Consider the following 56,328-nt stretch of genomic DNA (forward strand, 5'->3'; position numbering starts at 1 on the left):
CTAATTGAAATATTTGGCGGATTACCAGTTGAAAATTTGTCCGAGCATTCACCTTCTTAGGCGAGTTACTTAGCTTCTTTTTGGCAAGATGGGGTCAAGCGGATTGACAGAGGCTAGGGGCTTTTTTGCATCTACTGGACAACAAAAACTTATAAAAAAAGGGTGGAAAAATGAAAACAGAAACTCAATATGTAGCTATCAGCCCTAAAGGTTACCTTTATGGTGCTGGAGAAACAGCGGCAGAGGCTCTTGAAATAGTATCTTGGCAACGTAAATGGGATGACGCTATTCCGACTTTTACCGCAAAAGAAATTTCAATAGGCGAAATAATCCCAATTGAGGATTATAGACAACAGTCTAGAAGTTATACATACCTATGCGCAAATACAGCAAATATAAAAACAAGTTTTTACCGGTGTAAAGATACGGCATTACAAAACGGATATGATAAATGTGTTCCAGTGGTTTTTGTGATCTCCAGTTATAAACCTGACACTAGTTATTCTGGTTCTTGCTATGGATTTTGGATATTTGAAAATGGGGAGCCAGTATCGCCATGTGAATTACCTATTAATGAAAAGATATTTAGGCCGATGCGAAATACCATTAGCGATAGAAGATCATGTTAAATTTATCAAATTGCCACGAAAAACCTCTTTATTTATAGATGGTGAGGATATCAATTAACAATGGATAGCATTTCAATGTTTAAAACATTGCTAGGGTATATTTGGGCTTGTATTGTGTTTATATTAGAAATGCCTTGGAAATTCAGGGCGGTCTATCACGTATGCAAGGCCTCCGTGGGTTTTAGTAAAAAACTTTTTAAAATTGTACTGGAAGCCATTTTTAGAGACCCAATCATGCTTATGATATTAACGGCTTTGGCTATCTATACTTATCTAAGTGAGTATCTGGAAAGCATTAAACCACCGGTATGACGGCTTTTTCGCATGACAAGCGTTTGCCGGTTAAGAAAAAGCTTGGCAAAAACGAGGCAGGCATTCGGTTTCCGCAAGGCTGTAAACTGGACACGCGTAACCGGGTTATCTCTCTACCCAAAATCGGTTCTGTAAAATACAGACACTGTCAGAATCCAGAGTGTGTGGTTGATGTATACCTATAAAGTAATCATTTGAATTAAGTTTTTAAGAAAAATCGATATTACTGTTTGAAAATTAGATTTTTAATTTTAAAAAGGCATTAAGATGGAAAAAAATTATAAGCAAAAAACAGCAACTATTGAAGAATGTGTTGATAATACAAACCAGCAGCCAATGCATGAACCGTTTGACAACCGGAAGGTCGTAACTACAAATGACGGAAACTTCTATCGTTTTATACTTAATCCTTTAGATGAGACGTACTTAGTTCGTCCTGGACCATATGTTCCACCAGGCATGCTCCCACCTGAAGAATATGAAATACGAACCACAATTAGCAAAATTAATGGATGCAGAAAAGCAATTAAAAGCATCCCTTTTTTTAATAGACTTTTAGGTTCTGATGACTTTAAAGCTATTAGAGGTTTGCTCAATAAACATCAAGCCGAGCTTAATGCTTTGGTTAAGAAAAGTCGTGAACATAAGGCAGCGTTAAGGCGTTTTATGTCTGGGTTCCCCAAGGATTCGCCTGCGTGGAATTACCTAAAATTATTTTCCTGAACAGTGGTATGAATCTGCTTACCATCCAGCACACCACCCTCCTATTAACTTTAAGGCCACCAGGGAGGGTATTCAGCAAGGCTAAGCAGATAAGACACTTCACGTAAATATCATCTAAAATTATTCTAGTTATTATCAGCGTTTCCAAATGTCAGATGTGTTAATTGTCGTAGATTCCAGCCTTGTTTTTACCAGTAAATAAACACTAGGTCAGCCTAAAAAGTATCGGTTAAAATAACTAACCAATTTAGGATAAAGTAAAAGGAATACGCACATGAAACGTAGGACAACGCTACTGACAACCGCTTTACTGTTTAGCTTAACCACCATAAATGCCCAAGCTACGCTAATCAACGAAACTGTAAACGGTGTCAATTTAGTCTACGACTCAGTCACTAACACAACTTGGACTCAGGATGCTAATCTGTTATCAACGATGTTAACCAATGCTATCAATCAATACGGAAGTGATAACAAACTAGTCTCAGATATAGTTAATGCTACCAGTGGTGGAGTGATTTATGATGTTCCGAATGCTTATGATAATGGCACTTATACACTAAATACTGGTATGTTCGATAGTGAAGGATTTACGACTTGGTGGGGTGCTAGAGCATTCGTGAATTATTTAGATTCAATAAATTACGGAGGCTCTAGTCAATGGGCTTTGCCTACCGAAGTAAATGGCATTGGCTACAGTATTACTGATACGCAGATGGGTGAACTCTTTTACAATGAACTAGGGGGCACTCAAGGTAATCCGGTGTCCTCAGGCCAATTCATCAATTTACAAACCTATCTCTATTGGTCTGGCACAGAGCTCCCGACCTCTTCTAATCCTTACAGCAGTGGTATGGCATTGGCTTTTAATTTCGGCACTGGCCAAGAGGGTATTAGCAAGGGAGCCCCATTTTTAGCATGGGCTGTTAGCCAAGGCAATGTTGCAACATCTACTGTAGCGTTACCTAATGCTATTTGGATGTTTGGAACTGGCTTGCTTGGCTTAAGGTTAGTACGAAGAAATACAAGTAAGAATGAGATCAAACAACACTATAAATCTGCTGACTGAATATTAATTACTCTAACAAGTATTCAGTCGGTTACATCAATATGATGAATATTTCAACAAATTGATTTTTCTGAGGAATGGAAAAATGATTGAATTATTAAAACTTGCAACAGATCCAGGGCAAGCGCTAATTAACATTAAGCAAAAACGCGGCCAACAGGCAAGTTATAAGTTTTTCGGCAAAGATTTATTCTTTATTTCTAATTGGAAAACTTCTCAAAAGATATTAGAACTTGAAGGCGCCGGTAAGGTGGGTAGAAATTTTTTGTATAACGCAAAAAAACCAACGTTTGGTGACGGACTTTTTAATAGCCATGGTGAAACATGGGCAAATCAGCGGCGAATGGTACAGCCTTTTTTTTCTAAAAATGGTATTGAGCAATGGGAGGGAGTTTTTGTCAGTGAGTCGATGAAAACGGTACAAAGTCTCACAGGGCTTGATCAAGGCTCAAATGTCGACATGAGTTTAGAATTAAAGTCCTTAATACAACGGATACTGATAGGCGTTATGTTTGGTAGCGATGACTATGAATATTCTGTTGATCAAGAGCTTATAAGTTCAATTGATATAATTGTTGAAGGGTTGTTTCCTTCGCTTTTAGCAGAAACACTTGGCAAAGGATATTTGAAACATTTTTTCTTTTTGCAAAACAAACGAACAGACAATGCAATTAGGTATTTCCATAGCTACGTAATGGAAAGAATAAGTACGGACAATGACGGAAGCCTTGCGACTTTATTGGCAAAAACAAAGGATAGATCAGGCTGCCCGATGTCTCAGAAACTTCTGCTCGATGAAGCGATTACCATTTTTTTAGCCGGCCAGGATAGTACTGTTAATACATTGATTTGGTTTTTTTATCTGATAGGTCAAGAAGAAACCATTTATGAAAAAATTGAATCAGAAATCAATGAAATTGATGGAACAATAGGATTTGATGCTATCAATAAGCTAAATTACACAAAAGCCGCTCTTTATGAAACAATGCGACTTTATCCCCAGGCTCTAGCCCTCGCGCGCGATACAGATCAAGGTATAGATATCGACGGAAGATATATAAACCCCGGTAGTTCGCTAATAATAAGTATTTATGCAATGCATAGAGACCCTGCAGTTTGGGCTAATCCGTTTAGTTTTGTACCAGAAAGATTTTTAGAGGAACAATCTGAAGCTCAGAAAGGTAGCTTTATGCCTTTTGGTGCCGGTATGCATAATTGTGTTGGTAAATACTTCGCGGAAGCCGAAATGCTGATTATAATAGCGTCAATAATCAAGCATGTTAGACTTGATATATCAAGAAAGCTGATTCTTCCAAAGATCAGCATTACATTAAAACCAGGAAATTTATTAACCGCCATAAAACGATGAATAACTCATGCTCTTACAAGATCGCCATACTATCTTCAAATATTAATTTTATTTCTCTTGTTAGAAGCGTTATAGATAAATTTCCATTTTACGAAGCGATAGTTGTTGAGTCGATTGACGAGTATGTAGAGTCAATAAAAAACAAGAGTTTCGCAATCGCTATCTCTGATTATATTTTTGATGGTTACGAAATCTTTAGAGTGGCAGCACTTGCTAAGACAAAGAAGCTCGAAAAAAACTGGGTACCGATTTACGTTATCACTGAAAAACAAGAACCTACTTTACCAGCTTGTTTGGCTCGCGAATATGGAATTAAAGAGATACCTTTATCGATATTTGAACAGATTATTTCCTCAAAAGAGAGTTTAGATAGTGATATAAAGGGAATGAGTCTTCATTCCGTGCTTATTATTGAAGATGATTACGATGCGTCAGAAATTGCTAAATTATCGCTCAAAATTGATTTTGATATTGATATCGCATCTGATGGTGTTCAAGGACTAAATCTATGGAAAGAGAAACGTCACGACATAATATTGCTGGACTACATGTTGCCAGGAATGAATGGTGACGCTATTTTGTCTGAGGTAATGACTATTGACAGTGACCAGGCAGTCATAATATTAACGGCATTTGATAAGCCTGAATTCAACAAAGATTTTATTTTGAATGGTGCGAGTCAATATCTACCAAAGCCATATCAAATTAACGACCTAAGATCAGCATGTTATGGGTGCTTAGTAAAGTCAAAATTAAATAAAATTAACCGATATTCTGAGATACAAAATAGAGATATTTCTTTATCACTTGCGGATCTGGAGGCTGCCTTATTATCAGGAAACGTAGAGCATTGTTTTGTCATAATCAATAATATCAAGAATTTCGTGCCAAATTACATTTCGGATGATATTTTGTCTACCCTGTATGGTTAGGAATACGAACAGTGAAAACACTGCCAATAGGCTCATTAGCCTCGACTGATATATCTCCCCCTAGTATCGATAGCATTTGACGGGTAATAGACAGGCCTAATCCGTGCCCTCCATGACGACGACCTAAAGTCATATCTACCTGCCACCACGGGTCGAATATCTTTTCATAATTATCTTCATGTACACCAACTCCTGAATCTGAAACGTAAATCGTAAGGAAATCATCAGATATATTCCATGAAACCAATATTTTTCCATCAGAAGTAAATTTGCAGGCATTACTCAACAGATTTTTTACGATATGTCCAAAGTAGATCTGATCGGTACAAATTGTATATTTTGGCCCGTCAAAAGATATCACGTTATTAGACTTTCTTGCGAAATCCTTAAGCTGTTCACAATAGGACTCTATTTCGTCAAATACTAAAAATCTTGAATAGTTTATATTAAATTGGTTGGCGGCGATTTGAGCTTGAATTAAAATATTATCTATCAAATGGGTTAAGTCATTTACCCTATTCAGGGATTTTTGAAGCAAAAATATTGACTCAGTATTTGAGCAATCGATGTTGTCAGTTAAATTTTCGATACATAATTGAGTATATCCATCGATAGCGTGTAATGGCGTTTTCATCTCGTGTGACACAATAGACATAAGCTGGTCTTTGTAAACGTTTGCGCTATTGCTATTGTCGAGAGCCAGCTTTAGGGCATAAGTTCTTTCATCAACCAATTGCTCTAAATTATGTGTAGAATTTTGGACATCTGATAAAACTGAATTTAATATATCTCTGATTCCTATAATTTCTGGAGCGCCAGTAAAGTTAGCCCTTACATCATGATCACCCTTATTAAATAGGTTTAGTACATTTGCCATATCAATAAGCGTTTTTGTAAAAGGCTTCGAAAACTTACTAATTAATACACTATATAGTATAGATGAGACCAGACTTATAACAAAAAGCACAAAAATCAACTTATTTATAATTTCTTTGTATTCTTTTTTTGAAACAATCATCTCCACATAACCAATATATTTATCTTGTACTATTGGGGAATAGAAACACCAGTAATCATTGGTTTCTAATCTAATAATATCTATTATTGTCTTATCAATAATCATACCGCAGTTAACATCGCTTCCAGCCGTAGCTACAACATCGTTTTTTTGGTTGACTATTGAAGTTCTAACGACATTATTAGCGGACAAGAAGCTTTTAGCTACATCATTAGAATGAGATATAGACCCAACTATTAATGGAAATGATGCGCTATCTGAAAATACTTTCACATACTCTTTCCAAATTGAATTAGCGTATTCGTTTACATATTTATTGACAAAAACAACTGATAGCACTGTTAGTATTATTAGTGTTATGCATATAGACGAAATAAGAGCTGCATTAAATCTTTGCTCTAGATTCAATTTAAGAATAAAGTTCATCATTATGCGCGAGAAACCCATTTCTTTAGCCTGGGAGGGATAGCGTCCGCTGTTAAACGGCCAGTCTCGCTTCTCCGTGTTTTGCTATCATGTTTAAAGAATACTCAAAGACGTCTCAGCGTTGAATAAGTGAAAAAGTATTTGTAACCGATTCCATGAATAACACCAGAGTGTCTGGATGTTAAGAAGACCTGACGCTCTTATCGCCACACACATTTATAATTCCCCACTTTCTTAAACTATTACACCCTGCCACTTCAAGTGGCAGGGTAGATGACTAATCAGTTATTCCAATACTAATGTAGCGTCTACCTGGATATCTAAATGCTGAGAAACGCGTTTATTAAGTGCAATATCAAAGTTTTCTACAGATTCATACTTAATTTTATCTTGCTGAATGAATTTAGTTATCTGTTCTGAAAGAGAATTCACATTAGGATATATTGCTATCAGCACACCTGATTCGAGTTGGTTAATACTGGTAGAAATTAATACAATCCTATTTTTCCAAGCTGCTTTCGTAATTTCATAGAGCATGTTCGAAGGTAAATTCGCTGGAATAATGATAGCATCATTCTGATTGGCTGAATCAATGATATTATAAATAATTCGAATTGTTTCGACCATGTCGCTACCGGATTTCCATTCCACTCTATCGTTTAAATAATTTGATTTATTTATTACGTTGAAATCATTTTGTTCAACTACATATATTTTTTTAATACCACGAATACTTTTAAATAATTTTTCAATCAAAAATTTTCCTTCAAATTTGAGACTTACTCCATTGTACTTATCAGAGTTAAAGTAAAATCCAGTTGCAAACAATTGTGTTTTATTGTTTATTGATTTCAATTCATCAATTAAAGACCTACTCGAAACTAATATTTTTTCAGGATTAACACTAGATATTAAATTCAATATAGACTGATCTATAGATTTCGTCTCAATGACTAGTGCCCCTTGTACATTTGACTCAAAACTTGAAACGATATTAGAAAAACTAGAGTTTTTTATATGGTCTGGATTGTAAATTAAAACATATCTACCATCCTTTGCTTGCGAGCAAAAGGATGTAAGTAGTAAAAGGATGCTAATTTTTTTACAGATCTCTTTCAGCATTAATTTTCTTCATTTTTCTTACATCTAATACATACGAATGCAAGTCAACTCCATTCAAATCTCGAATTCTCCAGTACTTTGTAGAATCACTTCCCTCAAGCCAATTCGAAATTGCTTGAACAGTTTTCCTGCACAACTCTATGGTCTCTCTAGGCTGCAACGCTTTAGTGCTTAACTTATGTCTAACGGTTATCCTAGTTAAGGCCATAATCGGGTCAAACTGATTTTCAATGCTTACTCCCTCCCCATTATTTAATAAATTAAGAAACCGGATGGATTCGGGAAATAAAACAAGCATTATTATTGCTCCAGCCAAAACGCCTGACGAAAAAATCTCTGTTTTTGGGTTCAGTTGATCAATTATTAGCAGCTCGTCCTTAAAAACATTAATTGCTTTAAACATGTCAATCTCTTCACGTTCATGTGCTGTTCTTCTATTTTGTAAGCTTCGTTGTTTTCCTCTTAATACTATGTGAATAGCTTCAGTAATAAATCCGTTTCGAATGCGCTCAGAGTTAAATTCCAGTGATAATACTTTAAATGCCTCTCTAACTAACTCATGTGGAGGTAGGTTATTGAGCCATGTGTTTTTGCATGAAGTACAGAGACTATCAAATTCTTCTTCGCTAAGAGTGACTATATATGGAATAACTTTGCTTGGCGCATTACTTTTCAGCCATTCAGCTTTGCGTCGAAACCCGTTTAGCTTATACAGATTTCCGTTTACAGACAAAATATGGACAGTTCTTGCGATATCCAAAATAGCTGGGCATTGGACTCCCTGAATCGCGGCAGATGGCTCGCAACCTATATCAAGAAAATCAAGTTCGGTAACTGCGACCCATTCGTCAAAATCCATACCTGTTCCTTTTTCGACTACTCTAAAGTTCATCAAACCCTTCTATGCCACCTGTATTTTATAGATATAAATATAAATCGTGCTGGTGATACCAGCAAAATCACTCAGAAATTCTACGTAAAAAAATAGCTTATTGTTCATGACAGCATAATAAACTTTACATGATTGCATTAAGCAATTTTTAACCACATAAGCGAGTGACGGAGTGCTAACGTAAAAACATTAGGCAATCCATGATCAAAAATCGGCCGCGCCGGCACAGTTAATATCTTTGAATCATTGAATAACAACATCGCTTGAAGATGTGGTTTTTCGCTCTCGTGTGACTCAACATGCTATTTGGATACCCTTCAAGTTCAAGCAAACCCTCTCGGACATTTGCACATCCATCGACTATTTGGTCAATATTGTAAAGCTAAAAATATTGTCATTTATTGAAACAATGGTTAGTATTAATACAATCGCAACGAATTGATACTATGTAATTTTTTAAATAAAATTGCTTGCATCCTTTAATCTTGCTGCGTATCATATCATAAAATGTAAAAATATGTTCTCAAGGCGTTACACTCACTTTTTTCATGAGTTAATCGCAAATATGTGTTTTTTTATAAACTTAGTTTAGTAAGGATCAACAGTGATTATCAATATGCAAAAATTTTTGTCTTCGCAAAAAAGAAGCGAGGATCTAAGCAAGGAAATTTTGAAATGTTTTTTGATAAAATCTGAGAGCTGCATAATAGATTTCAAGGGTGTTGACTCTTTATCAACTGAATACATACGCGATTTTGTGTTACAGCTGGTAATTCAACTTGGGACAAATGCAATCAAGAAAAGTCTTTCTTTTGAAAACCTAACAAATGAACTTTCGTCTATTTACGAGAAAGCGGTATACGATAATCCTATTTACCTGGATAGACGAACTCAGTTTTCAATTGAGAAGAACTCTTTTGGAGACACCACTAGTTTAAATAGAGAACTCCTTTTTAAGTGTCGGGAGTTATCAAGAAGAGATCCAGTTTCCGCTAAGCAACTTTACGGGCTTGACGATACAATGATTGCTCTTTTCAAAGTCATTGAGCTGAAAAAAATTGATGAATTGGCTTGTACTGGACTTCTATGTTTTAAACCAAGATTCACTGAACAGAACCTGAAGCCGGACATTAAAAGCGTTGACACTAACAAATTAAGTCTATTATTAAACATAGCGGGATCGACAGATGCTTCAGAAGAAATCTTCAACAGAACCTTCGCATAACAATTGGTCAATAGCATTAGAATTGAGTGGCTTTAATGCTCGGACAGAACTGATATCTACCATCACTGGATTGCCTGCGAATAAACTTAAAATTATTTTATTTAATAAAAATACCGCGCGAGGTCCACTGCCGTATTCGCCTAAAACTCTATTTAAAAAAATTCCAAAAACATTAGAAGCAACGTTTTTTTTATTTTTCTTTCGAACTGAGAAGGCGTGGTCGAACGATGATTCAGTAAAGGTATGCATTAATGCATATCGAAAATACTCCAGTCATTCAGAAAAGCTTACGAATAACGTTTCACAGATCAGCTTTACTGAGGCATGGATGATCGCAAAATGGTCTGACAGTGGCAGCATTCGTCTAGAGCAATGCTCCCATTGTCACAGTGCGCGAATAATGCTGGAAAGTGAGGATTTTCCTTGCGCTGTTTGTCGCTCATACTAAATGCCATCAATTCTCGCATCATGAAATCGGTTTTGTATTCACAGACCAACATCATAATCACAACTAGCTTGTCCAAATAAGATAAAGCTTATACGCATTGGGACTTACATGTATTTTTCTATTTTCAGCATTTCTAATTGCATAAGCAAAAAACTGGTGTCTTTTTGTGTATTTGTTTTTTTATTATCAGTCTTTGGAACTGCATACGCAGAAGAAAAAGATCTGTCTACAGAAGAAGATTTATCAATGGCTTTTGGTAATGAAAATATGCAATCAATTGCATCTGGCAGACCTCTTCCGCAAAATTTAAGTCCCAGTGTTACTTCAGTAATTACTAGTAAAGAAATAGAAGAAATCGGAGCACGCCGAATTACTGATGTTCTTGAATATCTACCAGGCGTACATGTTAATTATGCAAGGAACGGTACTAACACGATAGGATTTCGCGGCATATCGAGCGAAAGCAATGCCCAAGTACTTACGCTAGTGAATGGGGTCCCAATGCGTGATTTCGAATTTGGTGGAAAGCCACTGGATTGGAACTTTCCTGTTAAAAATATTTCACATATTGAGGTTATACGCGGGCCAGGATCAATGATGTACGGTGGTGACGCCAGTAGCGGTGTTATTAACATTGTGACCAAAACAGGCAAAGAATTGAAAGGAGGACAAGTAGGCTCATTTATTGGAAATGAAAATACCTATGAAGGATGGGGGCAATATGGAAATACAAGCGGTGATTATGAATATGCGTTCTCAGCCCAGGGAGGCACTACAAGTGGGTATAAAGGACAAGTTAACCATGATGCTCAAAGTAACTACGATGCATTATTTGGAACGCATGCATCTGAAGCTCCAGGATTCACAAACTACGGAAGATCTGATCTTGATCTCAGAGTTGATCTTGCATATAAAAATAAATTGAGATTTCGTGCGGGTTACCAAGAGTTTAACAATGTTCAAACCGGATTAGGTGCTGCTTTAGCATTGGACAATACAGGTAATAGCTTTGATCATTTTTTCAATTCGGATCTGTCATATGATGACATGATAGGAAAGGATCTTAAAAATAAAACCACATTTTATTTTACTCGAATGCAATCCGGTGAAATGGAAAACATCTTGCCTCCTGGTGCTTTCGGTGGAGCATTGCCAAATGGAATGTCCGGCTTAATAAATGGTACGGAAAATACTGTAGGGGTAATGTCACAATTTAACTATAGTGGTTTTAGTAAACATGTACTGACTTACGGTGTAGGTGGGTATAGGAATTGGGTAAGCCAAGAATCAAACTTATCAAACTACATACTTAGACCTAATTTTGTAGTACAAACACCATTTACAAATATATCGTCATGGACAAATGATCCATTTCATTCAAATGTCAGTCGAGATAATTTATACACTTTACTTCAGGATGAATGGAATTTTCATCCAGATTGGTATTTGACTACGGGCTTGCGATACGACTACTATCTTAATAAAAACGCTGGCTATAGCCCTCGGGTTGCGCTGGTATGGAACACAACATTAAGTTTGACCACGAAATTAACGTATAGCCGCGCATTCCGCCCACCCTCGTATTATGAACAAAATTCTCCCTTAATCGCTGGACAGACAATAAAACCCGAAACTGTCGATACGGTAGAGTTTCAGATAGAAAACAAATGGACACCAAATTTTTCGACATCAACCAATGTTTATTGGTATAGCTATAATGATTTAATAACTATATCCCAAGTTATAAATGGATCTACGGTCTCTGGTTCTGTAAATAACCCAAATATAAGCGGTGAAGGATTTGAGGCGGAAGCCAAATATAAGTTTTCAACCTCACTCTCAGGAACGTTAAATTATAGTCATGTCATTGTTCCTAGAGAACCCTATACAGGATACATGCCTACAGATATGCTTAAAGGGCTTTTGAACTGGAATATAAATAATAACTGGAGCGCAGGAACACAGATTGATTGGATCGGAGAGAGAGCTAAGCTCTCGACAGATCCAAGAAGTCCTTTAGGCGGATATTTTGTTTGGGGCTTAACGATGACTTCACGAATTGCAAAACCAATTGATATCGTTTTTAGGGTAAATAATTTACTCAATGAAAACACAAAAGAACCCACGCTGAATTCAACAGCTATGCCAAGTGATGTTAGCATAATGGGTCGAACTTTCTTGGGACAAATAAAATATTCATTTTAAAAAATACTGATTTTGGCTATTTGCATTCAGGGTTGGAAATCACAACGATTAATGTTTTTTAATCGAGCAGTTTTGTTCAAAACTTGGTTGGGCGGCCATTAATTAAAGCGAGTGCCGGATTCAACCGTAAAGATTTTAGTCCGTCCTTGGCCTAAAATCGGTCTACACCGGCACGGCTTAATGTCTTCGACGCCCTGGCCGTCCACGTCGCTCGAAGGTAGGACTTCTTGCTCTCTTATGACTCTACGCGCTATCGGGAGGCCTTGCAGGTTTTCCATGAAAACCCGCCCGGCACCTGTGCGCTTCCAGGGACTATTTGGACGACACTCGCTATCGCGTAGTTTCCTGTCCAAACAGCGGTAGTACACATTAATTGTAACGGCTATCCAGCCAAACTGAACGATAAGTAGTAAAGCCTGTGCATCCATCGACCAGTGATATCGGCTTGAACGTTGGCCAAAGCACAGCGTAAGGTATTGCGTTTGACCAAGTTCTCTTCTCATTGGGGGAAAAAGAAAAAACGGATTAACGCAAACGGAATTCAAATGCGTTGAATGTGGCTACGAAAATCATACAGATATCGCCAGTGCTTTAGTCGAGCTATCCTTGCCAGAAAAACGAGCCGCAGGATATGCGGTGATCACCTACCCATAAACTGTACCGTCAGCTACAGGAAGAGCCTCAGTGCTACCTATGTTCACTGTATTTTGCTATCAGTGATTGTTTTAGAATTCGATTCATGTAGAAAATTACCGTAAATGACGCAATCTCTTTAGTCTTAGTTACATTTTCATTCGTACTCGGCTCCAGTAGTGCATTCTCTTCAATCTAAGTACGAAAAAACTATTGCTTCAATTCTGTTGGAATCTAAAACAGCCAAAGCTCTGGAAAGCGGTGCAAAATTCAGATCGTAAAAGTTTTAGTCAATCGGTCTACTTCACTAGAAGTCGGGGAGCCTATCACTCATTAAATTTTATTATAAAAAACAAAAAATATCGTTTGACTCATTCAAGTTTTAATGTTTTAATGTACCTAATTTCAAAGGATCAACCATCCCGAAAGAATTAATCAAAAATATATAAAGGTAAGAGATATGAGCGAAAATCAAAATTTAAGTTATGTCCCTGTGTCAGAAATCAAGATCAAGGATGGATTTAATCCTCGAAAGTATTTTGATGAAAATAAGTTGCAGGAATTGGTAGACTCAATAATGGAAAGAGGTGTTATTCAATCAATTGTTATTCGTCCTATAGACGATCAAGATACTGGTTATTGGGTGGTTGCGGGTGAACGCCGTTATCGCGCAGCCATAATGGCTGGTCTGGAAACAATTCCAGCGAAAATTATGGAGCTTGATGACCAAGCGGCTAACTTAGTAGCTCTTATCGAAAACTCTGCCCGTGACGATATTTCGCCAGCCGAAGAAGCGCAATCGGCACAAAAGGTATTAATGGCTTGCAATAACGATCGACAAGAGGCGCAAAAACTTTTGGGTTGGAGTTCGCATAAATTTGAATCACGCATGATGCTTTTACATGCAGATGAAAAAGTGTTAGATGCGTTGACAAGTCGCAAAATCAAATTAGGACATGCAGAACTTTTAAGTCAGTTAGATAAAGAATTTCAAGTCAATACACTACAACGTATTATCGAAAATGGTTTTACGGTACCAGTATTAAAATCTCGGCTTGAAATGTATTCTATGGACTTGTCAAAAGCCTGTTTTAATACCAACGGCTGTAACGGTTGTCGTCATAATTCAACAATGCAAGCCAGCATATTTGATGAAAACATTGGTAGTGGCAGATGTGCGAACCGCGATTGTTGGGAAAAAAAGTCAATCGCTGCTATGGAAGTGAAAAAGGACGAGTTAAGCGAAAAATATGCGGTTGTGTATCTGGATATCGAGCGCACAACCGATTCATTCAGTGTGGTTTGTCAATCAGGGGATAGTGGGGTTGGTAAAACACAATTTGAGCAGGGGTGTAAACAATGTGCTCATTTTGGCGCAATTTTATCAACCTCTCCTGATGCAAGAGGACGTATTACCGAAGATTGCTGCTTTAATCTGCCTTGTCACAAAGATAAGGTTACTGAATACCAAAAATCCCTAAAGGAAACAATTGGTCAACATAAAAATGGAAGCGGGGTGGTTTCGGACAAAAAGGAAACCAACACAAGTGTTGTTAACGCTGATACAAACTCAATTAAAGAAAAGTCTAAAACTTCACAAAAAGCAGTGGTAGCCGAAACCCCTCAAAAAGTTATTGAACATATAGAGTGTTTTTATCGTCAATTGGGTGCAAAAACTGTTGAACAAAATCGAATTGCAGTGCTATCCCTTAATACTTACGCCCTCTACAAATTATTGGGCAGTAATTACGCAAAAGATTTAATACCTGAATTGTCTGGTAACAAAAAAACATACGAGAGTTATTCACCAGACGCATTTATCAGCGAAGTATCCGCGTTAGGTATGGAATCGATCATGGAAATCAATAAAAGGCTACTAAGTAAAATAGTGGAAAGCAACGACTCAGGCTCTGGAAATCGCGTGTGGGCGCAGACAGGGGCATTAGTCTGTGGTTTAGCAGGAATTAATCTGCAACATCATTTTGTAGTAGATAAGGTGTTTTTGGGTGGGTTCACAAAATCCGGTATTGAAGCAATTTTGCGTGAAGCGATAAACGGTCAAAACGTTTCATTTATTCAGCACTACGAAAAGCCCGAAGAAAAGAAAACGGTTTCTTCTTTAATGAAGAAAAAAAATGCCGAAATTTTGGACGATGTATTTAGTTGCGGCTACGACTTTACAGGGTTTGTGCCTAATTGCGTTACCAATTACTCCAAAATACAGGTGAGATTTTCTGCTCAAGAAGATCAATGTGCATCCGATAATTTGCACCAAAAACCTAACTATGAAGCTTCACATACAAGCGAAGTGATTGCGGGAGCGGTTGGTGTTGTTGAATTAAACGAACATCTGTTCGAAGAAATAGGTCATCGAAACGAAGTTGGCGGTAACGAACCTCTTATTGAGGTGGGTGCTCAATATGACGTACCGTTATTGGGTGACTCAAAACCGATAAGTATTACGGATGAAGATGAAGAAATTCTAAATACTTTGGCTGGCAGGAGTTCCTTTATCGATCTAAACGATCAAGATTTTACTAAAAACCCTGACGATGAAGAAGAAGAGGATATTTCTTATGTTTAATATTTTTCAACAAATGCTCAACCATGATGAGCGTATTCAGTTCACAGTCACTCGCAAAGGCGACCAACTGCAAGTGTTGATACAGCCAGTTATGCAATGCAAATTACCTGACAACACACCAGATTCTATAAAGAATATACACGCAGCCTTATCAATGCCATTGGTTGTTACTACCAGTCCAGAAAATTTAAACGGCGACTTTTTGACAACACTTGCAGAATACGCGGGTGTTAGATCGCAAGGCCATAGTGATCTTAAAGAGGCATTAAGCCGAATTAAAGAAGCTGGTAAGCAAGCAAAAGCAGAAACAGAAGTTGGGAAGACGGTAGCCGGTAATGAATCAGCTAAACAAGCAGAGCAACCATCAAGCACTCAACATCCTGAGACAGAAGTAAATTTCGATAAATCTTTGTTCGGTTAAAGGTATCTGATATGACAAGTTCACAAGTAATTAAACCAATGCGTATATTCAAAATGGGTGCAGTACGTCTAAACGACCCTGCGCCTGAATTACCACCACAAGAAGCTATAAAATTATATTCAGCAAGCTATCCGCACCTTGCCCAAGCTGAACTGAGCGAACCAGTTTTGATGGGCGAAGAATTGCACTATTCTGTTGTGACACATGAAGTCAAAACTAAAGGCTAATGGCCTTGATATTCTTCGCCATTGGGGCATGGAAGCCCCTGTCCAAACTCCAGACGAAGCTGAAATTAACGAACAGGATAAAATAGGATGCTACTTGTTAAGGCAGATAACGATCAAAACAAAACCGATTGCGTTGATTCACGCCGATCCATTACTACTTCCCATGCTATGAGCTTGTTTAGTCAGCCTGTTATCGGTGTTTCACTGGATAAATTGCTGAACGAGATTTCTCTCAAGCATGACTGGTCTGAGTTCAGTCAAAACAGGAGTGGAATTGCATCGGTAATTTTGCTTGGTTATGAAATGGGTTGCGTTACTGAGAAAGAAATCAATCGGTCTTTGGGTCGATACGGGGAAAACTGGCGCAATATTTTGTTTTTGAGCCGTAAGGTAAAAAAACTAATTGGGCAAAAAGTCAACGACACCATTTCTCGGTACGCTGATGATTCTTGGTATATTTCAAACGAATTCAAAATTCAAAACACAGATAATCATCATGTTTCACTCACTGTTGAAAGTGGTAGCAGCTTTGGTGAGTCTGTTGAGGGTTTTTATATAATACTGCAATCAGCCCCCTATTACAGTGCCTTTTCAACTGCCAGTATCAACGATCAGGAACTTAGTCGAGTCGTGTACAGTTGTCTACAATTTATTTCATTAGGAGCATGGGCAATCACGACTAACGAATTAGGAGAGAATTGGTATTCCTCTATTGATGAGGAATCTGAAAGTTACTTTGACCTAAAATCTAAGTATCCTAATTTATCTTTAGAGTCATTGGCTGAAATTGAGTTGAATGATGAAAGTGGGTTTTTCACTATGTATTGTGGTTACGAGAATGCGGCTGACTTAGTTGATCGTTTTAATTTTTTGGAGAAGTACGAGGAAAAATACAACCAATTTGGGGAGTTACTTGAATTAAATGATGTGCGTCAACGTGTCATTCGTTGGCGTAGGGAGTCACGTTTTGACCAGTACGCTAATCGATGGGTTCGCTTTATCAGAAAAGCCATTGTCTTTTGGAAAAACGATGTTCGTTCCAAAAAAAACAATGAGATTAAGATGTTGTCGGAATCTCAAGAAGAAGAGGATAATATTGATGATGGTTATGGATTAACAAATGAGATAAATGAAGCGCAAATTGAGCCTTTTGACGATGTGCCTTGGTATATGTCACACGTTATTGGGTTTGGATTAGACTGGGAAGAATCGTTAGTAGAATCAACCTATCAATACATGAATGACTCAGGAGAAAGTCCTAAAGGTCGTATGTTGCTTAACAGCGAAACTGCTCCATTGATTGCTAAAACATTAAATAAAATTGCAGTGAGTAAAGGTTTGATTCGTCTTGCTGAATATATTGAAATTTATGGGGTATAGCTCTCTATATTTCGTTTGACTGTTTCAAGTTTTAATGTATAATATGCATTAACAGATAAGGAGAAATATTACATGAACGACTTGAATTACGCCGAGTTTCACGATGAAGAAAAGCCTAGAATTTCACCGAATAAAGCAATTCTAATTCATAGTGCGTCCGGCATCGAAACCAGTCCTGCATATAACCCTAGAAGTCATTTTTTAGCGTCCATTCACGACTTTGTTTTCAACGAGAAAAACCAGTCAGTTATCGGCACGGGGCAGTTATTAACTGAAAATGATTTAGAACAAATGTTAATCGATTTGCTTGACAAAAAACACATGGATAATGATTTTATCTCTCCGAACATTATCTCAATGTCATCACGACATATTGCTTGGACTATTGCTGGCAAAGTCAGACCGATGATATTTAGGCTTCGCGGGGAAAATAAAACATTCAAAATTAATGTACCGTGGCCAAACATGCTGGTTGTTGCACGTTCAAGTGGTCAAGTGGCAATCGCAGCTATCGGCAACAACAGAAGACCCAATGCAAATACAAAGGTTTATCGTGCTCCTTTGATGAATATCTATGATGACGGTCGTGTTTGTGTAGGCAGTGCGGCTATTCCTGACGGCGTGACGCAAAATCATATTTCTGAATGGGAGTCGATCATCTTTGATACGGCCTTTTCACACATCAATAACCAGAAAACTCTAAATCTTACACAGAAATCAAAGTCAGCAAAAAACAACGGTGTTTCTGATAAAGATCATGTTCATTTTTGGAGGAAATTGGAAAAAAGCAAAGCCATAAAATTTCCTATTGAGAATTTGAGTTTTGATAATTGGACTGCGGGTAATTTTGTAAGTAGACATATATGATGATGAAAAAATATCTCAAAGAGAGACAGAAATTAATAATTGCAAGCCTTCTGCTGATGTTGATAACTGAGGTTATCGCTCCTTTGTTGTTAACATCGAATTATCTTCCGATACCCAAAAAAGAGCTGTACGACTTAGCCAATGAAATGTCTCTGATCTTGTTTTGGTTTCTACTTGGCTGCTTATTGGTTTATTTAATTGGAAAAGGAAACAAAAAGTGAGTACAAATCATGGTTACCTTACCGATACCCGCGATCAAGTGGTAATGGGCGAGTGCCCAGCTTTAATGAATCCAATCTTTGGAAAATTATCACCACCTGAGCCGTATAAACATCGATTCTGTGTGGGAAAAGATGGGGTATATATCGAAGCGCAAAATTCCGTATTCGAAGTGAGGCTGCCAGTTGCTCATTCAAAAATCCCACTTCCTTATGGAGAAGTTAAATCTTCTGGAGTGTTTTTGAAGTACGGAAAAATTCCAAGATGGATTTTCAATACTGCATTCGATCTTGCGAACAAATCATCCCCAAAAGAATGGGCAGGTCTTGTTGTTTGGGACAAGGAAAAGCAAGAATATTTACTGTATGAACCGGAGGTAATATCAAGCAGTGAGGGTGGCATTTCATACAGAACTTATTTGCCAGAGAATTACTTAATGGTTATGGATTTACACTCACACGGCGTTCTAGATGCATTTTTTTCTAAAACCGACGACAGATCGGACATTTCTGGCTTTTATATTGCCGGTGTTTTTGGTCGCTGTCACCTATCGGAAGGTATGAAAAAAAATCAAACCGCCACTAGGATGGTCGTCAATGGAAACTTCATAGACTGCCAAGATTTTTCTTGTTTTTTTAAAGATGGAACGTAGTGTCAACTACCACGACCTAAAGAGCCGGAGCTTGGATTAACACTCTTAAGCTTTAGTTGACCTGGGAAAGCGGCAACCAAACCACTATTAGTCACCAATACTGCTCACTTATTCAACGCGAAGAAGGCAATAGGCATTCCTTAACATCGATTGGAAATAACAAAGGAAAGGTGAGATTGGCTGCCTATATTCAATAGCCATGTACTCAAATTAATTTGAATTAGGCTTTTTTTGGGCACCTTTTGCACTGATGGATTATTTGATTTTGATGTAATTTGTATAAATGTTAATGAAAAATGGGATTGATAATCTATGCATGATTTAGAAACCTTAAATGAAACAAAATCTAAACCGTCAGTTAGTCTTGATTCGTGGGATTCCATTCGTGCTTGCGCCATTTCTCAACTTGATCTTGATGAGACTTACGAACTTTTTTTGGGATCGAGTGAAGTCGATTATTTGGATGATGCTTTTGATTCTGCAAGAGAATTACTGGGTGATGATTATTTGTCGATCAATGAATTAATATCAATAACAGAAGATAAGGTGGCTCGGGTTAAACTGCCAAAAGGCTTTCTTTTAGTCGGTCTGAACTCTAAAAACGATAAGTCGATACAGAAATTTGGTGTCATTAAATTTTCGCCTTCCATTGATAAATTGCCATCGTCTTCTAATGAATATCCAACCTTAAAAGACTACAACGAAACTATCGATGCGCTTCTGCTTGCAAAGACACAATTATCCCCAAACGGTAACAACTGTGTGCTTTGTGGAGACTCTGACCATCAAGCTTTCGAATGTGGCCATAATCCATTGCTTCATTCAAGGCTATGGTCAAAAGCAGAGTCGGTATGGAGGTGTTGGCATTGTGGTTATACAGCTATAACTGCAGATGAGGCAGTAGCCCATTTTGGTGTTAACGAAAGCGAAGATGCAGCTTGTTTGCGTAATAAATCGAAACCTAAGAAATTATTTTTAATTAAGCAGTCTGCAAGTGTTAATTATGATGAATATTCTGGCGCAGTAGTAGTCGCTTATTCTGAAAAAGATGCTATGCAAATACACCCGGATGGTAGCGGCGTAATTCAAGACTGGAGTGATGCAGCAATATCTTGGGTTTCTAATCCTTGTCATATCGATATCACATATTTAGGGATTGCTGAAGATGGTTTGGAATGCGGAGTGGTATTGGCTGCTTTTAAAGGTGAGTAAGATTAATGATAGCCTCTAATAAAATACTAAAACCTTCGGATAGAAAATATACAAGGAATGCTAATGGAACGAACATTGATAAAGTTAAGATCGTTATTATTCCTGCGGTAGTAAACACTTTCAATCAAAATCAGACTGATAATGAAACATTAGGCATAGAAAAGCCTGGCGAAAAGAAGCTAATTTGTAAAGGCTGTAAAGCATTAACGAAGCACAATATTCCTGTATGTGCTCTAGGTTATGAAATAGAAAATGATTCAGGAGTAGTAACACACACAATCAAATGCCCAAAGCCTACTGGGTATGAAAAGCTGCGAGATCTGTTGTTATATTCAAATCAACGGAATGAAATTTTTTAGCGAAAATAAGTCAGTTTCTGCGTAGTCGCTGTTTGTTCAACAAGGTTTTGTCGGAAACGAATTTGTTTACTTATATCCAGACCACGTAATTCATAATCAATATGATAAAACCTTAAGTGATCGAACAAATTTTATGTAACCAAAATCGAGGTAAAAACATGAATAATCCACTGTCATTGAAATTCAATATCCAAAAACAGATTAACCTGTCAAAAAAAGACGTAATCAAATTTAAACAAAAAATAAAGAAAGTCTGTTTCATAATTGGGTTATTTATGCTTTTCGGGCTTTTCCTTGTTTACATAAACCATTCTTTGAATACTGTAGCTACTGGTGGAGTCATCTTTTTCTTGTCGGCAGCGGCTTTCGCATATACTTCAAATCAATTTTATGAATTAAGTCCAGTTACACCTGTAATGGCTAATAAATTGATAATTATGGCTGATGATCACCATCAAATACGCGAATATATTGCAAACGTTAATAAATTAAAACGCCACGTTTACCAGTGTGAGTTTAAATTTCTTTTGGCCTGGTCAAAAACAAGATCAAGGAGAGATGCGTTGATTAGACTATCAGCAATAACGCATACGTGAGCCTGGGAGATGGAATAGAAGAAAAGATTATCACTCTTCACGACACCAAACGTGAGATGGCTGACTCATTGCTCGACGGTACTAACATGAGTTCAAAAATGACAGCTGATGATTTGATTGTACTTATTAAAGGTTAAAACCCATGAATAAAGCAACTGATCAAGCGAGTCGCTATTTTTGCGAAAGAATGAAGTTTCACCCCCTTTTCCATTCCAAACAAAAGCAGGCATGGACTACTACAGACCAAAAATATCTTATTGAGAACTATCATATTGACGGTCCTGAACATGTTAGCTTGGTTCTTGAGCGCACAATACATACTGTTATGCAAAGGGCATTTGAGCTTAGAAAAAAAGGAATAATGAGCAAGCCCGAAAAAAGAAGTTACTCAAAGCGGATAAGGAGTATTTCTGAATCTGAAAATGTCATGAGCTGTTAGATATCTCTTGTATAATACCTGCAAACGATCAAAGAATTAATTTTATACCTAATTTATTACAGGTAAATATTGGATGATATTAAAAATTAACCATAAAAAGTTATATAAATTCTATTTAATTATTGTACTTTCAACAGTTACTATAGTTTTATTTGTTGACACAATTAGATTTATTTCTATTTGCAATAATACTTATTCTACACCGTGGCATTCAAACGACTTACTATTAAATCCAGTTGAAACTACTATTCTATTGACACAACCTAGTCGCGAATTTTGGTCTAAAAATTATATACAAACACAGTGGTGGTATATCAGAGAAACCGAATTTAATGGAAAAACGTTCTGGACTATTCTAAATAAATCGCCTATAAATAAAATTTAATTGGATTATTCATGGAAAAAAGCTTTGAAAAAACCGCAATAATATAGCGAAAATGGTTACTGAATGTTTTATTTTCAGTGAAAATAAAACATCAAACGAAAAGTCCAACTTATTGTCTTTCTAAATTTATCAATGGATACTTGATCAATTAAAAAATGGCAACGATACTGAACTATTTAATGTCTTCAATTTTATTGAAAATGACAGAATACGAATATTTTATCAGTATTTAATAATGTCTAATATAGACTATAAAAAGATACAAGGTGGAGATTCTTTTTGTTTTGCGGTCTCTTTTAGTTTAAATAAAAAAGTATCGATTGAAACCCTAAATAATGTATCTGAAAAACTTATAAGCGCATCCCTTATTGAATTTTCGAACACCGGTTTCTTTGATCACAGATGTATTGTTTCTGGCTTAGGTTTCTTTAGTTCTTTTCAGAATATTTTGCCATTAAAACCAAGTTCAATCTATTCACTGGCACAATAGAGTAACTCTGAGGATATTGAATCCAAATCAGAAATTAAAGACATTGTTAATGGTTATAAGGTTCTTGATGACGTGGACCGATTTTTTTACTTAGGTGTCGCATTTTGGTTCCACGAAAATTGTGGATTTGGTTTGAATACCAATAACAGCCAAGTCGCAGCCAAAGTATTTCTCGCGCAGGAAAAATTAGGACAAAAATGCAATAATTTGCTTGGCTTGGAAACAAAAGTAGGTGGTATTAAAAGTATAAGTAATGTGCTTGCGATTCCTTGATTTTTTGACAGCATCATCCTCTACCTGAAGAGAAGAGATTTTCGTGGCTACTTGATCAAATAAGAGATAAAGAAGCTGCAAAACCTGAGAAAACTCCTTTGCCTGAGCATGTTCTACCAATTGCTATAGATACAATCGATACGATTTTGAAAGGTGACAAGGAGCAGGGAAAAATAATTATTCAAAATCTTATTGATGATCGTGACAATAGAATTAAACAACTAGAAGCTGAGCTTATAAAGGCGCTAGAACATTAGTCAATTTGTGTTTTTCTGTTCCCAATTTTTTTGATAAATGACCAGCCGCCTGAATTCTGTAAAGAAAATAAGCATTGATTGGACTGCGATAATGCCATGTCCTTTTTGTAGCAACCCAGGAAAATTATTAGCTTCAAAGCCATTAAGGATACGGTAATAAATAACTTCCCGAAATTAACTTGTTTGTGGTGCAGCTCGATAGTTCCAGCGAGGAAGATAGTCATCAAAGATAATCTTCATATTGTTAAGGAAACTATCGGCGCACTTTTTCCCTGTAGCATAAACCTCTGTCAAAATATCCACGGTTACTTTTAAGCCCGTACAGGTTTTAGCCTTCTCCATGAATTGTTTGGCGATGGCGACCGAATGAAAGACCACACCCAAGCAGGCACGCGTAATATGCGAAAACAAACGATGTTCAATCGGGTTGTGCTTTGAGCAATACGGCGGATAGTGTGCCACACGAATTTCCAGTCCAAGTGAGTTTGCAAGTGCCTGCAAAGCTTCCTTGAAGACATGCCGATTGGCAGCGTTGCTGCCGCCGCCATCACAAAGCAGTAGCAAGCGGCGGGCATTGGGATAGTGTCGGCAACCATAGTGTCTCCACCAATGTGCAATACTATCACAACAAAATTCACTGGTGTCATGGCTGGTATTCAGGTTCATATGCCCTTGGTTTCGCGCCAAGTCATAGATGCCATGCGGAATCAATTTACCTTCACCAGCACTGGGAAAATCATGATCCAGTGTGTCCACGGGTGCTTGTGTATAGGTGCGGCCTTCTCGACTGAAATTGCCGATGAGTTCCTTCTTTTTGGTATCAATGCTGATCACAGGCTCACCTTTGTCCATATACTCCACCTTGAGTTTGGCGATGTTCTGAAACTGTGCATCCCGGTCAGGATGAGAACCTAACGGTTTCTTCTTACGCGTTTTACGTTGCCCTAAACCATGTTTCTTTAATAACTTGCGAACCGTATGTCGACTCGCCGATGTACCCATTTCAGCGAGACGGCGACTAATTTCACTGCGTGATAAATTGGTCCATAACACACCATCACGCATAGGATCGCCCGCCGTAAACTCCGACAGCAGTTTTAGGAAATTTTCCTCTAACATCGGCTTACGCTCAATTGAGACTTTACGGCCCGCACCTTTTTTTTCTGACCCGGCTTGGCGCGGGATCTTCAGGGGACTCCAGTTCTGTTAAGCCTCTTCGGACAGTCTTGGGGTCCATTTCGAATAACCCCGAAACATAATCAATGCCACCGTGCCCCAGCTTTGCCGCCTCAATCCCTGCATAACGTCGCCGGTCTTTTTCGGATAGCGTTGCAAACAGACGCTGCATTTTGATCTCAATGTTTTTTTCGTAACCTGTCATTCGCTTTCATTTATAAACACTATATTTTGCTTATTATCCAACATTTTGCTACAGCTTTCTCATCCAAATTATGGGAAGTTATTTTTTACCAGATCCTAAGTGAACCTGATTCAAAATGGGGCGCAAGTGCTTGCGTATTCGTAAAAAAACTGAATTAGTCTTTTTTATGGCACCTTTCACTCTTTGTCATCATTGAAGTAACGTGGATAATTTAAAACTTTCAAATCTACTGTAAATAACCATTGATAGCAAACTTAAAACAGGAAATGCGATACTGGACGCTATCCCTAGCCACTATAAATGGTGGTGATTGTCGCAAAATAATATGATAAAAATTACCATCATCGACGGAATCTCTTTAGCCTTGGCTACGTTTTTATTCGTAATCGGTTCGGCAATTCTTGCGCTGCCAGCTAGGTACGAACAGAAAACCATTGCTTCAATTCTATTGGATTCTAAAACGGCCAAAACTTTGAATGACTTTTTTCAATCAGGTTCAGTCGCATCTCATTATGAGTTTTATCTTTTAGGTGTTGCTGTTTCTGTTATTGGTGGAGCATGGTTACTAGTCATTGGTAGTCGTTTATGGGCTTTGATAAAAGAATAAGTCTTTTCTCCAATGCCAGTTATTACATTCTATCGTTAAATTAAATCTTAACTATTCAGAATTTGGTGCGGACATGCGAAGCCCTTGTGACTATGTAATTGCGTGGACACCAGATGGCGTCGAAAGATCAATCGAACGAATACGATTAACCGGCGGAACAGGACAGGCCATTGATCTCGCAGACAGATTCCGTATCCCGGTCTTTAACCTAAAGAAACCCAATGCAATGGTTCGAATTAAAGAGTGGATTACTTCAAATCCAAACTAGAAAATCTCCTAATTATTAAATCAGTGTGAAGAAGTTTTAGTTGGGATTTGAAAAATTGAGTGCCTGCAAAAATGATTCATAAGCGGGCACTACCTAATATGTATTTTTCGATGGATAACGGATTGATACTTATCCTGTTAGCGATGGAATGTTGAAGCTCTGTCTGTGTTTGCCACGTAAGCATCAACCTCTATTGCAGTCGCAACATTTTTTAATCCTTTAGTTAGGGAACTGATCATGTTTTTTTCGGCCGCTACATTTTCGACTGCCGGTTCAAAAATAGCCTTTGAACCATATTTCATAACAGCCTTTGCTCGTTTATAAAGTACGCCTGGGGTTTGTATAGCAAAATTATCGAAGTTTTCGGCAGCTGCCTCCATTGCACCTTCAGAATTTGTTCCTGTGTGAACTAAAGTATCTGGAATACTATGGTCTGGCTGAAATATGTAATTTGAAACATCTTGGTAATTAACAGCTCCAATTAGCAATGTTCCTATAATTGCGCCCTGTACTGGATGAATCATACAACCTCCTAAAGCAATACTTACTGAGAAAATTATTACTTTAATTATAACATTTATTGGACAACTTCAAAAATTTGGTATTTTTGCAAGCTATCTCGAACTAGGCTATTTTTCGGCACTACTTTTAATGTTATGGATTTTCGAAATTCGTGGATTAATAGTGTGATAGCGAAAAAACGTGATACCCCTAACAAGATAAAGGTCGCTATTGTGCGTATGTAAAAAATAGATCTTAGCGTTACCAATTAAATATACGTTTGACTGTTTCAAGTTTTTATGTTTTAATAAAATCAATGTTTGTATAAAACCGAAAAACAATGACTACTAAAGGTACTGCGTGGGGATTGCTCAATGATTTCACCCAATACGTTGACCATGACAAACCGACCCGTACAGACGATGCCCGGCTGGCGCTGAAAATCGTGGAAACGGAGCGCAAGCGAAGTGAAGATTTTTAGTCCCCGATAGGCGTAGCGCCGGGCGGGTTATCGCAGCGAAGCGAAGAAAACCTGCAAGCATCGCGAAACGCCGTCAAGCCATTTGGAGCCTAGCTCTTAAGCCGTTTAGGCGCAAGAGCAGGCGACGAGGGCGAATCGGGGCCGCCGGAGGCATTAAATGGTCGCGTAGTTTTTGCCGCTTGTTGGGGCTGGGATGCCCCTAAACAAGCTTTCGCAAAAATAGCGACTCGCTTGATGCTGCGTGGTTTGGCCAAGGTGCAAAGCTGAAAGATCAGGTGTTTGAAAGCCTGTTGGCTTTGCCTGGTAGCAACTACGTATAAGAACAGCCAAACCGAACAAGGTCAGTTCGCTGACCTTGTTCACCTAATTATCGATTTTATGAGGAAATAACATGGCTATAACAGAAGTAGAAGTCAACCAAATACGCAAGAGCATGCAGGAGGATGACTCTATTTTAGACCCTGAGTGTCTAGATGGAACACCGCACTACGTAAAAGCCTGCTGCTTGAGACATCAGCTCTTTAGCGCACTTTGCAGCCTAAAAGATGCCGAAAATATAATAGATGAATACCGTGAGCGAGACAAAAGAATGCTCGAATCCCAATCATGTAAAGAGGGCGAAGCCTGGACGGATGCAGTGGCAGCTTTCACAGAAGATCCAGCGGAGTTTCATAAAGCAGTTTTACTGGAGAATAGTGATGAATAAGTCCCATGTTGCCAGGGAAATTGACTTACATGCCAAGACCCCAACCGGCAGCCAAAGAAGCTTGGGAAACCCAAGGGCCAAATTCCTCTGCTAATTACTTCATGGTATCCAACGGTACCTTACAAATACCAACAACCATTGATGAGATTAAGGGAATCGGGCTTGAGTTAGAAAATTGCTGCCATTTCTATGAGCAATGCGATAACGATAATGATCGTCAAAAATTTGAAAAACGAATTGAAAATTTAGAGGCATTGCTTGATGCGTCACCTTTTACGATAGATGAAAATGACGATCTTATCGAAAAAAATCATGATCTTATAGTCTTGTAAAAAATAACATGGCTAAACCTATAAACATACAAAACTGGCTAGTAATGAAATGCATGTGTCAGACTTGTCCATTCAATAAGCATGAAAACATCAAAGACCAATCGCCTGAGATTGCAAACATGGTTAGAAGTCGTTGCTTAACTAAAGCTTCACAAATTTGCCACCATCCAAGGATGCATGGGAAAAAAGAAAGTCATTTGTGCCGTGGTGCCCGTGACTTTCAGCTAGAAATCTTTAGTCTATTAGGTGTGATCAGTGAACCCACTGATGCGGCTTGGAAAGAAGCTTACGAACAATTACAATCGAATACTAAAAAACAAGAAAAAGAAGTGTGTCATGTTCTGGCGACTGCATAAAGCAATCTTTAAAAATCGTATCGACGAAGCTAGACAGATACTTGTTGAATTCGGTGATCAGGTACAGATCGTATCCGATAGCGCTCTCTTTGAGTCCTCAATAACTGACATTAGTGGTCAGCCAGCGCTGGCTCTAACAACGATTCAAGATGCTCGCAGAATTTCTGGATGTTTTGCAGGGAATACGCCATGGCTGTATTTTAATGAAAAGGATTACGCGGTTTCGAGATGGATGCCAAGCCTAATACAAAACGTACCGATTCTTAATTGGGACGGAATATGGGTACCGTATGGAATGCTTAAAAATCTATCTAGATCTGTTGTAAGTTCAATTTCTTCTTCCGATGGCGAGGTATTTATTAAGCCTGATAAAGGTCATAAGTCATTTGCCGGTTTTACAGTTTCAAATAAGGATTTTTTTAATGAAATTGAGGAAACACTTGCTCCAATAAATCTCTATCCAGAAGTGATGTGTTTTTTGGCTCCCGGTAAGGTATTGAAAAAATTCGAATGCAGATTCTGGATTGTTAATAGGCGGGTCGTTTGTCATTCTTATTATTCTTGGAACGAAGCTGTTATTGAATGGATGCCGGCAACCGACAAAATGAAATCAATTGCTCAAGCTGTAGCAAATAATGTGTGGCAACCGGATATTGCTTATACGGCAGATGTTGTTGAAACAAAAAATGGGGATGTTTTTCTATGTGAGATTAATGCAGCTTCGACATCTGGCGTATACACAGCTCCATTAAAGAGCTTGCTTTATTCCCTAAGAAATGCAGCTCACTCTGAGTTTAACGGGGAATTGACGTTATAACACGAAAAACCTCCTATTTTTATGTCATCAAAACAGGTTTTACCCTAAATGATCAATATTATGCATCAAGATTTAAACAAAGGAGATACGCATGTCGATAGATAATGCAATTCAAGACTTTTTGGATTCTAGAAAAGGTCAAAAAGTAATTAAAGATCAAAAGAATGCACCAGAATCTGAGCATATAGAAATCCAAGAAACAGCCGATCAGATGTTCTTGTTGAACAACTGGCTTCCTGATGCTGTTCGAAGAGGTGCTGCTCTTGAGATATCTACGCACCCTGGAAAGTTTGTTCATCCATCAGCAAAAATTAGCGCTGTAATCGCACGAGCAGAATCGCAAGCTGATGGTTTTTTACGAAGCGGCAATGTGGAGTCAGATATTGATGTCTTCGGAAGCTCGGCCTCACTAGACGTTAGTAAGTTTTTGTCTTTATCTCTATTTGATGGTCGTTCAGTTCAGAATCATCTTGATCAAAATACTGATTACATCAGGGAACAATTAAGCATTGAAAACATGCCATTCGATGAGATACGGGAAGGATTGCTTGTTATACAAAAAGCACCTGAAGCGCTTAAAACGTCTGATAAAATCAAGCAGGTTTATTTTCCTGTTGAGTCCGGTTACCACCTGCTTTCATTATTGATTCCATCTGGTATCATTTTTAAGTTAAAGGAACGAATTAATGTTATTCGTTTTTCTGAAGAAGCAAAGCAAGCCCGCGAAGATCGTCGGAATAAAATTCACAACCCACTCGGGTTTGATGATCTTTATGATTTAACTGTAATCGGATATGGCGGAGCCAATCCGCAAAACATTAGCGAACTTAATGCGCAAAATAATGGTAAAGCATATTTACTACCAAGCTTACCTCCTCAGATTGAAAATCGATCTGTTCGAAGTCCAAAATACAATTTTTTTACCGAAAGTCTATTTCTAAAACGCTACGAATCAAGTTTTAGCCATTTTCATGAAGTGCTCGTTTCTACTCAAAACGATAAAAGTATTCGGCTAGCAAGAGATCGTATTCTGACACATATTATTGATTCAGTTTTTGTCCGCGTATGGCAAATAAGGACGCTAGAATCCGGCTGGACGGAAAATACCGATTTACCTTTACATCATCGAATACTTTTGGACGACTTTTATATGGAATCACGGAACAGTGATGAATTGTGGCTAAAAGAAATTGTGGACGAGCTAGCTAAATGGATAGTCTTATCATATGACTCAATTGTCAGTCAGTTTAACGAAAAACCTGTTCAACTACAGAATGAAGAAGTTGATTACATCAAAATGATTGTAGAAAAAAACAAAGAGGGTCTTCTATGAGAACTGTTTTAGTGATTCCTCGAATATCTATTCAAGATGCTAATGCAATATCCAGCCCATATACCATTGGCTTCCCGGCAATGACAGGTTGGGCAGGTGGTGTACATGCATTACAACGACGCATAAATGAAAAAACAGGCAGCCATGTGACTTTTAAAAGCTTTGGGGTCACTTGCCATCAATTCGAATTGGGTACGTACAAAAACCAGGGCGACTTTGTCTCATCTATCGTTGGCAAAGGTAGTCCATTAAAAAAGGACGGAAGCCGTCCATCCTTCATTGAAGACGGAAGATGCAATCTGTCGGTTTCGTTAGTAATCGAATGCGAAGGTTTACCAGAAGATGCAGAAGAGTTGGATCGTTTTACCAAGAATCTACGCTCATATATTTATTCTGGCCTACGTTTTGCTGGGGGCGACATAATTTCTCACGGTAATCCTGAGATAATTGTAGTTGATAGCGAAAAATCTCTTCGTAAACTAAATCGACAATTAATGCCAGGTTATTGTCTGATTGAACGCAGGGATCTTATGCAGGAATCCATGGTGGCAGGGCGTGATGGAATTGATGCTCTACTTGATCATCTTAAAATAGAGAATAGAAGCACGCTGAAAGAAGGGGGAAATGTAGAGTGGGAAGCTAAACGAAAGACTTTTGGCTGGATAATTCCTATCGCAACTGGATTTCTTGGTATTACAGACATTGGTTACGCAGAAAATCAACGGGACTCAAACACGCCTCACCGCTTCGCGGAAAGTATAGTAACTCTTGGTGAGTTCGTTATGCCTTTCCGGATAACAAATCTTGATGACATGCTTTGGCATAGTCATTTTTATCCCCACAAAAACCTTTACTTAATTCAACAACACTAGGGGTGCCTTATGGCCAAAAAGAATGACACGATTACTGTTCCTTCCGTTTTAGCTTTTGAACGAAAAATACAACCGTCGGCAGGCGTACTTAGTGGTACAACGTGGGATGAACGTATAAACAAATTTACACCGTTACACCTGCTTGAAAAATCTGTTCGAGGAACAATTTCTAATCGTTTAAAAAAGGCATCTGCTGGCGATCCTGCAAAATTGAACACAGAAGTTGAAAAGGCAAATCTACAGACTGTAGATGACTGTGCGTTGGGTTCAAATCAAGATACTTTAAACGTAAACTTTACCGTCAAGTTTTTAAGTGGTGTAGAAAATCCAAGCTCATGCAATAGTGATGAATTTAGACGCATTTATGGTGATGCTGTAAAAGCGTATATTGAAAAAGACGGTTTCGTTGAGCTAGGAAAACGTTACGCAACTAATATTGCAAATGCCCGGTTCCTGTGGAGAAATCGAGTTGGCGCATCAATCATCGAAGTTGTTGTAAGAACAAAGTTTGCTGAACGTGAAAAAACTTGGACATTTGACGCAAAAACAATTGGTGTCCGCGACTTTAATACCAAAAACCCAGATGTTTTGGATCTAGCATCTGAAATAGCCTCTGCATTATCTGGTAAAACAGACTTTCTTTTGTTAGAGATTGACGCTTATTCATTGCTTGGGGCGGGGCAAGATGTTTTTCCGAGTGAAGAGCTCGTGCTTGATAAAGGTAATTCTAAATCTAAAAAAAGCAAAATACTTTACCAAATTGAAGGTGTTGCTGGGTTACATTCACAAAAAATCGGTAACGCCCTTCGAACTATTGATACTTGGTATCCTGAATACGCTGAAGCAAATATTGGACCTATTGCCGCAGAAATTTACGGTTCTGTAACAACCGCTGAAAATCGTGGAAACGGAGCGCAAGCGAAGTGAAGATTTTTAGTCCCCGATAGGCGTAGCGCCGGGCGGGTTATCGCAGCGAAGCGAAGAAAACCTGCAAGGCATCGCGAAACGCCGTCAAGCCATTTGGAGCCTAGCTCTTAAGCCGTTTAGGCGCAAGAGCAGGCGACGAGGGCGAATCGGGGCCGCCGGAGGCATTAAATGGTCGCGTAGTTTTTGCCGCTTGTTGGGGCTGGGATGCCCCTAAACAAGCTTTCGCAAAAATAGCGACTCGCTTGTCTAGGTAAGGCATTCAGAGCGCCTAGCGACAAAGTTGATTTCTACACGCTATTTGATAAATTTTCTTTGGGCGAAAAATTAACAACTACTGAAGAACATTATGTCGCGTCTATTTTAGTTCGTGGCGGCGTATTTGGTAAAAAGGATTAATCATGGAACGTTACTATCAGGATATTACAATTTTACCTGATGCTGATACCAGTCCGCACTTCATTATGGGAAGGCTATACCAGGCGATTCATATTGGGCTCGTTGAGCAACTTGATGAATATCAAAACAGTCCTATTGGTTTAACTTTTCCTGAATATAGCGCTGAAAAACGACGTATTGGTAACAAAGTACGACTGATAGGCCCCAAGTCTGTCATAGAAACGTTTAATGCTCAAAAACGGCTTGAATCATTAAGTGATTATGTTCATGCTACGGGCATTCGTGCGGTACCAGGTGAAATTAATCGATTTGGTTCGTTTTTTAGAATTCGGAAGAAAGACACACTAAGTCTACCGGCACTCGCTAGACGCAAGGCAAAGCGGAAAAACATCAGTTATGAAGAAGCATTGAAAATTCTATCAAGTACTCCTGAGCCGAAATACAATAATCCATTTCAGTGGCTAAAAAGCAGTAGTAATGGTACAAAATTTCGTCTAGAAGTTGGTTACGAAGAAACTAATGCTATCAATACTCATGACACAGGCTTCAGTAGTTATGGGTTAAGTAGGAAAGGTGCCTTGAATAGCCTACCTATTTTTTAACCATTAATTATTGGATTACGGAATACTTAACTTAAATCAAAGGCATAGCTCGCCTTGTATTTTTAATGGTAAAATATTAAATTCAATGGCAAGTTACTGTTATTATTTTATTTTTAATCTAAATGAACCAGTTTAACGCTGTATAAGCGGCTAATAAAATACAGCTGTACCAATAACCATAGATACATGACGTTTAACGCTGTATAAGCGGCTAATAAAGTAAGTTTAGGTATTAAACGGGGCATCCGCTGAAAATCGTGGAAACGGAGCGCAAGCGAAGTGAAGATTTTTAGTCCCCGATAGGCGTAGCGCCGGGCGGGTTATCGCAGCGAAGCGAAGAAAACGTGTGACTGGCATGGTAGTCAGCAAGCTGGTGTAAATCCAGCCATTACCCTGTGAGAAGGGAAGATGTAGGTGAAGGCAAGGGTGTCCAAAGAAACGATGTATTGCTACCCAAGGGGGAATTACGGCAATACAGAGCCAATGCGGAATCTGAAAGAAGCTGGAGCCAAATCGATCACCTAAACGAAAGTGAACCTTCGTAAGGCAGCAACAGTGGGTAAGGCGCCGTGAGCCGCCTAAGCCCGATATTCTCACCGTAAGCTATTGTTGTAGTGAAGGTAGGTGGATCGAGAAATGGGTGACTACCTTACCCAGTGAAGGGCCGTCGGTTTGGGTCGGAGTAACTGCGACTCTTTAAGCCCTAAGCGGCGCAGCAATGCGGACGTGATGAGCCGAGGGTTTGCAGACGAAGCCGTAGTAGTCGTAAAGTTTGGTGCCGATGATGACATGGTGACATGCCAGAGGGTAAAACATTGAACCAGTGACAGGATGTTGGAGATGAAGGGTGGAACATGTAAGCGGTCATGGCCGTTAATTAGAGACTGGAGGGTCGAGATCAGCCAAATAGGAGCGATGGACTATTCACCACGTAAACGGTGAACGAATCCAACGTGCAAGATTGCTGAAAACCCTCTGCAAATACGCGTGAAATGAACGACATGAGCCAACTAATTGAGGAAGAAAGACTCTTCGAAGACCTCTGTTACGCATCCTATCTGCGGATAGGGTTTGAGCAAGTAAAGGAAAACAAAGGCAAACCCGGCATAGACGGCGTGAGCATTCAAGACTTTGAATTCCGACTGGAAGAAGAGCTAAGGCAGTTGCAGCAGGAGTTGCTGAACTGGACTTACAAACCATCGCCTGTACGCAGAGTGGAAATTCCAAAGCCGGGAGGTCAGGGGGGTAGACTGCTGGGTATACCAACGGTACGTGATCGTGTGGTGCAAACTGCGGTAAAACTGCTGTTGGAACCGTTGTTTGATCCGTATTTTTCGCCGCATAGTTATGGATTTCGTCCTGGACGAAGCCCACATGATGCGGTGCAGGCGGCGCAAAACATAGTCAACAGTGGCAAGCCGTATGTGGTGGATATAGATTTATCGAAGTTCTTTGATCGAATCCATCATGACAGGCTAATAGCACGAATGGGGCAACGGCTCATTGATAAACGCGTACTGCGCCTGGTAGGTCTGATGCTGCGAAGTGGCGTGATGATTGACGGTGTGGTTATGCGAAGCGAAGAAGGTACGATGCAGGGTGGGCCGTTAAGTCCGCTGCTCAGTAATATTGTACTGGATGAACTGGATAAGGAATTGGAAAAGCGCGGACTGGAATTTTGTAGGTTTGCGGATGATTGCAACATATTCGTTAAATCGCAGAAAGCGGCGGAACGGGTCATGGAAACAGTCAGCCAATTCATAGAAGGTAAACTCAAGCTCAAGGTGAACCGGGAGAAAAGCCAAGTGGCGAGATCAGAAGGGGTAAAGTTTTTGGGCTTTACGGTGGTGAATGGAACGATAGCCATCGCCCGTAAAGCCCTGCAAAACGCGATGGATAAAGTCAAAGCCCTTACGCCGCGCGGCACCCATATGGATATAGAAACCGCCCTCAAGACAATAAACCAATGGTACATTGGCTGGTCGAATTATTTCAGTCTAAGCAACTATCCTGCGCAATTGCACAAGATAGAAGCGCATATCCGGCGGCGACTGAGGGCTAGGTTGGTTGATCAGCAGAAGAGGAAGAAGAATCTTTATCGGACGCTGGTTAAAAGAGGGGTATCAAGGAATTTAGCGGCCAGAACCGTCTATTCCAACCGGAAAAGATGGGCGCTTAGTAAGACGGTAGCGGTTTCGAGAGCCTATCCCAACGACTGGTTTAAGCATAAAGGCCAAGCCATACGATCCGACCAGAAGGAGGCGCACTGGTTTGATGTTTCTCAGTGGGTCTATCTTGCATGAGGAGCCGTGTACGGACCCGTACGCACGGTTCTGTGGGCAGACGGAGGCTTCGGCCTCCTCTGACCCGATCTGCAAGGCATCGCGAAACGCCGTCAAGCCATTTGGAGCCTAGCTCTTAAGCCGTTTAGGCGCAAGAGCAGGCGACGAGGGCGAATCGGGGCCGCCGGAGGCATTAAATGGTCGCGTAGTTTTTGCCGCTTGTTGGGGCTGGGATGCCCCTAAACAAGCTTTCGCAAAAATAGCGACTCGCTTGATTGAGTTTAACGCTGTATAAGCGGCTAATAAATAAGTCAAAGCACACACTTTCAAGTGTATTACGATTAACGCTGTATAAGCGGCTAATAAAGAATGCATTGGCGCGCAGGTTGAAAGCTGACGGTTTAACGCTGTATAAGCGGCTAACGTAACGAGCATAAAAAATGGAAAGATATTACAAAATTACTGTCTCAAGCGAAATCAAAAGAATGACCAATGAAGAATTCAATATGTTTGTTACAAGACAAATAAAAGTCATTAAGTCAAGAAAAGTTAGTCGATCTATTAAGGAACGCCTGATTAGCGAACTCTCAAGTCAAGAAAACTATATTAGTATTCTTGAAGAAAAAGAAAGGGATCAATTGTCTATAGATATAGATCACAAATTAAAAAAAAATCAAAAATGGATGGATTACATAGCTGGGTAAATTTAACTGATTCCCCGGATAGTAATTACCTGGTGATAGCGTAAAACACCTTTCATCAGGTGAGTGATATCGGCGATTTGAGGATAGTTAGTCCCCCGCTGAGGGCGGGGTTTTGGGGTGTAGATTAGAAATTAGGTTTTAATGTTTTTGCCATTGGTCAGCGTGATTATTTGCCTGCCGTTTTCGTCGGTATTTTGATCGGCTAGAATTTCTAAACATACCTGCACGGGATAGGGGATTTCGTTGGTCCCTTTCCAGTATTTGCCAATAGTTACGCGTGTCAGGTTTAATAGTTCGGCTAACTCTTGTTGATTTTTTCCTGTGCGAATGATGAGCGTTTTGGCGTAGATTGGGCTAGTGTTATGGTTAGCGGCGTCTATAACTTTCATTTATCAGGCTCACTGTAAAATAGGGTAACGGCGTTCAGCACATCAAACAAATCCTCGCTACTCATATGACGATAATTTTTGTGATCCGCTGAAACTCTCCAGCCTTGTAATTTTGATTTTGAAACGGGCGTTTTAGCCCGCGCCATTGCCGCGAATATCATGTCATCCAAAGCCTGCTCATCAGTAAGCCGGGCTAATAGGCCGCGAAGTTTTTTATAGTGTTGGTTCATTTTTGACGACTACCAAGGCCGGTCAACGGCGTTTCTCCACGTTCAATTTCAGTTATTATGTTTTCAGTAATTTGAGCCGCGCTTAATTCAAGTTCATGCGTGTAAATAAATCTAAATTTAGAAAAACTAGCCATAGGCTTCCAGCCTTTTCCATTATCTATATACGTTATAGCACCTAACCCACCAGACGAACCCTCGTCAGGCCATGCGGCTGGTATGTATTTACATTGATTAACCTCATCCCACAAATAGCATGGGTATTTGAGCATAACAACATCGTCATTTGCATTGTAAATAATCACTGGTGAAATGTCGTATGCATGATAGCCATCACATGCAAAATCCTGTTTCCCTTTTTTTACAAACTTTGTAATTTTATCGGTGCCAAAAAACGAATTTTGTTTCATTTCTGAAAATTTTTTTTCCATCGCAGCCAAAGATTCTTGTGATCTCACATAATCAATACCTGGTTGCGCGCGTTTGATTATCGACATAACTCTGTCGATATGAGATTGAGTAGACTCAAACAATGTGCGAGCAGCATCACTGCCAATCAGTTCGCCCAGCTCTCTTTTATTTTGACGTATATATGCAATAAAATTCATATCCTCTTCAGATATTTGAATCAAATTGTTATTTTCTTGTGTGTTTTTAATAAAATCTAAAAAATTCATGATGTTTCTCCAAAGGTTGGTGATAAAGAGTTAATCCCCACTACGGTGGGGAACTTTGTTTGCTCGGTAATTCTAATACTAACAGAAGCGGTTGATCCCCAAAACTTGGGGAACGGTTTCTATTATACATATTACATATTTTTAAAATAGATGCAAACTTTTTTATCATCTTATCCCTCCTTGGATTTATTATTTTCCTACAAATGTTTTTCATATCAGGGCTTGCTCTAAATCGCTTTCGAAAACATAAACCCTAATTTCTAAATCGTTTGACTTTTTCAAGTAACAATGATTTAATTAAATGAACTAATTTAATTTTAAGAATCTTTACCATGAACATAGCGCCATCATTCATTGTAGATACAATAGAACCAATTATTGAGCAACTTGGTTATGAGTGCCCAGGAATTCAATTTATCAAAAGAAATAAGACTCGTCTCGTGGTGTTTATCGACAAAAAGGACGGGGTTACTGCTCAAGATTGTAAAAAAGTAGCTTACCATGTATGTAGATCTCTTTCTGTGGATAGCCCTATTGAAGAAAATGACTACTCTCTTGAAATCACTTCTCTCGGTGATGACCGTCCTTTTTTCAAATTTACTCAATTCAGAAAGTACATTGGAAGCACAATTCAAGTCAAACTAATCAATTCTCAAGGCAGAATTAAAAAGGTAACCGGGCAGATTCAGAGTTTGGATAAAGAAGAACATATTTTGATTCGAAAAGGTGAAAAAGTTATCAAAATCGCATTTTCGAACATCAATCAAGCGAAATTAGTCCCTGAATATTTAATAAATCAGGCATGTTTTATCAAGTAGCCTAGAAAAATAGAAGATAAAAGTGGCCGGGCAATAGCCGAAAAAGCAAAGTGTATTTTTTCAGAACATATGATTTAATTTTCTCATGGACACCCTCATTCGCCGTCAAGTCTATAAATACCGACTAAATCCGAAACATCAGCAGATATTGTCGGCGCCGTTAAAGTACTAGCGAGAGGCCGTGCCATCATAACTGAACAAGAAGCGTCTGCAACAGGAAACAAGCCATCGCCTTAAGGCAAAATGGGAATCCTATTCGTTTAAAGCGAGTGCCGGATTCAACCGTAAAGATTTTAGTCCGTCCTTGGCCTAAAATCGGTCTACACCGGCACGGCTTAATGTCTTCGACGCCCTGGCCGTCCACGTCGCTCGAAGGTAGGACTTCTTGCTCTCTTATGACTCTACGCGCTATCGGGAGGCCTTGCAGGTTTTCCATGAAAACCCGCCCGGCACCTGTGCGCTTCCAGGGACTATTTGGACGACACTCGCTATCGCGTAGTTTCCTGTCCAAACAGCGACGGAGGGGTGAATGTCAAAAAGCAATGTTAAGTCAACTTTAAAATCGGTGAATTGGATAGTGAAACGAATATCAAATTCACTCCGAGGAAATAGGGTAAGTTGTTTTTGGCTTAGTTATGTATTTAAATATATATTGCACCTGCAGTTTAGTTGAGAACAAAGTAGTAAAAACCTGAGGAAAAATGACAATTGAATCGATATACTACAATAGCTTTAGACAGGGCAAACAACCAAAAATACAAAAGCTAAGCATTGAAGATCATTCAGATATAACAATTCCATTAAGGCTTTATATTGGACAAATGATGGGATGTGCAGGATATAGACAGACAAACCAGATCAACAAAAGCGCTCAATGGTATTGGCCTCGCCGGAATGGTAATTGGTGGCTAATACCAGAAGCTATAAATAGATCCATAAATAGGTACATATACACAGAAGGTAAGTCAAATTTCTTACTCAGAAGTGCAATTGGTCGAGATAATATGGAGCTCTGGAAAGCCGCAAAAGAAGAACTGCGACATATAGGTGGAATAGTTTCAATAGATGATGATCGAATCGCACATTTGATCAACTATGACAAGGTTACTGAAACCCCAATACCTAAAAAACTTGGCGACCGTATTGAATTTTTATATGCCCGCCGAAACGTATCAGATTGTGAAATCGAAAAAGAAATTTTAGACTGGATGTTAATCGAAATCTGTCAGCCTATCGAGCAACCTTTCATAGTTCTCGATAACACAAATTTTATCGAATGATCCGGTAGCGTCCCTTATAAAAGAACAAGAAGTCCGGCGTGCGCCGGTGACATTAATCCTGCAGGCGTAGATCGATTTTTAGACATGGATAAACAAAAATATTTACGGCCGGAATTCGGCACCGGCAGAAATAGATTGCAATTACATTTTTTGAATAGAAGGACTGTAAAACGTGATAAATAAAGAAGATACTGAAGTAGAGAGAAAACCCCGTGCAGGATGGGGAGGTGCCAGGCCTGGCAGCGGCAAAAAATCGGATGAATTTAAAGCTCTCCGAACTGCTTTCCGCGTGCCATCGGATGTCGCCGTATTTCTGGATCAAGAGGAAAATAAGAGCGGCACCGTTGTTAAAGCGGTAAGGGATTATTATTCTCGAAGGTATTCCGGTGTAGAAACTGAATCTGTGGATAATGTATCTGTTGAGAATGTTGAGCCTGTTTCGAAATCCAAGAAGGATCGTGATTATGGATTAGATAAGTCTTCACGAATCGCTGTACGATTCCCAGAGGATGTTGCGAATCTATTGAAAAAAGAACGTGTTAAAAGCGAGGTGGTAATTTCTGCATTAAGAGAACTGTATAATTTGTAGAAATCATATTTCGCTCCGCTCAACGAGCCATGAGCCGCAAGCAGAAATTCAGCAACAATTGGAAAGAGGATGTCAAATAACAATACTTGGAGTTCGTATAAAACCACATAAAATCAGGTTGTAATCAAAACTGATTATTGTCTTTAGAAAAAGCGCGTTATTACACATAAAACGTTTGACCATTTCAAGTTTGTATGTTTTAATGTACTAAAGTCAATAGCGAGAATTTTAAAATGGAAGCATTAAAGTCATTCAAATTTTGTACTCCATCGAACTGGATAAATAAAAACTTAACTATTAAGGTTATTGGTGTCGGCGGCACAGGTTCAGAAGTTCTTGGTTGCTTGGCACGAATCAATTATGCAATTAAAGAGCTTGGTCATAACGGAATTCATGTAATTGCCTTTGATGATGACCTTGTTGAAAGACCCAATGTCGGACGACAAGCTTTTTACCCTGCGGATATAGGTCATAACAAAGCAATCACTACAGTCGGTAGAATTAATATTCTATATGGGTTTGGATGGGAAGCTAAACCAGTTAAATTTGATCCACACGAAAAACCTAACTATAGCAATGATGCAGACCTTTATGTAACTTGTGTCGATAAGGCACAATTTCGAGCTGATTTCGCTAAAAAATTAAGAGAAAATTCAACCTACAATCATAAATACTGGATTGACACTGGGAATGGTTCTCATACAGGTCAAGTGATATTTGGTGTTGTCAAAGGACAAGAACCAACGCATATGCCAACAGTGTTTGATTTCCACCCTGAACTTGACGGAATGATTGATAACGATCAGCCCTCATGCTCTATGGAAGAGGCGTTATCGAATCAAGACCTGCCTATTAACCGAAGTATTGCTAATGCGGTTATGCAGATTGTATGGTCGTTATTGCGACATGGCGGCACAAATCACCAAGGGTGCTATATCGATATACAAAAAGGCACACAGGTTCCGATTAATATTTTTTAGAGATTATTATTTTATGGAAAATTTAATTCTAAACAGATTATTGCAAGCGAATCAGTTAGAAGAAGCTTTAAAAAAAATATGGGAAAAAATTGACCGCAACAATTATGGCTATTTCATTGATAGCAACTGTTATTACGAAGAAAGTTTAAAAAACAGATTTTTTAGTTATTCCCAGGAAGATAATCAATATAATTTTGATTTAGCTGAAGAATTCAAAAAAATTGTAGATCAAAATACAAAGTTAATTGAAGCTCTTCAAATTTTTGTAGGTGAGGATGTGCTGACATCCCCATATACTCATGAATGTGCCGATCTTCTTGGTCGAGAGAAAGGAACTTGGGGTGAAAGCGCAGAAATAACCTCACGAAATATAATAGAATCATCAATCTCAGAGATAATTTGTATTGCTAGTGAGACGGCACAAAGAAATAATTTTCAAAATCGAGTGTATGACTGGTTGAAAGCCTGTTTCGGTAAAGAAAAGACCAGTGATAAATCGCAAAGAAATTTCAGATTCCTTGAGGAATCCCTAGAGCTAGTTCAATCGACTGGATGTACGTCGAGAGAAGCACACATGCTAGTTGATTATGTTTACAACAGGCCAGTAGGTGAACCCAGTCAAGAATGCGGGGGTGTTATGATTACACTTGCTGGCTTATGCATAGCAAACGAACTCGATATGTCAAAGTGCGGCGAAACCGAACTGGCTAGAGTCTGGAATAAGATTGATCAAATAAGGGATAAAGAAGCTGCAAAACCTGAGAAAACTCCTTTGCCAGAGCATGTTCTACCAATTGCTATAGATACAATCGATACGATTTTGAAAGGTGACAAGGAGCAGGGAAAAATAATTATTCAAAATCTTATTGATGATCGTGACAATAGAATTAAACAGCTAGAAGCTGAGCTTATAAAGGCGCTAGAACATTAGTCAATTTGTGTTTTTCTGTTCCCAATTTTTTTTGATAAATGACCAGCCGCCTGAATTCTGTAAAGAAAATAAGTATTGATTGGACTGCGATAATGCCATGTCCTTTTTGTAGCAACCCAGGAAAATTATTAGCTTCAAAGCCATTAAGTGAACCTGATTCAAAATGGGGCGCAAGTGCTTGCGTATATTGCTCTACGTGCGGGGCTGGTGGCCCGGTAATAGAACCTTTGGAAAATATGCTATATACAGATATGGTTAATCTTGCTATTAAAAAATGGAATAAGAGGGGAAATCTTTGTGACGCAGAAAATAAACTTAGAAAAATTGCAAATATACTGAATTCTAATAGTTAAATTAAAAGTTTTAACCGAAATTATAAATGATGATTTTTTATCGGATTGCTCGAAAAATCCCGTCGTTCAGGGCGAGGATGAATAGCGCGGATAAGCCAAGCGCGGTTCGAGTGCGTGGAATGCGGTTTCGAGGAAAACGCCGATCTGGTCGGTGCGATCAATATGTTAAGGGCGGGACACGCCCGGTTACCGTCCTTTAGGGCGGCGAGGATATCAATGTGTTGGGGATTCACCAAGCCTTAGCAGAGTTTTTAATGAGCATCCTCTTTGGATTAGCTGCTCAACAATATCAGATGCAATCGATTGTATCGGACTTATAGATCAATTTCGGGGGAAATCAAATGAGTCAATTTTTTAACCACTATCTAATAGACGATGCAGCTGAAATGTTAGTCAGTGAGGGATTGAAGTTTTCTGACACGGAAGCCGGTTATACCGTTATCGAAATGGCCAAAGCTTATGCGAAGATGGAGCAAGCTAAAATAGACGCTCCAAGAATGCCAATTAATGAGTTTGTTTCTCGAAAAGAAGATATGAGTCCTGATGGCTTACTAAGACTATTTAGGCAGGAGGATGGTGATATCTGTGTTGTAATCGTTACTCAGTCAGGAGAAATGGTTTCTGTTGAGTTTTGTGTTCCTGGCATCGGGGGTGGTCGATCTGGTCATACACTAAATGCACTCAATAATTTGGCGCTGGCCATGATGGAAGACAATAAAGAATTTCCAGGGCGGAATGGTGAAAGAAGATGAGTCGTCAACTACACTGACCTAAAGATCCGGAGCTTGGATTAACGTTTTTAAGCTTAGGTTGACCAGGGAAAGCGGTAATCAACCCACTACGTCATACACAATGCAAAGATCGAGCCGGTACCTGAAGGAATGGGTTTCTCTCGAATACTGATGAATTTAAAGCGATTGCCAAAATGGAAGTAAAAGCACAAATTAATGGGCTTTTTTTATCAAGTCACCACCGCTGTTTGGACAGGAAACTACGCGATAGCGAGTGTCGTCCAAATAGTCCCTGGAAGCGCACAGGTGCCGGGCGGGTTTTCATGGAAAACCTGCAAGGCCTCCCGATAGCGCGTAGAGTCATAAGAGAGCAAGAAGTCCTACCTTCGAGCGACGTGGACGGCCAGGGCGTCGAAGACATTAAGCCGTGCCGGTGTAGACCGATTTTAGGCCAAGGACGGACTAAAATCTTTACGGTTGAATCCGGCACTCGCTTTGAAAAACTTCTTCTCTAGGGAGAGGATGTCAAAAGGTTTTCAAAAACTCTGAAAATTCCGACTTTTCTACAAATTGATGATATTGCTTAGAGTCGTAAACTTTGCTATTAAATAAAACCGCTAATTCTTCTATACCGTTATAGAGCTCATCAGTTCTATTTTTTGAGTAAATTCTAATATTCGGTGTGTAGTCAATAAATCCATCTACAAAATTCCAACAATCATTGATTAGCTCAAAAAGTTTTTTAGAATTTATGCTGTATTGTGATTCGGATATATTTTTTCCGCGTTGCTCACCAGTTAAATAAAGCAATTCTTTTACTCTTTCACTACCATTTTTAGCAAAAACAGCTTCTTTTTCGGCACTAACAGACTCATAAATAAAGCCATCGTCTGTTTCAGTGCGAATAATAAAATCATTATTATGTATATGGGCAGCGAGTACGCCTCGAAAAGAATCATTGAAAACTAAGTTCGATACATCAAATGCTTGTTCAAGTAAATTTTGCATAATACTTTCTGCCTGTTTTTTAAATTGTTGGTGTATGTATGAAGGGGCAATAATTCCCCTAACTTCAGTTAATCCAAAGTTTTTCTCTCTCTGGCGCTGGGCTGCTTTTCGTTGAGCTGAGGTTTTGGCCATTGCAATTAACATTCATCCTCTTTAATTAAAACCCCAAGCCAATCTCAGAGTATAGATAAATAATAGTTCGTGACGCGTCACGAGTCAAGTTTTATATTTGGCTTTATGCTAAAAATTGAAACAATCGCTGAAAATCGTGGAAACGGAGCGCAAGCGAAGTGAAGATTTTTAGTCCCCGATAGGCGTAGCGCCGGGCGGGTTATCGCAGCGAAGCGAAGAAAACGTGTGACTGGCATGGTAGTCAGCAAGCTGGTGTAAATCCAGCCATTACCCTGTGAGAAGGGAAGATGTAGGTGAAGGCAAGGGTGTCCAAAGAAACGATGTATTGCTACCCAAGGGGGAATTACGGCAATACAGAGCCAATGCGGAATCTGAAAGAAGCTGGAGCCAAATCGATCACCTAAACGAAAGTGAACCTTCGTAAGGCAGCAACAGTGGGTAAGGCGCCGTGAGCCGCCTAAGCCCGATATTCTCACCGTAAGCTATTGTTGTAGTGAAGGTAGGTGGATCGAGAAATGGGTGACTACCTTACCCAGTGAAGGGCCGTCGGTTTGGGTCGGAGTAACTGCGACTCTTTAAGCCCTAAGCGGCGCAGCAATGCGGACGTGATGAGCCGAGGGTTTGCAGACGAAGCCGTAGTAGTCGTAAAGTTTGGTGCCGATGATGACATGGTGACATGCCAGAGGGTAAAACATTGAACCAGTGACAGGATGTTGGAGATGAAGGGTGGAACATGTAAGCGGTCATGGCCGTTAATTAGAGACTGGAGGGTCGAGATCAGCCAAATAGGAGCGATGGACTATTCACCACGTAAACGGTGAACGAATCCAACGTGCAAGATTGCTGAAAACCCTCTGCAAATACGCGTGAAATGAACGACATGAGCCAACTAATTGAGGAAGAAAGACTCTTCGAAGACCTCTGTTACGCATCCTATCTGCGGATAGGGTTTGAGCAAGTAAAGGAAAACAAAGGCAAACCCGGCATAGACGGCGTGAGCATTCAAGACTTTGAATTCCGACTGGAAGAAGAGCTAAGGCAGTTGCAGCAGGAGTTGCTGAACTGGACTTACAAACCATCGCCTGTACGCAGAGTGGAAATTCCAAAGCCGGGAGGTCAGGGGGGTAGACTGCTGGGTATACCAACGGTACGTGATCGTGTGGTGCAAACTGCGGTAAAACTGCTGTTGGAACCGTTGTTTGATCCGTATTTTTCGCCGCATAGTTATGGATTTCGTCCTGGACGAAGCCCACATGATGCGGTGCAGGCGGCGCAAAACATAGTCAACAGTGGCAAGCCGTATGTGGTGGATATAGATTTATCGAAGTTCTTTGATCGAATCCATCATGACAGGCTAATAGCACGAATGGGGCAACGGCTCATTGATAAACGCGTACTGCGCCTGGTAGGTCTGATGCTGCGAAGTGGCGTGATGATTGACGGTGTGGTTATGCGAAGCGAAGAAGGTACGATGCAGGGTGGGCCGTTAAGTCCGCTGCTCAGTAATATTGTACTGGATGAACTGGATAAGGAATTGGAAAAGCGCGGACTGGAATTTTGTAGGTTTGCGGATGATTGCAACATATTCGTTAAATCGCAGAAAGCGGCGGAACGGGTCATGGAAACAGTCAGCCAATTCATAGAAGGTAAACTCAAGCTCAAGGTGAACCGGGAGAAAAGCCAAGTGGCGAGATCAGAAGGGGTAAAGTTTTTGGGCTTTACGGTGGTGAATGGAACGATAGCCATCGCCCGTAAAGCCCTGCAAAACGCGATGGATAAAGTCAAAGCCCTTACGCCGCGCGGCACCCATATGGATATAGAAACCGCCCTCAAGACAATAAACCAATGGTACATTGGCTGGTCGAATTATTTCAGTCTAAGCAACTATCCTGCGCAATTGCACAAGATAGAAGCGCATATCCGGCGGCGACTGAGGGCTAGGTTGGTTGATCAGCAGAAGAGGAAGAAGAATCTTTATCGGACGCTGGTTAAAAGAGGGGTATCAAGGAATTTAGCGGCCAGAACCGTCTATTCCAACCGGAAAAGATGGGCGCTTAGTAAGACGGTAGCGGTTTCGAGAGCCTATCTGTAGCTGCTTGCAATCGAAAACGCGCAAACCAGCAATCAGCGCAATTTTCGACCGGAATTATCTGCAACTGACGGCGGCTCAAACCGACATTATTTGCAACTGAACTTGCAATCGATTACGCAAACTTGCAATCATCCGCCGCAAACCAGGATTATTTGCAACTGACACCAGTTCCAGAAACTCAACACCAAGGAAACAATATGGACGTTGATTCGTTGACGAGATAGTTGGACGATCAAGACCAGATTCGGCGTGAAGCGCATCTTGGCAAGACAAACTTCCAGAAAACGGAGGTTTTCTGGAAGCCTTGCTTGATCCCTGGATATGACTTAACACGCCCAACGGGTGCTCTATGCCGTACTGATCGAGGCTGGCGTTTCAGTTGCAAATAATCCTGGTTTGCGGCGGATGATTGCAGGTTGATGTGATTGATTGCAGGTTCGGTTGCAAATAATGTCGGTTTGAACACCCTTCAGTTGCATTTAATTCCGGTCGAAAAATGCGCTGATTGCAGGTTTGCGGGTTTTCGATTGCAGGTTGTTACATCTACTGATACACCAAGCCAAACATTAGGTAATGGGAATGAGTTATTTGCTTGTGCTGATCTGTTAACCCATTCTCGCATCCTCTCTGGACGCTTTGTGAGTATTTGGAAGGTATGCTGCTTTGCCTGTGCCATAACAACAAATATTTTTTCTATGAAAGAATCCGGAACTGACTCATGAAACAAATCCGACATAGAGTTTACAAAAATCATTCTCGGACGCTTCCATTTTAAAGGAATCGATAATCTATCCTCGTGACACTGAACATCTGTGAATTTACGTCCGTAATAAGACGTTACAGGATTAGCTGCCAGCCTTGGCCACTCGCGTTCGCAATAACAAAACTTGCATCCCGTGGAAATTTTACTGCACCCGGTTATGCAATTCCAAACTTCTGTGGTCCATTCTATTTTACTTGCCATTATAATTTGATATTTTGAGGTTACTCACGCACTAGTAATTTTGTTCCTAGCGATTTTTTGCAATTTGAGCAAAATGCTGTCTTGTTTTCTTTATAATCTGCATGGTTGTGAATTCCTGAATTATCAGTTGGTTTACCATCAAACCTGTACTTCCACTCGTAATATCCTGAATAAGTCCCTTTCTTGAAAAATTCTTAACATCCGCAATATGGGCATGATTGTATTGAGTTTAATTGCTCAATGATCGGATCAATATTGCTCATTTACTGACTATGCTTACTGGGTATTCATTGTAAACCCGTCCGCCAAGTATCCGGCCAGTCACATCTTTTCCAACACGTTTTACAGTAATGCAATCCGCATCTTCGTCTTGAGGTGGTGAATCTAAAAATTCACCTTGAGAATTTATCCATGCAAATTGACCTGGATGTGTACCAAATCCATCTCCACCTGCAGAACACCATTCACCCCAACTTTCGAAGTTAAGAGGTATTACGGCCTCTTCGCACTGGTCACGCAACGAAAAGGCCCAATCGGGGTGCATTGGTTTAGCGTCCTCTCCGTGTTCGCCTGAAACGACCACCCAATCAATTATTCCATTAAATTTTCCTCCATCACCACGATTACCACCTATCCATGGATATCCACCGTCTATCCTTCTTAAATCTAGGGGACCTAATAATGGCTGAACAGATACCCATCGAATAGCGGCCGGTGTTTGCATTAATAGAGGAATACGTTCCTGAGCAGTTTTTTGGTCATTAATTTCAACACCAATCCATACGTTTTTCAGTGGCCAGTCTTTAAAACAAAGATCAAGGCCATAAGCTGATTTAGCTTGGGATAAAACTGCTTCAAAAAAAACATCGTCTCGAAGTACAGCTCTCATTCTTTCAGGAAATATTGTTTTAATTAGAAACTGATGCTGAGGTGTATCAGCGATTACGGCGAAGACTTCTGGCAAAAACTCGTCTAATACATCTTCACCAAATAAGTCATGCGATTTGCTTACATGAATAATTCGCGGCTCGCCACAGAATATAGGTACATTTAAAATAGCGGGTGTCATGAAGTTTTCAAGGGGATTCCATTCTTCGTTTAAAATGGTTTTTTCGTTTTGCATAGTTTATTACCTGTATTCTTGTTAAGACCAAAAGCTAAATATCTAAAAACGAATTTCCCCGTGGACTATGCAAAACATCAAGCCTTTTCCTGCCACTCCCATTACCCCAGCCTGTTTTTGTGATAATTTCAATCCTGTCACGAGAAAATGAATCTATAACATCATCATTTTCTGCATCAGTTGCAAGAACAGATAACATGCCATCGCTCAAAAGTTTTTCTAGTTTATTATTAACAATCTGAAATTCGCCAACCATAATCACGTTGGCAACCGGATACACAATGCCGTGGTAACTTGAAACAACGCCTGATTTACATAGGCGGGAGAATATTTCGTATAAATCATCACCGTTTTCAGCTAGTCTTTTTTGGGTGAGGGCATTTTTTGTATCTCGTGGAAATTCGACCCTATAGTTAATATAAAGATCATCCGTCAGGCCGATTACACTCATAACTGTTGACACCTTCAAAAGCACCCACCCGTTTGATTAATTTTTGTTTAGGTATGGGCACATTTAAACATTATTACTTGAAAATGTCAAACAATATATTTGTATTTTTTTGCTCTGCAATCGAAATAATCGGCATTATCATTGTTGATTAATTTTTTCTATCGAACCAGTGCATGTTGTCCTTGAATTATGTTACCGCTAATTTGAATCTTCCTTTCAATACGATTACCTCTGATTTTCTCTCTCATGTTCTTCTAATATTGGCAACAAATCATTGAGCGTCATACAATTTTCCCGAAAAATAAACTCTATTTTGCTATTTAATTGAATAATGTTTACAAGCGAGTCGCTATTTTTGCGAAAGCTTGTTTAGGGGCATCCCAGCCCCAACAAGCGGCAAAAACTACGCGACCATTTAATGCCTCCGGCGGCCCCGATTCGCCCTCGTCGCCTGCTCTTGCGCCTAAACGGCTTAAGAGCTAGGCTCCAAATGGCTTGACGGCGTTTCGCGATGCCTTGCAGATCGGGTCAGAGGAGGCCGAAGCCTCCGTCTGCCCACAGAACCGTGCGTACGGGTCCGTACACGGCTCCTCATGCAAGATAGACCCACTGAGAAACATCAAACCAGTGCGCCTCCTTCTGGTCGGATCGTATGGCTTGGCCTTTATGCTTAAACCAGTCGTTGGGATAGGTGTAACAACCTGCAATCGAAAACCCGCAAACCTGCAATCAGCGCATTTTTCGACCGGAATTAAATGCAACTGAAGGGTGTTCAAACCGACATTATTTGCAACCGAACCTGCAATCAATCACATCAACCTGCAATCATCCGCCGCAAACCAGGATTATTTGCAACTGAAACGCCAGCCTCGATCAGTACGGCATAGAGCACCCGTTGGGCGTGTTAAGTCATATCCAGGGATCAAGCAAGGCTTCCAGAAAACCTCCGTTTTCTGGAAGTTTGTCTTGCCAAGATGCGCTTCACGCCGAATCTGGTCTTGATCGTCCAACTATCTCGTCAACGAATCAACGTCCATATTGTTTCCTTGGTGTTGAGTTTCTGGAACTGGTGTCAGTTGCAAATAATCCTGGTTTGCGGCGGATGATTGCAAGTTTGCGTAATCGATTGCAAGTTCAGTTGCAAATAATGTCGGTTTGAGCCGCCGTCAGTTGCAGATAATTCCGGTCGAAAATTGCGCTGATTGCTGGTTTGCGCGTTTTCGATTGCAAGCAGCTACAAGTAGAGAACCAAGAGGCCGCAGATAAACGCATACCGATACTACTGGACACCGCTTCGGCGATTAGATGGGTAAGCGCAGAACCGTTGCTTGGAGAAATTGATATTGTTCCGTACATGGGAGATAGAACGATAAAATGCAAATGTGGTTTCAAGCAAGATGAAAACTGGATTTTTGGTGCATCACCTGGAGCTGAAGTATGTATGGAATGCGGTAACAAGATTACTACATATCCTAGTTTGGATTGGATTGTATGTGGAGGAGAATCCGGTATTTCAAATGCTAGGCCGATGCATCCTGATTGGGCGTATTCAGTTCTTAAGCAGTGTGAAGAGACAAATACACCTTTTTTCTTTAAGCAATGGGGTGAATGGACTCACCCCGGTATAAATGGTTTTGGAACCCACTCAGGAAAAGTTGCCTTCATTGATTCGTATGGAAATTTTCTTGATACACCCACTGAAGACGAAAACGCCGACTGCTTACCGATTAAACGTGTCGGAAAAAAGATTTCTGGGAAGATGATTGGTGGAAGGCTCTACGTAGAATATCCTTTTGACCAACAAATAAAAAATGATGAGTAAATCATCGAAATCACAAATAGTAGGTCAATTTATGTTCAATCCTCCGCTGGAAACCGTGGAAGCAGAGCGTTAGCGGAGTGAAGGTTTCTAGTCCTGGATAGCGCCCAGGAGCCGGGCGGGTTTACTTGGAAACCTGCAAGGCCTACCGAAAGGCGCGTATAAAGTGGCGAGCAAGATTAAATTACGATTGGGGCGAAAATTATCAACCAGAAACATTATCCACGCCGGATTTTGTACGCGTTGAAAAAAGCTTTTTTGAATATGAAGAAATCGTAGAATTATTATTTATCGCCAAGGATGGCGATTAACCCAAATTAACAAACAACCAGGAGAACGAAATGAAAGCATTGGCCGAACAAAACCAAGCCTTAGTAGATTTCGACAAAACCTTCGATTCAGCAGATTTTCAATCTTGCGTTAACCGCGCGCAACCGCGAAGCTCAAATAACAGAAGAAGGCTATGAATGGCCGATAAATACAAACTCTTGCCGCTGGGCAATTGAGCAAAAAATCATTAACCGCGCATCTGGCGTATCAATGATGTCCGCCGTTATTGAGTACGTAGAAGGCGTGGAGCGTCAGGCCGAAGAATTTAACGGCATTGCATAACTCCACCGCCAAGGATGGCGATTAATTACCCCGCCCCGGCGTTTTCCGGGATTAATTAAGGATAAGACCATGAAGCTCGTAATTGACCATGTACACCACTTTGAATACATGGACTTCAACTTGGTAGATAAAACCATAAGCACAATTATCCAGAGAGAGATAATTGTAGACTTATCGGAAAAAATCACGATAGTTTTATAGAATTTTTAAAAAACTATTGTAGTCCGCGCGGACTATCAAGCATTGATGTACTCCATAATAAAGTCTGGAAAAATGGACGTTGGATGGATGATCCATTGTGTCGTGGCTATGTAAAAAATTTCTGTAATGCAGATATACAGTCATTAAGCGCAAAAAACGAATGGGTATATTCATGGGATTATACTACTATTGAGCACCCTAGAGAGATTACCCTAGAGTACTTGAAAAGTCTGTACGATGCCCTAGAAAACAATACCCGTGTCCAGGTGATGGAAAACGGGTATTAGCTAGAAAAAACCTAAATTAGCATGTTAGTGGGTGATCCAGAAAAAACTTTAGAGAGAAATGAAATAGGCAATTGGGAAATGTTTTCAAATGGTCAATTTTTTAGGAATCTTGATTTTTGTGAGAATGCTGTGGCTCAATCAGTATCTGCTCACTACGAAGAGCAGAAACGCATTACAAGCACTAAGAGAAACTAGATCTGCTCTTAAAGAGTTGTTTGAAAAAAAACTGGCACACAAGGATTGGTTTGCGGATTAACAACTTTAGGTAATCTCTATTCCGAAATCGGCGACTTAACAAAAAATAACTAGTGGTTTTTCTTAAAAAATCGAATTAGGCTTTTTATCGGCACCTTTCGAGCTAGGCTTTTACACTAAATATTTTAATAATCCTTTATTTTTAAATTAGGAAATATCGTGTCATTTACCCTTGCCGCTTACAGTTTTTTATCGGAAATATTAACAAACAGCTCCCATGTATTAAACTTAGAACATATACAAAAGATGATTGTTTCTGGTCTCATACATGGATTGATATATGGCGTGATTTTTAAATTTTTTCACACTCTCCCCTTGTCGGTAACGTTGGTAATAGCCATCCTTGGGATTGGTGGTATATGGCTGTATTTTAAGCGCCGTTAAGCTGATCTTGCATGAAAATCCAATCTGATGTGTGGGTAGTTGCAATGCAAAAGGCATACTACAATAGCAATTGCCTATCGTCTAAAAGGCGCAGGCGCTCATGCTTTCCCCCATATTTCTCTCTGTGGCATTGCAATGGAAAAAATCAAGTCCGAAACTCACTGGCGGGTATTCATCCCTCCTTGGATTTATAAAAATGATTGGCAACGAATCCGTTACGCAACGTATAAACCAAATAGAAACAATATTGCTAAATTACAAATTCAGATTTTCCTGTGAAAACGAACTGCAAACAGGCATTGAAAATGTCTTGCAGATAAGCAATATTGAGTATGTGCGCGAAAAGTCAATTTCCAAGCGTGATCGACCAGATTTCATTATTGATGGAATTGCTGTAGAAATAAAAATTAAAGGTAGTTTATCGACAGCAATAAGACAGGTCGCCCGGTATGCGAGTCACGACGACATTAGGGCTGTTTTAGTGATTGGAACACCATTCTGGATACTTAGAATTCCAAAACGACTACACGAAAAAGAAATACTCTCCATTAGATTAATAGGGAGCCTACTTTGAGCTTGGGTGAAATAACTTACAACAATGGCCACTGGAATATTGTTTGCGAACCGCATGTAAGAACGAAGCTGAAGCGTCTTTTTCCAGAGATCGATCAGCGTGCTGGAGATTTATCCAGCCTTTCTGATAACGAAGAAAATTGCCGTGATTTATTGTGGTTCTTAGACAGATATCCAATGAAGGTAGACCGAATGGACTACATGACGAAGCGGTCCGAATTTCATGTAGAACAAGAAAACCAAGTTGCCGCTTTATTGAATTTTCGAAATCCACCTAATGATTTCGAGTTGGCTTTCCCTGCGAGAGATTATCAAAAAATAGCTGCAACGCTTGCCATTATTAAAAAGGGCGTGCTGGTTGCTGATGATCTTGGGTTGGGAAAGACTGTAACCGGCATCTGTCTTTTGGCAATAGCAAATAATCTTCCTGCGCTAGTTGTAACTATGTCTCACCTGGTATCGCAATGGGAGAACGAAATAAACCGTTTTGCACCCTTATTAAAAACTCACGCTTTAAAAACAGGGAAAACTTACGACTTGATTGTGAAAACAAGAAAAAAAGGCTGTGACGACAAATTGCCCGATGTAATTATTTGCAATTACCATAAGCTTCATGGATGGTCTGATGTTTTATCAGGACTGGTACCACTAGTGATATTTGATGAAGCGCAAGAACTGCGCAGACATGAATCAAATAAATATGCCGCTGCAAAACATATAGCAGGTAAAGCCAATTTAGTAATGGGATTGTCGGCAACACCTATATACAATCAAGGCCATGAGTTTTTTAATGTGATTGATTGCATAAGACCTAGGGCGCTAGGGACTAGACCAGAATTCTTACGTGAATGGTGCGGAGACGGGGAATCCATCAAAGATCCAAGAGCATTCGGAGAATATCTGAGAAGGGAAGGACTGATGATTCGGCGCACGCGTAAAGAAGTTGGCCGCGAGCTGCCACCCATTATTAAAATACCGCAGTATGTCGATTGTGATAGCAGCAAACTAGATAGCATCAAAGGCGCGGCAGTTGAGCTTGCAAAAATCATATTAGCAAATCAGCAGCAATCAGTCGGGGCAGCTTTTCATGCTGCCCAAGAATTCAATATAATGATGAGGCAAGCGACAGGTATTGCAAAGGCCCCATACGTTGCAGAATTCGTCAGAATGCTGTTGGAATCTGGCGAAAAAGTCATACTATTTGGATGGCATCGGGAAGTTTACAATATATGGCTAGAACGTTTATACGATTTTAAACCAGTAATGTATACAGGCACGGAATCGGCAAAACAGAAGGATGCCGCAAAAAACGCATTCATATATGGTGAAAGTCAGTTAATGATCGTATCGCTTCGATCGGGTGCTGGACTCGACGGTCTGCAATCGGTGTGTTGGACTGTTGTAAAAGGTGAACTTGATTATTCACCAGCAGTACATGATCAGTGTATAGGTCGGGCGGCTAGGGATGGGCAGGAAAACACAGTAATGGCCCATTATTTGATTTCTGAGAATGGGAGCGACCCTATCATCGCAGATATACTGGGTATTAAGCGTGGACAAATAGAAGGCGTAATTAATCCTAATGACGACTTAATCGAACATTTAGAAGTTGATCCTGGGTACATTAAGCGGCTAGCAAGCGACTACCTGACAAGGGCTGGTGTGTCTTTTGATGGAAATAGATAGATTTAAAAGTAATGTTAAATTCCGTTGGTCTCTGATTAATAATATTGTTTGACCTTTTCAAGTTATAATGATAAAGTAATCAGCATATAGGCTCAGAAATATAGCATTTTAAACACAAAATCATGGGATCAACTAATGTTTTATTCATTTAGATGGCCAACAAACCTAATGGAATGCGTAGCAATTGTAATCGGTGTTTTACTCGGTTTTATCTTCTCAACATCCGGCTGGCAAGGTTCAAAAAAACCAGTTGAGCTAAAAAATGACCCTCGCGTAATTTCATTAAAGTGGGCTATCGGCATAGGTATGATTGGTTTTTTAGGCTCTTGGAAGGAACTAATGGACGATGAACAAATATCTAGATCGGCAGTTGGCGGATACTATGCAATATCGTTCGTAACTGCCTCTCTTGCAGGTCTGATTCTAATGACAATCATTGTCATGTTTGGTGCAAAAGCTGCGCAAAAACGTGAGCCAATATTTTGGCCTCAAAGAGGGTTTTCCCCGGTCCTTGAATTTTGGATTTTTGGCTACCAGCGCTACCAATATAATCTTAATGAGTTAATAGAAAAAAATCGTCGTGAAAATGATGATCAGGAGTTAGTGGAATTAAAAAACATCATTAGTGAGTCAACTTTCGGGTTGGCGGCCTGTATACTTGCTTCAGATCGATGTCTAGCCGGTAAATTCAAACTTGAATATGTTGTAGAACAAATTCTTATCCAAATAACAACAACTTCAAAATATTACCTTAAAAATAAATCGCATGTTAATGCTAACTGGATGCTTGCAATACATCCACATGAATTAACTAATTCTCATCGGAACAGAATCTTGTGGTCATTTGGTGACGAAAGTCGTTATGAGTTTTATCTCGAAATTAAAGACCACATGAATCGCAATCAATCACAGGACTTTCTTTTGCCAGTAGAAAAAATAGGTAGCGAAGGCTTACGGAAATATTTACCTGGCGCACCTGAGGCTTTCATGCGTCGAAAAGAAGTATTTGTATCAGTTAATGCGCTAAAATATCCTAAAGATGTCCCCAAAAATATAAAACTTGAAATTGCGGAATATTTTTCAACACAACCCTTCAAAAGTTTTGTATCATTGATCATACCTGGAGATAAGAATACTCCAATTGGGATCGTAAATATCGAAACCGATAATCAAGATGCTGTAAAAGATAACGATCGAATGCAGCAACTTTCCGATTCGTTGCAGCCTTTTTTGGCTTTACTAAGTTTAATGATTCGTTACGAGAGATCAAAATAATGAAAAAAGTGTCTACTATAACTAATCGCACGCAAGCCCTTCTTGATATTTTTTCAGATAATGGCGCTGAAACATTAAATGAAATTACACGTAACTTTGCGGCTGTAGTCGATAAAGCCCTTTCGAGCCCAAGATATCAGAAACCACCTTATAACACAGCTCCTTCCGCCGACATTAAATCCTCATCCCATTAATAAAGATCAGGGGGATTAACAAAATCGAAAGTTAAGCTATTGATGTATCTTTAAATGGCAATTGCATTCTAGGGTTGGAAATCAAAATGACTCATGTTTTCATGATTGCGCCGTTTTGTGCAAAACATGGTCGGATTGTTGCTGGGCGTAATAGCTTGTTATGTGCAAAAATTGGTTGGATAAACAATGCTTGTTATCGGCCAACCCCTGCCGATCAGAAAGCATAGGTATATGGCAGGTTTAGGTCATAAAGCGGTTATTCAGAGACCGACGGTACTGCGCATCCACATACCCAGACCCGACTGCCAGATGGCGCGGTAATTATTTTGAATACTGAACGATGCATTCAGCGACTTGTCCGCTGCCAT

67 protein-coding genes and 2 pseudogenes (1 of these 69 cut by a window edge) are annotated in these 56,328 nt (G+C 39.6%); 53 read left to right on the forward strand and 16 right to left on the reverse strand.

Going from position 1 to position 56,328, the window contains the following annotated elements:
* From ABH008_RS22980 to ABH008_RS23015, 8 genes are all read left to right on the forward strand, one after another.
* On the forward strand, window positions 1–60 hold the 3' portion of the coding sequence (locus ABH008_RS22980; RefSeq protein WP_347990279.1) for a recombination-associated protein RdgC. 855 nt of this gene lie to the left of the window's left edge; 60 of the gene's 915 nt are visible here — the last part of the coding sequence; its start codon lies off the left edge, out of view; its stop codon occupies window positions 58–60.
* A gap of 110 nt (window positions 61–170) precedes the next feature.
* Window positions 171–629: a hypothetical protein gene (locus ABH008_RS22985; RefSeq protein WP_347990280.1), complete on the forward strand. Its 459-nt coding sequence runs from the start codon at window positions 171–173 to the stop codon at window positions 627–629.
* A 60-nt stretch (window positions 630–689) separates the two neighbouring features.
* Complete coding sequence (locus tag ABH008_RS22990; RefSeq protein ID WP_347990281.1) at window positions 690–941, forward strand: hypothetical protein; 252 nt, start codon at window positions 690–692, stop codon at window positions 939–941.
* Window positions 938–1,126, forward strand: coding sequence for a hypothetical protein (locus ABH008_RS22995; RefSeq protein WP_347990282.1), 189 nt, complete (start codon window positions 938–940; stop codon window positions 1,124–1,126). The genes ABH008_RS22990 and ABH008_RS22995 overlap by 4 nt, the downstream gene beginning before the upstream one ends.
* Window positions 1,127–1,208: 82 nt before the next feature.
* Window positions 1,209–1,664: a hypothetical protein gene (locus ABH008_RS23000; RefSeq protein WP_347990283.1), complete on the forward strand. Its 456-nt coding sequence runs from the start codon at window positions 1,209–1,211 to the stop codon at window positions 1,662–1,664.
* A gap of 274 nt (window positions 1,665–1,938) precedes the next feature.
* Window positions 1,939–2,733 carry a hypothetical protein gene (locus ABH008_RS23005; protein ID WP_347990284.1) on the forward strand — a complete coding sequence of 265 codons (795 nt, stop codon included), beginning with the start codon at window positions 1,939–1,941 and terminating at the stop codon, window positions 2,731–2,733.
* A gap of 85 nt (window positions 2,734–2,818) precedes the next feature.
* Window positions 2,819–4,102 carry a cytochrome P450 gene (locus ABH008_RS23010; RefSeq protein ID WP_347990285.1) on the forward strand — a complete coding sequence of 428 codons (1,284 nt, stop codon included), beginning with the start codon at window positions 2,819–2,821 and terminating at the stop codon, window positions 4,100–4,102.
* Window positions 4,099–5,034 carry a response regulator gene (locus ABH008_RS23015; RefSeq protein WP_347990286.1) on the forward strand — a complete coding sequence of 312 codons (936 nt, stop codon included), beginning with the start codon at window positions 4,099–4,101 and terminating at the stop codon, window positions 5,032–5,034. Before ABH008_RS23010 ends, ABH008_RS23015 begins: the two co-directional genes overlap by 4 nt.
* On the opposite strand, the gene ABH008_RS23020 is transcribed toward ABH008_RS23015, so the two are convergent.
* The 3 genes from ABH008_RS23020 to ABH008_RS23030 all read right to left on the reverse strand — a co-directional run bounded on the left by ABH008_RS23020 (window position 5,018) and on the right by ABH008_RS23030 (window position 8,492).
* Window positions 5,018–6,325, reverse strand: a complete 1,308-nt coding sequence (locus ABH008_RS23020; RefSeq protein ID WP_347990287.1) for a HAMP domain-containing sensor histidine kinase — start codon at window positions 6,323–6,325, stop codon at window positions 5,018–5,020. The genes ABH008_RS23015 and ABH008_RS23020 overlap by 17 nt on opposite strands.
* 438 nt (window positions 6,326–6,763) lie before the next feature.
* A complete protein-coding gene (locus ABH008_RS23025) occupies window positions 6,764–7,600 on the reverse strand; it encodes a hypothetical protein (RefSeq protein WP_347990288.1) in 837 nt (278 codons plus the stop codon).
* Window positions 7,581–8,492, reverse strand: coding sequence for a hypothetical protein (locus ABH008_RS23030; RefSeq protein WP_347990289.1), 912 nt, complete (start codon window positions 8,490–8,492; stop codon window positions 7,581–7,583). Before ABH008_RS23030 ends, ABH008_RS23025 begins: the two co-directional genes overlap by 20 nt.
* A gap of 616 nt (window positions 8,493–9,108) precedes the next feature.
* Here ABH008_RS23030 and ABH008_RS23035 point away from each other — a divergent pair.
* The gene (locus ABH008_RS23035; protein WP_347990290.1) at window positions 9,109–9,717 is read left to right on the forward strand and encodes a hypothetical protein; all 609 of its coding nucleotides are present in this window, start codon (window positions 9,109–9,111) and stop codon (window positions 9,715–9,717) included.
* Here ABH008_RS23035 and ABH008_RS23040 read toward each other — a convergent pair.
* The gene (locus ABH008_RS23040) at window positions 9,685–9,966 is read right to left on the reverse strand and encodes a hypothetical protein (protein ID WP_347990291.1); all 282 of its coding nucleotides are present in this window, start codon (window positions 9,964–9,966) and stop codon (window positions 9,685–9,687) included. The genes ABH008_RS23035 and ABH008_RS23040 overlap by 33 nt on opposite strands.
* A 307-nt stretch (window positions 9,967–10,273) precedes the next feature.
* Between ABH008_RS23040 and ABH008_RS23045 the strand changes: the two genes are divergently transcribed.
* Complete coding sequence (locus ABH008_RS23045; RefSeq protein WP_347990292.1) at window positions 10,274–12,370, forward strand: TonB-dependent receptor; 2,097 nt, start codon at window positions 10,274–10,276, stop codon at window positions 12,368–12,370.
* 98 nt (window positions 12,371–12,468) lie between these two features.
* Here ABH008_RS23045 and ABH008_RS23050 read toward each other — a convergent pair whose 3' ends face one another.
* A complete protein-coding gene (locus tag ABH008_RS23050) occupies window positions 12,469–12,873 on the reverse strand; it encodes a hypothetical protein (protein ID WP_347990293.1) in 405 nt (134 codons plus the stop codon).
* Between the two features lie 590 nt (window positions 12,874–13,463).
* Between ABH008_RS23050 and ABH008_RS23055 the strand changes: the two genes are divergently transcribed.
* The 13 genes from ABH008_RS23055 to ABH008_RS23115 all read left to right on the forward strand — a co-directional run bounded on the left by ABH008_RS23055 (window position 13,464) and on the right by ABH008_RS23115 (window position 23,364).
* Entirely contained in the window at window positions 13,464–15,587 is a 2,124-nt protein-coding gene (locus tag ABH008_RS23055) for a PRTRC system ParB family protein (RefSeq protein WP_347990294.1), read from the forward strand.
* Window positions 15,580–16,008, forward strand: coding sequence for a PRTRC system protein E (locus ABH008_RS23060; RefSeq protein ID WP_347990295.1), 429 nt, complete (start codon window positions 15,580–15,582; stop codon window positions 16,006–16,008). The genes ABH008_RS23055 and ABH008_RS23060 overlap by 8 nt, the downstream gene beginning before the upstream one ends.
* An 11-nt stretch (window positions 16,009–16,019) precedes the next feature.
* The gene (locus ABH008_RS23065; RefSeq protein ID WP_347990296.1) at window positions 16,020–16,235 is read left to right on the forward strand and encodes a PRTRC system protein C; all 216 of its coding nucleotides are present in this window, start codon (window positions 16,020–16,022) and stop codon (window positions 16,233–16,235) included.
* 87 nt (window positions 16,236–16,322) lie between these two features.
* Window positions 16,323–17,615 carry a hypothetical protein gene (locus tag ABH008_RS23070; RefSeq protein ID WP_347990297.1) on the forward strand — a complete coding sequence of 431 codons (1,293 nt, stop codon included), beginning with the start codon at window positions 16,323–16,325 and terminating at the stop codon, window positions 17,613–17,615.
* A gap of 72 nt (window positions 17,616–17,687) precedes the next feature.
* A complete protein-coding gene (locus tag ABH008_RS23075; protein ID WP_347990298.1) occupies window positions 17,688–18,482 on the forward strand; it encodes a PRTRC system protein B in 795 nt (264 codons plus the stop codon).
* A 217-nt stretch (window positions 18,483–18,699) separates the two neighbouring features.
* Window positions 18,700–19,353, forward strand: coding sequence for a PRTRC system protein A (locus ABH008_RS23080; RefSeq protein WP_347990299.1), 654 nt, complete (start codon window positions 18,700–18,702; stop codon window positions 19,351–19,353).
* A 312-nt stretch (window positions 19,354–19,665) separates the two neighbouring features.
* Complete coding sequence (locus tag ABH008_RS23085; RefSeq protein ID WP_347990300.1) at window positions 19,666–20,565, forward strand: hypothetical protein; 900 nt, start codon at window positions 19,666–19,668, stop codon at window positions 20,563–20,565.
* Between the two features lie 5 nt (window positions 20,566–20,570).
* Window positions 20,571–20,924: a hypothetical protein gene (locus tag ABH008_RS23090; RefSeq protein ID WP_347990301.1), complete on the forward strand. Its 354-nt coding sequence runs from the start codon at window positions 20,571–20,573 to the stop codon at window positions 20,922–20,924.
* A 158-nt stretch (window positions 20,925–21,082) separates the two neighbouring features.
* Window positions 21,083–21,520 (forward strand): hypothetical protein, encoded by a 438-nt coding sequence (locus ABH008_RS23095; protein WP_347990302.1) that lies wholly within the window; start codon window positions 21,083–21,085, stop codon window positions 21,518–21,520.
* A 142-nt stretch (window positions 21,521–21,662) separates the two neighbouring features.
* Window positions 21,663–21,959, forward strand: a complete 297-nt coding sequence (locus ABH008_RS23100; protein WP_347990303.1) for a hypothetical protein — start codon at window positions 21,663–21,665, stop codon at window positions 21,957–21,959.
* A gap of 620 nt (window positions 21,960–22,579) precedes the next feature.
* Window positions 22,580–22,834 carry a hypothetical protein gene (locus ABH008_RS23105; RefSeq protein WP_347990304.1) on the forward strand — a complete coding sequence of 85 codons (255 nt, stop codon included), beginning with the start codon at window positions 22,580–22,582 and terminating at the stop codon, window positions 22,832–22,834.
* Window positions 22,835–22,966: 132 nt separating this feature from the next.
* Window positions 22,967–23,107 carry a hypothetical protein gene (locus tag ABH008_RS23110; RefSeq protein ID WP_347990305.1) on the forward strand — a complete coding sequence of 47 codons (141 nt, stop codon included), beginning with the start codon at window positions 22,967–22,969 and terminating at the stop codon, window positions 23,105–23,107.
* Window positions 23,108–23,205: 98 nt separating this feature from the next.
* On the forward strand, window positions 23,206–23,364 hold the full coding sequence (locus tag ABH008_RS23115) for a hypothetical protein (RefSeq protein WP_347990306.1): 159 nt from the start codon (window positions 23,206–23,208) through the stop codon (window positions 23,362–23,364).
* A gap of 174 nt (window positions 23,365–23,538) precedes the next feature.
* Here ABH008_RS23115 and ABH008_RS23120 read toward each other — a convergent pair whose 3' ends face one another.
* On the reverse strand, window positions 23,539–24,483 hold the full coding sequence (locus ABH008_RS23120; RefSeq protein WP_347990150.1) for an ISAzo13 family transposase: 945 nt from the start codon (window positions 24,481–24,483) through the stop codon (window positions 23,539–23,541).
* Between the two features lie 22 nt (window positions 24,484–24,505).
* A complete protein-coding gene (locus tag ABH008_RS23125; RefSeq protein WP_347990149.1) occupies window positions 24,506–24,745 on the reverse strand; it encodes a hypothetical protein in 240 nt (79 codons plus the stop codon).
* Between the two features lie 325 nt (window positions 24,746–25,070).
* Between ABH008_RS23125 and ABH008_RS23130 the strand changes: the two genes are divergently transcribed.
* The gene (locus ABH008_RS23130; protein WP_347990307.1) at window positions 25,071–25,352 is read left to right on the forward strand and encodes a hypothetical protein; all 282 of its coding nucleotides are present in this window, start codon (window positions 25,071–25,073) and stop codon (window positions 25,350–25,352) included.
* Window positions 25,353–25,757: 405 nt separating this feature from the next.
* Here ABH008_RS23130 and ABH008_RS23135 read toward each other — a convergent pair whose 3' ends face one another.
* Complete coding sequence (locus ABH008_RS23135) at window positions 25,758–26,144, reverse strand: hypothetical protein (RefSeq protein ID WP_347990308.1); 387 nt, start codon at window positions 26,142–26,144, stop codon at window positions 25,758–25,760.
* Window positions 26,145–26,461: 317 nt separating this feature from the next.
* On the opposite strand from ABH008_RS23135, the gene ABH008_RS23140 reads away from it, so the two are divergent.
* The 12 genes and pseudogenes from ABH008_RS23140 (at window position 26,462) to ABH008_RS23195 (ending at window position 35,929) form a co-directional block, all read left to right on the forward strand.
* Window positions 26,462–26,602 (forward strand): DUF932 domain-containing protein, encoded by a 141-nt coding sequence (locus tag ABH008_RS23140; protein WP_347990309.1) that lies wholly within the window; start codon window positions 26,462–26,464, stop codon window positions 26,600–26,602.
* Window positions 26,603–26,993: 391 nt separating this feature from the next.
* Window positions 26,994–27,308: a hypothetical protein gene (locus ABH008_RS23145; protein WP_347990310.1), complete on the forward strand. Its 315-nt coding sequence runs from the start codon at window positions 26,994–26,996 to the stop codon at window positions 27,306–27,308.
* 29 nt (window positions 27,309–27,337) lie between these two features.
* Window positions 27,338–27,640 (forward strand): hypothetical protein, encoded by a 303-nt coding sequence (locus ABH008_RS23150; RefSeq protein WP_347990311.1) that lies wholly within the window; start codon window positions 27,338–27,340, stop codon window positions 27,638–27,640.
* Between the two features lie 8 nt (window positions 27,641–27,648).
* Entirely contained in the window at window positions 27,649–27,996 is a 348-nt protein-coding gene (locus ABH008_RS23155) for a hypothetical protein (protein ID WP_347990312.1), read from the forward strand.
* Window positions 27,977–28,813 (forward strand): ATP-grasp domain-containing protein, encoded by an 837-nt coding sequence (locus tag ABH008_RS23160; RefSeq protein ID WP_347990313.1) that lies wholly within the window; start codon window positions 27,977–27,979, stop codon window positions 28,811–28,813. The genes ABH008_RS23155 and ABH008_RS23160 overlap by 20 nt, the downstream gene beginning before the upstream one ends.
* A gap of 91 nt (window positions 28,814–28,904) precedes the next feature.
* Window positions 28,905–30,146 carry a type I-F CRISPR-associated protein Csy1 gene (gene csy1, locus ABH008_RS23165; RefSeq protein WP_347990314.1) on the forward strand — a complete coding sequence of 414 codons (1,242 nt, stop codon included), beginning with the start codon at window positions 28,905–28,907 and terminating at the stop codon, window positions 30,144–30,146.
* Window positions 30,143–31,018, forward strand: coding sequence for a type I-F CRISPR-associated protein Csy2 (gene csy2, locus ABH008_RS23170; protein WP_347990022.1), 876 nt, complete (start codon window positions 30,143–30,145; stop codon window positions 31,016–31,018). The genes csy1 and csy2 overlap by 4 nt, the downstream gene beginning before the upstream one ends.
* Window positions 31,019–31,027: 9 nt before the next feature.
* Window positions 31,028–31,906: pseudogene (csy3, locus tag ABH008_RS23175) on the forward strand (type I-F CRISPR-associated protein Csy3); the annotation flags it as partial.
* A 285-nt stretch (window positions 31,907–32,191) separates the two neighbouring features.
* A pseudogene (locus ABH008_RS23180) lies at window positions 32,192–32,341 on the forward strand (type I-F CRISPR-associated protein Cas7f/Csy3); the annotation flags it as partial.
* Between the two features lie 2 nt (window positions 32,342–32,343).
* Window positions 32,344–32,943, forward strand: a complete 600-nt coding sequence (gene cas6f / locus ABH008_RS23185) for a type I-F CRISPR-associated endoribonuclease Cas6/Csy4 (RefSeq protein ID WP_347990023.1) — start codon at window positions 32,344–32,346, stop codon at window positions 32,941–32,943.
* A gap of 1,001 nt (window positions 32,944–33,944) precedes the next feature.
* On the forward strand, window positions 33,945–35,246 hold the full coding sequence (gene ltrA / locus ABH008_RS23190; protein WP_347990024.1) for a group II intron reverse transcriptase/maturase: 1,302 nt from the start codon (window positions 33,945–33,947) through the stop codon (window positions 35,244–35,246).
* A 419-nt stretch (window positions 35,247–35,665) separates the two neighbouring features.
* Entirely contained in the window at window positions 35,666–35,929 is a 264-nt protein-coding gene (locus tag ABH008_RS23195; RefSeq protein ID WP_347990025.1) for a hypothetical protein, read from the forward strand.
* Between the two features lie 131 nt (window positions 35,930–36,060).
* Here the strand turns inward: ABH008_RS23195 and ABH008_RS23200 are convergent, their stop codons facing one another.
* Genes ABH008_RS23200 through ABH008_RS23210 form a run of 3 tightly spaced genes read right to left on the reverse strand, consistent with a single transcriptional unit; the run spans window position 36,061 to window position 37,222 of the window.
* Entirely contained in the window at window positions 36,061–36,318 is a 258-nt protein-coding gene (locus ABH008_RS23200) for a hypothetical protein (RefSeq protein WP_347990026.1), read from the reverse strand.
* Window positions 36,315–36,548: a hypothetical protein gene (locus ABH008_RS23205; protein WP_347990027.1), complete on the reverse strand. Its 234-nt coding sequence runs from the start codon at window positions 36,546–36,548 to the stop codon at window positions 36,315–36,317. The genes ABH008_RS23200 and ABH008_RS23205 overlap by 4 nt, the downstream gene beginning before the upstream one ends.
* Complete coding sequence (locus tag ABH008_RS23210) at window positions 36,545–37,222, reverse strand: hypothetical protein (protein WP_347990028.1); 678 nt, start codon at window positions 37,220–37,222, stop codon at window positions 36,545–36,547. The genes ABH008_RS23205 and ABH008_RS23210 overlap by 4 nt, the downstream gene beginning before the upstream one ends.
* A 332-nt stretch (window positions 37,223–37,554) precedes the next feature.
* Here ABH008_RS23210 and rimP point away from each other — a divergent pair, with 332 nt between their 5' ends.
* The 8 genes from rimP to ABH008_RS23250 all read left to right on the forward strand — a co-directional run bounded on the left by rimP (window position 37,555) and on the right by ABH008_RS23250 (window position 42,925).
* A complete protein-coding gene (gene rimP, locus ABH008_RS23215) occupies window positions 37,555–38,040 on the forward strand; it encodes a ribosome maturation factor RimP (RefSeq protein WP_347990029.1) in 486 nt (161 codons plus the stop codon).
* 701 nt (window positions 38,041–38,741) lie between these two features.
* A complete protein-coding gene (locus ABH008_RS23220; RefSeq protein WP_347990030.1) occupies window positions 38,742–39,320 on the forward strand; it encodes a hypothetical protein in 579 nt (192 codons plus the stop codon).
* Between the two features lie 172 nt (window positions 39,321–39,492).
* Window positions 39,493–39,909: a hypothetical protein gene (locus ABH008_RS23225; RefSeq protein WP_347990031.1), complete on the forward strand. Its 417-nt coding sequence runs from the start codon at window positions 39,493–39,495 to the stop codon at window positions 39,907–39,909.
* Window positions 39,910–40,142: 233 nt separating this feature from the next.
* Window positions 40,143–40,889: a PRTRC system ThiF family protein gene (locus ABH008_RS23230; RefSeq protein ID WP_347990032.1), complete on the forward strand. Its 747-nt coding sequence runs from the start codon at window positions 40,143–40,145 to the stop codon at window positions 40,887–40,889.
* Window positions 40,890–40,902: 13 nt separating this feature from the next.
* Entirely contained in the window at window positions 40,903–41,820 is a 918-nt protein-coding gene (locus ABH008_RS23235) for a hypothetical protein (RefSeq protein WP_347990033.1), read from the forward strand.
* A gap of 38 nt (window positions 41,821–41,858) precedes the next feature.
* Window positions 41,859–42,173: a Lar family restriction alleviation protein gene (locus ABH008_RS23240; protein WP_347990034.1), complete on the forward strand. Its 315-nt coding sequence runs from the start codon at window positions 41,859–41,861 to the stop codon at window positions 42,171–42,173.
* Between the two features lie 90 nt (window positions 42,174–42,263).
* Window positions 42,264–42,416 (forward strand): zinc ribbon domain-containing protein, encoded by a 153-nt coding sequence (locus tag ABH008_RS23245; protein ID WP_347990317.1) that lies wholly within the window; start codon window positions 42,264–42,266, stop codon window positions 42,414–42,416.
* A 98-nt stretch (window positions 42,417–42,514) separates the two neighbouring features.
* Window positions 42,515–42,925: a hypothetical protein gene (locus tag ABH008_RS23250; RefSeq protein ID WP_347990035.1), complete on the forward strand. Its 411-nt coding sequence runs from the start codon at window positions 42,515–42,517 to the stop codon at window positions 42,923–42,925.
* 504 nt (window positions 42,926–43,429) lie between these two features.
* On the opposite strand, the gene ABH008_RS23255 is transcribed toward ABH008_RS23250, so the two are convergent.
* Window positions 43,430–44,056, reverse strand: a complete 627-nt coding sequence (locus tag ABH008_RS23255) for a hypothetical protein (RefSeq protein ID WP_347990036.1) — start codon at window positions 44,054–44,056, stop codon at window positions 43,430–43,432.
* Between the two features lie 868 nt (window positions 44,057–44,924).
* Here ABH008_RS23255 and ltrA (ABH008_RS23260) point away from each other — a divergent pair.
* On the forward strand, window positions 44,925–46,136 hold the full coding sequence (gene ltrA / locus ABH008_RS23260) for a group II intron reverse transcriptase/maturase (RefSeq protein WP_347990037.1): 1,212 nt from the start codon (window positions 44,925–44,927) through the stop codon (window positions 46,134–46,136).
* Window positions 46,137–46,211: 75 nt separating this feature from the next.
* On the opposite strand, the gene ABH008_RS23265 is transcribed toward ltrA (ABH008_RS23260), so the two are convergent.
* The 4 genes from ABH008_RS23265 to ABH008_RS23280 all read right to left on the reverse strand — a co-directional run bounded on the left by ABH008_RS23265 (window position 46,212) and on the right by ABH008_RS23280 (window position 48,674).
* On the reverse strand, window positions 46,212–46,469 hold the full coding sequence (locus tag ABH008_RS23265) for a hypothetical protein (protein ID WP_347990038.1): 258 nt from the start codon (window positions 46,467–46,469) through the stop codon (window positions 46,212–46,214).
* Between the two features lie 136 nt (window positions 46,470–46,605).
* Window positions 46,606–47,100, reverse strand: a complete 495-nt coding sequence (locus ABH008_RS23270) for a DUF5131 family protein (protein WP_347990039.1) — start codon at window positions 47,098–47,100, stop codon at window positions 46,606–46,608.
* A 259-nt stretch (window positions 47,101–47,359) separates the two neighbouring features.
* Window positions 47,360–48,223, reverse strand: a complete 864-nt coding sequence (locus ABH008_RS23275) for a DUF5131 family protein (protein WP_347990040.1) — start codon at window positions 48,221–48,223, stop codon at window positions 47,360–47,362.
* A 34-nt stretch (window positions 48,224–48,257) separates the two neighbouring features.
* Entirely contained in the window at window positions 48,258–48,674 is a 417-nt protein-coding gene (locus tag ABH008_RS23280; protein ID WP_347990041.1) for a hypothetical protein, read from the reverse strand.
* A 901-nt stretch (window positions 48,675–49,575) separates the two neighbouring features.
* On the opposite strand from ABH008_RS23280, the gene ABH008_RS23285 reads away from it, so the two are divergent.
* The 8 genes from ABH008_RS23285 (at window position 49,576) to ABH008_RS23320 (ending at window position 56,187) form a co-directional block, all read left to right on the forward strand.
* Window positions 49,576–49,833, forward strand: a complete 258-nt coding sequence (locus ABH008_RS23285; RefSeq protein WP_347990038.1) for a hypothetical protein — start codon at window positions 49,576–49,578, stop codon at window positions 49,831–49,833.
* A 51-nt stretch (window positions 49,834–49,884) separates the two neighbouring features.
* Window positions 49,885–50,496: a DUF5131 family protein gene (locus ABH008_RS23290; RefSeq protein ID WP_347990042.1), complete on the forward strand. Its 612-nt coding sequence runs from the start codon at window positions 49,885–49,887 to the stop codon at window positions 50,494–50,496.
* 125 nt (window positions 50,497–50,621) lie between these two features.
* Window positions 50,622–50,804 (forward strand): hypothetical protein, encoded by a 183-nt coding sequence (locus tag ABH008_RS23295; RefSeq protein ID WP_347990043.1) that lies wholly within the window; start codon window positions 50,622–50,624, stop codon window positions 50,802–50,804.
* 1,528 nt (window positions 50,805–52,332) lie between these two features.
* Window positions 52,333–52,806 (forward strand): hypothetical protein, encoded by a 474-nt coding sequence (locus ABH008_RS23300; RefSeq protein ID WP_347990044.1) that lies wholly within the window; start codon window positions 52,333–52,335, stop codon window positions 52,804–52,806.
* Entirely contained in the window at window positions 52,803–54,491 is a 1,689-nt protein-coding gene (locus ABH008_RS23305) for a DEAD/DEAH box helicase (RefSeq protein ID WP_347990045.1), read from the forward strand. The genes ABH008_RS23300 and ABH008_RS23305 overlap by 4 nt, the downstream gene beginning before the upstream one ends.
* Before the next feature lie 135 nt (window positions 54,492–54,626).
* On the forward strand, window positions 54,627–55,766 hold the full coding sequence (locus ABH008_RS23310; protein WP_347990046.1) for a hypothetical protein: 1,140 nt from the start codon (window positions 54,627–54,629) through the stop codon (window positions 55,764–55,766).
* Window positions 55,766–55,960 carry a hypothetical protein gene (locus ABH008_RS23315; RefSeq protein WP_347990047.1) on the forward strand — a complete coding sequence of 65 codons (195 nt, stop codon included), beginning with the start codon at window positions 55,766–55,768 and terminating at the stop codon, window positions 55,958–55,960. The genes ABH008_RS23310 and ABH008_RS23315 overlap by 1 nt, the downstream gene beginning before the upstream one ends.
* A gap of 86 nt (window positions 55,961–56,046) precedes the next feature.
* Window positions 56,047–56,187 (forward strand): hypothetical protein, encoded by a 141-nt coding sequence (locus ABH008_RS23320; RefSeq protein ID WP_347990048.1) that lies wholly within the window; start codon window positions 56,047–56,049, stop codon window positions 56,185–56,187.
* The last annotated feature ends 141 nt before the right edge of the window (window positions 56,188–56,328 follow it).

The organism is Methylomonas sp. AM2-LC, assembly GCF_039904985.1.
Lineage (GTDB): Bacteria > Pseudomonadota > Gammaproteobacteria > Methylococcales > Methylomonadaceae > Methylomonas.

Excerpts from the sequence above, each read along its gene's own strand:
- ABH008_RS22985 (WP_347990280.1), top strand. The coding sequence starts at position 171 with ATGAAAACAGAAACTCAATATGTAGCTATCAGCCCTAAAGGTTACCTT.
- ABH008_RS22990 (WP_347990281.1), top strand. The coding sequence starts at position 690 with ATGGATAGCATTTCAATGTTTAAAACATTGCTAGGGTATATTTGGGCT.
- ABH008_RS22995 (WP_347990282.1), top strand. The coding sequence starts at position 938 with ATGACGGCTTTTTCGCATGACAAGCGTTTGCCGGTTAAGAAAAAGCTT.
- ABH008_RS23000 (WP_347990283.1), top strand. The coding sequence starts at position 1,209 with ATGGAAAAAAATTATAAGCAAAAAACAGCAACTATTGAAGAATGTGTT.
- ABH008_RS23005 (WP_347990284.1), top strand. The coding sequence starts at position 1,939 with ATGAAACGTAGGACAACGCTACTGACAACCGCTTTACTGTTTAGCTTA.
- ABH008_RS23010 (WP_347990285.1), top strand. The coding sequence starts at position 2,819 with ATGATTGAATTATTAAAACTTGCAACAGATCCAGGGCAAGCGCTAATT.
- ABH008_RS23015 (WP_347990286.1), top strand. The coding sequence starts at position 4,099 with ATGAATAACTCATGCTCTTACAAGATCGCCATACTATCTTCAAATATT.
- ABH008_RS23025 (WP_347990288.1), bottom strand. The coding sequence starts at position 7,600 with ATGCTGAAAGAGATCTGTAAAAAAATTAGCATCCTTTTACTACTTACA.
- ABH008_RS23030 (WP_347990289.1), bottom strand. The coding sequence starts at position 8,492 with ATGAACTTTAGAGTAGTCGAAAAAGGAACAGGTATGGATTTTGACGAA.
- ABH008_RS23035 (WP_347990290.1), top strand. The coding sequence starts at position 9,109 with ATGCAAAAATTTTTGTCTTCGCAAAAAAGAAGCGAGGATCTAAGCAAG.
- ABH008_RS23040 (WP_347990291.1), bottom strand. The coding sequence starts at position 9,966 with ATGCATACCTTTACTGAATCATCGTTCGACCACGCCTTCTCAGTTCGA.
- ABH008_RS23045 (WP_347990292.1), top strand. The coding sequence starts at position 10,274 with ATGTATTTTTCTATTTTCAGCATTTCTAATTGCATAAGCAAAAAACTG.
- ABH008_RS23050 (WP_347990293.1), bottom strand. The coding sequence starts at position 12,873 with ATGAGAAGAGAACTTGGTCAAACGCAATACCTTACGCTGTGCTTTGGC.
- ABH008_RS23055 (WP_347990294.1), top strand. The coding sequence starts at position 13,464 with ATGAGCGAAAATCAAAATTTAAGTTATGTCCCTGTGTCAGAAATCAAG.
- ABH008_RS23060 (WP_347990295.1), top strand. The coding sequence starts at position 15,580 with ATGTTTAATATTTTTCAACAAATGCTCAACCATGATGAGCGTATTCAG.
- ABH008_RS23065 (WP_347990296.1), top strand. The coding sequence starts at position 16,020 with ATGACAAGTTCACAAGTAATTAAACCAATGCGTATATTCAAAATGGGT.
- ABH008_RS23070 (WP_347990297.1), top strand. The coding sequence starts at position 16,323 with ATGCTACTTGTTAAGGCAGATAACGATCAAAACAAAACCGATTGCGTT.
- ABH008_RS23075 (WP_347990298.1), top strand. The coding sequence starts at position 17,688 with ATGAACGACTTGAATTACGCCGAGTTTCACGATGAAGAAAAGCCTAGA.
- ABH008_RS23085 (WP_347990300.1), top strand. The coding sequence starts at position 19,666 with ATGCATGATTTAGAAACCTTAAATGAAACAAAATCTAAACCGTCAGTT.
- ABH008_RS23090 (WP_347990301.1), top strand. The coding sequence starts at position 20,571 with ATGATAGCCTCTAATAAAATACTAAAACCTTCGGATAGAAAATATACA.
- ABH008_RS23095 (WP_347990302.1), top strand. The coding sequence starts at position 21,083 with ATGAATAATCCACTGTCATTGAAATTCAATATCCAAAAACAGATTAAC.
- ABH008_RS23100 (WP_347990303.1), top strand. The coding sequence starts at position 21,663 with ATGAATAAAGCAACTGATCAAGCGAGTCGCTATTTTTGCGAAAGAATG.
- ABH008_RS23105 (WP_347990304.1), top strand. The coding sequence starts at position 22,580 with ATGTCTAATATAGACTATAAAAAGATACAAGGTGGAGATTCTTTTTGT.
- ABH008_RS23120 (WP_347990150.1), bottom strand. The coding sequence starts at position 24,483 with ATGTTAGAGGAAAATTTCCTAAAACTGCTGTCGGAGTTTACGGCGGGC.
- ABH008_RS23125 (WP_347990149.1), bottom strand. The coding sequence starts at position 24,745 with ATGACAGGTTACGAAAAAAACATTGAGATCAAAATGCAGCGTCTGTTT.
- ABH008_RS23130 (WP_347990307.1), top strand. The coding sequence starts at position 25,071 with ATGATAAAAATTACCATCATCGACGGAATCTCTTTAGCCTTGGCTACG.
- ABH008_RS23135 (WP_347990308.1), bottom strand. The coding sequence starts at position 26,144 with ATGATTCATCCAGTACAGGGCGCAATTATAGGAACATTGCTAATTGGA.
- ABH008_RS23140 (WP_347990309.1), top strand. The coding sequence starts at position 26,462 with ATGACTACTAAAGGTACTGCGTGGGGATTGCTCAATGATTTCACCCAA.
- ABH008_RS23145 (WP_347990310.1), top strand. The coding sequence starts at position 26,994 with ATGGCTATAACAGAAGTAGAAGTCAACCAAATACGCAAGAGCATGCAG.
- ABH008_RS23150 (WP_347990311.1), top strand. The coding sequence starts at position 27,338 with ATGCCAAGACCCCAACCGGCAGCCAAAGAAGCTTGGGAAACCCAAGGG.
- ABH008_RS23155 (WP_347990312.1), top strand. The coding sequence starts at position 27,649 with ATGGCTAAACCTATAAACATACAAAACTGGCTAGTAATGAAATGCATG.
- ABH008_RS23160 (WP_347990313.1), top strand. The coding sequence starts at position 27,977 with ATGTTCTGGCGACTGCATAAAGCAATCTTTAAAAATCGTATCGACGAA.
- csy1 (WP_347990314.1), top strand. The coding sequence starts at position 28,905 with ATGTCGATAGATAATGCAATTCAAGACTTTTTGGATTCTAGAAAAGGT.
- csy2 (WP_347990022.1), top strand. The coding sequence starts at position 30,143 with ATGAGAACTGTTTTAGTGATTCCTCGAATATCTATTCAAGATGCTAAT.
- cas6f (WP_347990023.1), top strand. The coding sequence starts at position 32,344 with ATGGAACGTTACTATCAGGATATTACAATTTTACCTGATGCTGATACC.
- ltrA (WP_347990024.1), top strand. The coding sequence starts at position 33,945 with ATGAGCCAACTAATTGAGGAAGAAAGACTCTTCGAAGACCTCTGTTAC.
- ABH008_RS23195 (WP_347990025.1), top strand. The coding sequence starts at position 35,666 with ATGGAAAGATATTACAAAATTACTGTCTCAAGCGAAATCAAAAGAATG.
- ABH008_RS23200 (WP_347990026.1), bottom strand. The coding sequence starts at position 36,318 with ATGAAAGTTATAGACGCCGCTAACCATAACACTAGCCCAATCTACGCC.
- ABH008_RS23205 (WP_347990027.1), bottom strand. The coding sequence starts at position 36,548 with ATGAACCAACACTATAAAAAACTTCGCGGCCTATTAGCCCGGCTTACT.
- ABH008_RS23210 (WP_347990028.1), bottom strand. The coding sequence starts at position 37,222 with ATGAATTTTTTAGATTTTATTAAAAACACACAAGAAAATAACAATTTG.
- rimP (WP_347990029.1), top strand. The coding sequence starts at position 37,555 with ATGAACATAGCGCCATCATTCATTGTAGATACAATAGAACCAATTATT.
- ABH008_RS23220 (WP_347990030.1), top strand. The coding sequence starts at position 38,742 with ATGACAATTGAATCGATATACTACAATAGCTTTAGACAGGGCAAACAA.
- ABH008_RS23230 (WP_347990032.1), top strand. The coding sequence starts at position 40,143 with ATGGAAGCATTAAAGTCATTCAAATTTTGTACTCCATCGAACTGGATA.
- ABH008_RS23235 (WP_347990033.1), top strand. The coding sequence starts at position 40,903 with ATGGAAAATTTAATTCTAAACAGATTATTGCAAGCGAATCAGTTAGAA.
- ABH008_RS23240 (WP_347990034.1), top strand. The coding sequence starts at position 41,859 with ATGACCAGCCGCCTGAATTCTGTAAAGAAAATAAGTATTGATTGGACT.
- ABH008_RS23250 (WP_347990035.1), top strand. The coding sequence starts at position 42,515 with ATGAGTCAATTTTTTAACCACTATCTAATAGACGATGCAGCTGAAATG.
- ABH008_RS23255 (WP_347990036.1), bottom strand. The coding sequence starts at position 44,056 with ATGTTAATTGCAATGGCCAAAACCTCAGCTCAACGAAAAGCAGCCCAG.
- ltrA (WP_347990037.1), top strand. The coding sequence starts at position 44,925 with ATGAGCCAACTAATTGAGGAAGAAAGACTCTTCGAAGACCTCTGTTAC.
- ABH008_RS23270 (WP_347990039.1), bottom strand. The coding sequence starts at position 47,100 with ATGGCAAGTAAAATAGAATGGACCACAGAAGTTTGGAATTGCATAACC.
- ABH008_RS23275 (WP_347990040.1), bottom strand. The coding sequence starts at position 48,223 with ATGCAAAACGAAAAAACCATTTTAAACGAAGAATGGAATCCCCTTGAA.
- ABH008_RS23280 (WP_347990041.1), bottom strand. The coding sequence starts at position 48,674 with ATGAGTGTAATCGGCCTGACGGATGATCTTTATATTAACTATAGGGTC.
- ABH008_RS23300 (WP_347990044.1), top strand. The coding sequence starts at position 52,333 with ATGCTTTCCCCCATATTTCTCTCTGTGGCATTGCAATGGAAAAAATCA.
- ABH008_RS23310 (WP_347990046.1), top strand. The coding sequence starts at position 54,627 with ATGTTTTATTCATTTAGATGGCCAACAAACCTAATGGAATGCGTAGCA.
- ABH008_RS23315 (WP_347990047.1), top strand. The coding sequence starts at position 55,766 with ATGAAAAAAGTGTCTACTATAACTAATCGCACGCAAGCCCTTCTTGAT.
- ABH008_RS23320 (WP_347990048.1), top strand. The coding sequence starts at position 56,047 with ATGACTCATGTTTTCATGATTGCGCCGTTTTGTGCAAAACATGGTCGG.